Source organism: Archangium sp. (genome assembly GCF_036277355.1).
In the GTDB taxonomy this organism is placed as follows: Bacteria; Myxococcota; Myxococcia; order Myxococcales; family Myxococcaceae; genus Archangium.
In genome coordinates this window covers 56629-107016 of sequence record NZ_DASUNC010000061.1, presented here as the reverse complement: position 1 = coordinate 107016, position 50388 = coordinate 56629, and the positions used below count along the sequence as shown (strand labels likewise).

General features: G+C 69.4%; 50 protein-coding genes and 1 pseudogene (1 of these 51 only partly in view). 35 read left to right on the top strand and 16 right to left on the bottom strand.

Going from position 1 to position 50388, the window contains the following annotated elements; genetic code table 11:
• Positions 1–213, top strand: a pseudogene (locus VFZ09_RS15985) (hypothetical protein); the annotation flags it as partial.
• Positions 214–247: 34 nt separating this feature from the next.
• Here the strand turns inward: VFZ09_RS15985 and VFZ09_RS15980 are convergent.
• Entirely contained in the window at positions 248–565 is a 318-nt protein-coding gene (locus VFZ09_RS15980; RefSeq protein WP_329728439.1) for a LysR family transcriptional regulator, read from the bottom strand.
• A gap of 126 nt (positions 566–691) precedes the next feature.
• On the opposite strand from VFZ09_RS15980, the gene VFZ09_RS15975 reads away from it, so the two are divergent.
• Positions 692–1774 (top strand): helix-turn-helix transcriptional regulator, encoded by a 1083-nt coding sequence (locus VFZ09_RS15975; RefSeq protein WP_329728438.1) that lies wholly within the window; start codon positions 692–694, stop codon positions 1772–1774.
• Positions 1775–1854: 80 nt separating this feature from the next.
• Here the strand turns inward: VFZ09_RS15975 and VFZ09_RS15970 are convergent, their stop codons facing one another.
• The 6 genes from VFZ09_RS15970 to VFZ09_RS15945 form a co-directional block, all read right to left on the bottom strand.
• Positions 1855–2565 (bottom strand): iron-containing redox enzyme family protein, encoded by a 711-nt coding sequence (locus tag VFZ09_RS15970; RefSeq protein WP_329728437.1) that lies wholly within the window; start codon positions 2563–2565, stop codon positions 1855–1857.
• An 81-nt stretch (positions 2566–2646) separates the two neighbouring features.
• The gene (locus VFZ09_RS15965) at positions 2647–3459 is read right to left on the bottom strand and encodes a GNAT family N-acetyltransferase (protein WP_329728436.1); all 813 of its coding nucleotides are present in this window, start codon (positions 3457–3459) and stop codon (positions 2647–2649) included.
• Between the two features lie 171 nt (positions 3460–3630).
• Positions 3631–3759 (bottom strand): hypothetical protein, encoded by a 129-nt coding sequence (locus VFZ09_RS15960; protein WP_329728435.1) that lies wholly within the window; start codon positions 3757–3759, stop codon positions 3631–3633.
• Between the two features lie 288 nt (positions 3760–4047).
• Complete coding sequence (locus VFZ09_RS15955; RefSeq protein WP_329728434.1) at positions 4048–4536, bottom strand: hypothetical protein; 489 nt, start codon at positions 4534–4536, stop codon at positions 4048–4050.
• Positions 4537–4602: 66 nt separating this feature from the next.
• The gene (locus VFZ09_RS15950; RefSeq protein WP_329728433.1) at positions 4603–4977 is read right to left on the bottom strand and encodes a hypothetical protein; all 375 of its coding nucleotides are present in this window, start codon (positions 4975–4977) and stop codon (positions 4603–4605) included.
• 163 nt (positions 4978–5140) lie between these two features.
• The gene (locus VFZ09_RS15945) at positions 5141–5962 is read right to left on the bottom strand and encodes a mechanosensitive ion channel family protein (protein WP_329728432.1); all 822 of its coding nucleotides are present in this window, start codon (positions 5960–5962) and stop codon (positions 5141–5143) included.
• A 260-nt stretch (positions 5963–6222) separates the two neighbouring features.
• On the opposite strand from VFZ09_RS15945, the gene VFZ09_RS15940 reads away from it, so the two are divergent.
• Positions 6223–8166 carry a glycoside hydrolase family 15 protein gene (locus VFZ09_RS15940; RefSeq protein ID WP_329728431.1) on the top strand — a complete coding sequence of 648 codons (1944 nt, stop codon included), beginning with the start codon at positions 6223–6225 and terminating at the stop codon, positions 8164–8166.
• A gap of 1 nt (position 8167) precedes the next feature.
• Here VFZ09_RS15940 and VFZ09_RS15935 read toward each other — a convergent pair whose 3' ends face one another.
• A complete protein-coding gene (locus VFZ09_RS15935) occupies positions 8168–8572 on the bottom strand; it encodes a DoxX family protein (RefSeq protein ID WP_329728430.1) in 405 nt (134 codons plus the stop codon).
• Positions 8573–8720: 148 nt separating this feature from the next.
• A complete protein-coding gene (rpmF, locus tag VFZ09_RS15930) occupies positions 8721–8909 on the bottom strand; it encodes a 50S ribosomal protein L32 (RefSeq protein ID WP_329728429.1) in 189 nt (62 codons plus the stop codon).
• A gap of 250 nt (positions 8910–9159) precedes the next feature.
• On the opposite strand from rpmF, the gene plsX reads away from it, so the two are divergent.
• The 10 genes from plsX to ribD all read left to right on the top strand — a co-directional run bounded on the left by plsX (position 9160) and on the right by ribD (position 18173).
• Entirely contained in the window at positions 9160–10224 is a 1065-nt protein-coding gene (plsX, locus tag VFZ09_RS15925) for a phosphate acyltransferase PlsX (RefSeq protein WP_329728428.1), read from the top strand.
• Between the two features lie 52 nt (positions 10225–10276).
• Positions 10277–11260 (top strand): beta-ketoacyl-ACP synthase III, encoded by a 984-nt coding sequence (locus VFZ09_RS15920; RefSeq protein WP_329728427.1) that lies wholly within the window; start codon positions 10277–10279, stop codon positions 11258–11260.
• Positions 11261–11289: 29 nt separating this feature from the next.
• The gene (gene fabD / locus VFZ09_RS15915) at positions 11290–12222 is read left to right on the top strand and encodes an ACP S-malonyltransferase (RefSeq protein WP_329728426.1); all 933 of its coding nucleotides are present in this window, start codon (positions 11290–11292) and stop codon (positions 12220–12222) included.
• A 1-nt stretch (position 12223) separates the two neighbouring features.
• On the top strand, positions 12224–12970 hold the full coding sequence (gene fabG / locus VFZ09_RS15910; RefSeq protein ID WP_329728425.1) for a 3-oxoacyl-[acyl-carrier-protein] reductase: 747 nt from the start codon (positions 12224–12226) through the stop codon (positions 12968–12970).
• Between the two features lie 104 nt (positions 12971–13074).
• Complete coding sequence (acpP, locus tag VFZ09_RS15905; protein ID WP_329728424.1) at positions 13075–13317, top strand: acyl carrier protein; 243 nt, start codon at positions 13075–13077, stop codon at positions 13315–13317.
• A 77-nt stretch (positions 13318–13394) separates the two neighbouring features.
• Positions 13395–14651: a beta-ketoacyl-ACP synthase II gene (fabF, locus tag VFZ09_RS15900; protein WP_329728423.1), complete on the top strand. Its 1257-nt coding sequence runs from the start codon at positions 13395–13397 to the stop codon at positions 14649–14651.
• A 91-nt stretch (positions 14652–14742) separates the two neighbouring features.
• Positions 14743–15192 carry a ribose 5-phosphate isomerase B gene (rpiB, locus tag VFZ09_RS15895; protein ID WP_329728422.1) on the top strand — a complete coding sequence of 150 codons (450 nt, stop codon included), beginning with the start codon at positions 14743–14745 and terminating at the stop codon, positions 15190–15192.
• Positions 15193–15224: 32 nt separating this feature from the next.
• Positions 15225–16481 carry a serine hydroxymethyltransferase gene (glyA, locus tag VFZ09_RS15890; RefSeq protein WP_329728421.1) on the top strand — a complete coding sequence of 419 codons (1257 nt, stop codon included), beginning with the start codon at positions 15225–15227 and terminating at the stop codon, positions 16479–16481.
• Between the two features lie 15 nt (positions 16482–16496).
• On the top strand, positions 16497–16994 hold the full coding sequence (gene nrdR / locus VFZ09_RS15885) for a transcriptional regulator NrdR (protein ID WP_047856817.1): 498 nt from the start codon (positions 16497–16499) through the stop codon (positions 16992–16994).
• Positions 16995–17000: 6 nt separating this feature from the next.
• The gene (gene ribD / locus VFZ09_RS15880) at positions 17001–18173 is read left to right on the top strand and encodes a bifunctional diaminohydroxyphosphoribosylaminopyrimidine deaminase/5-amino-6-(5-phosphoribosylamino)uracil reductase RibD (protein WP_329728420.1); all 1173 of its coding nucleotides are present in this window, start codon (positions 17001–17003) and stop codon (positions 18171–18173) included.
• Between the two features lie 22 nt (positions 18174–18195).
• On the opposite strand, the gene VFZ09_RS15875 is transcribed toward ribD, so the two are convergent.
• Entirely contained in the window at positions 18196–18693 is a 498-nt protein-coding gene (locus tag VFZ09_RS15875) for a PilZ domain-containing protein (protein WP_329728419.1), read from the bottom strand.
• 122 nt (positions 18694–18815) lie between these two features.
• Here VFZ09_RS15875 and VFZ09_RS15870 point away from each other — a divergent pair, with 122 nt between their 5' ends.
• Positions 18816–21953: a tetratricopeptide repeat protein gene (locus VFZ09_RS15870; protein WP_329728418.1), complete on the top strand. Its 3138-nt coding sequence runs from the start codon at positions 18816–18818 to the stop codon at positions 21951–21953.
• A complete protein-coding gene (locus VFZ09_RS15865; protein WP_329728417.1) occupies positions 21950–22843 on the top strand; it encodes a sigma factor-like helix-turn-helix DNA-binding protein in 894 nt (297 codons plus the stop codon). The genes VFZ09_RS15870 and VFZ09_RS15865 overlap by 4 nt, the downstream gene beginning before the upstream one ends.
• Here the strand turns inward: VFZ09_RS15865 and VFZ09_RS15860 are convergent.
• Positions 22824–25235, bottom strand: a complete 2412-nt coding sequence (locus tag VFZ09_RS15860; RefSeq protein WP_329728416.1) for a YfhO family protein — start codon at positions 25233–25235, stop codon at positions 22824–22826. The genes VFZ09_RS15865 and VFZ09_RS15860 overlap by 20 nt on opposite strands.
• A gap of 222 nt (positions 25236–25457) precedes the next feature.
• Between VFZ09_RS15860 and VFZ09_RS15855 the strand changes: the two genes are divergently transcribed.
• Positions 25458–26834 (top strand): hypothetical protein, encoded by a 1377-nt coding sequence (locus tag VFZ09_RS15855; RefSeq protein ID WP_329728415.1) that lies wholly within the window; start codon positions 25458–25460, stop codon positions 26832–26834.
• A gap of 96 nt (positions 26835–26930) precedes the next feature.
• On the opposite strand, the gene VFZ09_RS15850 is transcribed toward VFZ09_RS15855, so the two are convergent.
• Positions 26931–27794 carry a UbiA family prenyltransferase gene (locus tag VFZ09_RS15850; RefSeq protein WP_329728414.1) on the bottom strand — a complete coding sequence of 288 codons (864 nt, stop codon included), beginning with the start codon at positions 27792–27794 and terminating at the stop codon, positions 26931–26933.
• A 456-nt stretch (positions 27795–28250) separates the two neighbouring features.
• Between VFZ09_RS15850 and VFZ09_RS15845 the strand changes: the two genes are divergently transcribed.
• From VFZ09_RS15845 to VFZ09_RS15765, 17 genes are all read left to right on the top strand, one after another.
• On the top strand, positions 28251–30071 hold the full coding sequence (locus VFZ09_RS15845) for a methyl-accepting chemotaxis protein (protein ID WP_329728413.1): 1821 nt from the start codon (positions 28251–28253) through the stop codon (positions 30069–30071).
• A 230-nt stretch (positions 30072–30301) separates the two neighbouring features.
• Complete coding sequence (locus VFZ09_RS15840; protein ID WP_329728412.1) at positions 30302–31195, top strand: alpha/beta hydrolase; 894 nt, start codon at positions 30302–30304, stop codon at positions 31193–31195.
• A 198-nt stretch (positions 31196–31393) separates the two neighbouring features.
• Positions 31394–32638, top strand: a complete 1245-nt coding sequence (locus VFZ09_RS15835; protein ID WP_329728411.1) for a cytochrome P450 — start codon at positions 31394–31396, stop codon at positions 32636–32638.
• A 124-nt stretch (positions 32639–32762) separates the two neighbouring features.
• The gene (locus VFZ09_RS15830) at positions 32763–33407 is read left to right on the top strand and encodes a riboflavin synthase (protein ID WP_329728410.1); all 645 of its coding nucleotides are present in this window, start codon (positions 32763–32765) and stop codon (positions 33405–33407) included.
• The gene (gene ribB, locus VFZ09_RS15825; protein ID WP_329728409.1) at positions 33404–34636 is read left to right on the top strand and encodes a 3,4-dihydroxy-2-butanone-4-phosphate synthase; all 1233 of its coding nucleotides are present in this window, start codon (positions 33404–33406) and stop codon (positions 34634–34636) included. The genes VFZ09_RS15830 and ribB overlap by 4 nt, the downstream gene beginning before the upstream one ends.
• 39 nt (positions 34637–34675) lie before the next feature.
• On the top strand, positions 34676–35173 hold the full coding sequence (ribE, locus tag VFZ09_RS15820) for a 6,7-dimethyl-8-ribityllumazine synthase (protein WP_329728408.1): 498 nt from the start codon (positions 34676–34678) through the stop codon (positions 35171–35173).
• Between the two features lie 2 nt (positions 35174–35175).
• Positions 35176–35595: a transcription antitermination factor NusB gene (gene nusB, locus VFZ09_RS15815; RefSeq protein WP_329728407.1), complete on the top strand. Its 420-nt coding sequence runs from the start codon at positions 35176–35178 to the stop codon at positions 35593–35595.
• Positions 35592–36083 (top strand): M17 family peptidase N-terminal domain-containing protein, encoded by a 492-nt coding sequence (locus VFZ09_RS15810; RefSeq protein ID WP_329728406.1) that lies wholly within the window; start codon positions 35592–35594, stop codon positions 36081–36083. Before nusB ends, VFZ09_RS15810 begins: the two co-directional genes overlap by 4 nt.
• Positions 36084–36133: 50 nt before the next feature.
• Positions 36134–36508 (top strand): response regulator, encoded by a 375-nt coding sequence (locus tag VFZ09_RS15805; RefSeq protein ID WP_043409781.1) that lies wholly within the window; start codon positions 36134–36136, stop codon positions 36506–36508.
• Entirely contained in the window at positions 36505–38838 is a 2334-nt protein-coding gene (locus tag VFZ09_RS15800; RefSeq protein ID WP_329728405.1) for a chemotaxis protein CheA, read from the top strand. Before VFZ09_RS15805 ends, VFZ09_RS15800 begins: the two co-directional genes overlap by 4 nt.
• A 34-nt stretch (positions 38839–38872) precedes the next feature.
• On the top strand, positions 38873–39436 hold the full coding sequence (locus tag VFZ09_RS15795) for a chemotaxis protein CheW (RefSeq protein ID WP_329728404.1): 564 nt from the start codon (positions 38873–38875) through the stop codon (positions 39434–39436).
• Entirely contained in the window at positions 39433–40044 is a 612-nt protein-coding gene (locus tag VFZ09_RS15790; protein ID WP_329728403.1) for a chemotaxis protein CheW, read from the top strand. The genes VFZ09_RS15795 and VFZ09_RS15790 overlap by 4 nt, the downstream gene beginning before the upstream one ends.
• Positions 40041–42017, top strand: a complete 1977-nt coding sequence (locus VFZ09_RS15785; RefSeq protein WP_329728402.1) for a HEAT repeat domain-containing protein — start codon at positions 40041–40043, stop codon at positions 42015–42017. Before VFZ09_RS15790 ends, VFZ09_RS15785 begins: the two co-directional genes overlap by 4 nt.
• Positions 42018–42042: 25 nt before the next feature.
• Positions 42043–42912, top strand: a complete 870-nt coding sequence (locus VFZ09_RS15780) for a CheR family methyltransferase (protein ID WP_414640706.1) — start codon at positions 42043–42045, stop codon at positions 42910–42912.
• Complete coding sequence (locus VFZ09_RS15775) at positions 42909–43943, top strand: chemotaxis response regulator protein-glutamate methylesterase (RefSeq protein ID WP_329728400.1); 1035 nt, start codon at positions 42909–42911, stop codon at positions 43941–43943. The genes VFZ09_RS15780 and VFZ09_RS15775 overlap by 4 nt, the downstream gene beginning before the upstream one ends.
• Before the next feature lie 16 nt (positions 43944–43959).
• Entirely contained in the window at positions 43960–44751 is a 792-nt protein-coding gene (locus VFZ09_RS15770; RefSeq protein ID WP_329728399.1) for a hypothetical protein, read from the top strand.
• Between the two features lie 230 nt (positions 44752–44981).
• Positions 44982–45593: a transglycosylase SLT domain-containing protein gene (locus tag VFZ09_RS15765; RefSeq protein ID WP_329728398.1), complete on the top strand. Its 612-nt coding sequence runs from the start codon at positions 44982–44984 to the stop codon at positions 45591–45593.
• Here VFZ09_RS15765 and VFZ09_RS15760 read toward each other — a convergent pair.
• Positions 45587–46006 carry a hypothetical protein gene (locus VFZ09_RS15760; protein ID WP_329728397.1) on the bottom strand — a complete coding sequence of 140 codons (420 nt, stop codon included), beginning with the start codon at positions 46004–46006 and terminating at the stop codon, positions 45587–45589. The two genes, VFZ09_RS15765 and VFZ09_RS15760, sit on opposite strands and share 7 nt — an antisense overlap.
• A 748-nt stretch (positions 46007–46754) precedes the next feature.
• Here VFZ09_RS15760 and VFZ09_RS15755 point away from each other — a divergent pair.
• Positions 46755–47918, top strand: a complete 1164-nt coding sequence (locus VFZ09_RS15755) for an ATP-grasp domain-containing protein (RefSeq protein ID WP_329728396.1) — start codon at positions 46755–46757, stop codon at positions 47916–47918.
• An 18-nt stretch (positions 47919–47936) separates the two neighbouring features.
• On the opposite strand, the gene VFZ09_RS15750 is transcribed toward VFZ09_RS15755, so the two are convergent.
• Positions 47937–48713 carry an alpha/beta hydrolase gene (locus VFZ09_RS15750; protein ID WP_329728395.1) on the bottom strand — a complete coding sequence of 259 codons (777 nt, stop codon included), beginning with the start codon at positions 48711–48713 and terminating at the stop codon, positions 47937–47939.
• 104 nt (positions 48714–48817) lie between these two features.
• On the opposite strand from VFZ09_RS15750, the gene VFZ09_RS15745 reads away from it, so the two are divergent.
• A complete protein-coding gene (locus VFZ09_RS15745) occupies positions 48818–49297 on the top strand; it encodes a cupin domain-containing protein (RefSeq protein ID WP_329728394.1) in 480 nt (159 codons plus the stop codon).
• Positions 49298–49310: 13 nt separating this feature from the next.
• On the opposite strand, the gene VFZ09_RS15740 is transcribed toward VFZ09_RS15745, so the two are convergent.
• Both VFZ09_RS15740 and VFZ09_RS15735 read right to left on the bottom strand, forming a co-directional pair.
• Positions 49311–49982, bottom strand: a complete 672-nt coding sequence (locus VFZ09_RS15740) for a hypothetical protein (protein WP_329728393.1) — start codon at positions 49980–49982, stop codon at positions 49311–49313.
• Positions 49983–50032: 50 nt separating this feature from the next.
• Positions 50033–50388, bottom strand: the 3' portion of a protein-coding gene (locus VFZ09_RS15735; RefSeq protein WP_329728392.1) for a hypothetical protein. Its footprint extends 616 nt past the window's final position; the window shows 356 of its 972 coding nt (coding positions 617–972); the start codon falls outside the window, past its right edge; its stop codon occupies positions 50033–50035.

The window sequence follows — 50388 nt, the reverse complement described above, 5'->3', positions numbered from 1 at the left end:
GAGGAGTGTGAGCAGGCCGTGCTCCGGGTGATTCCTTTCCTGGTGGACGTGAACACCGATCTCAAACACCGAGAGGCGCTCAGCGACCCGGACTTCCTGCGCGAGCGCCTGCGCACGCTTCCCCCGGAGAAGTTCGAGGATATCTCCAGCGCCGACAAGTACGCGGTGACCCGGCAGTTGTACATCTGGGACAGGGAGTTGGGGCGTCATTAGCAACGGATGAGGCCCCTCATGATAGGGGAGATCATCAGCTTCGAGGCGCCACGGAGCATCGGAAGGTACCGGACGGAGCAGACCTCTCCCGAGGAGAAAAACTTCCATCGAGACGCTCCTGGGTGAAGCGGCGGGGCTCATGGTCCGGAAGTGAGGGCCTTCTCTTCTCGCCCGCCGGCAGCAGGCGCAGGCCGCCCGGCGTGCGCTCGAACAGCCGGGTGCCGAGCTTGCTCTCGAGCGCGAGGAGGTGGCGGCTGAGCGGCGGCTGGGTGGGGTGGAGCCGGCGTGCGGCGCGCCCCACGTTTCGCTCCTCGGCCACGGCCACGGCCACGAAGGACTGGATGTGGGCCATGCGCCCCTGCCCGGTCAATACCTCTGAAGAGTGAGGGACAGGTTTTCAGGTCGTGACTATGGATGAGGGGTCGTTACGTAAAACCCCGCAGGATGGCTTGACCCGGGAGGCTGGATGTTCAGTGCAATGAATCTCAATGCCGACGAACTCATGCTCAGGGACAGGGCTATCACGGCCCTCAACAGCTCGCTGTCCCTCCCCCAGGCGCTCGAAGCCGTTCGACCGCACCTCCTCGAGCTCGCGCAGGCCGACTCCATGGCCCTGTGCCTCATGGAGGTCACGCATTCGCTCCACTTCCAATGGCTCGTCCCGGGCCATCGCATCCCCATCCTCGATGAGTATGCCGGCCTGGCCGACCATGACTTCCTCCGGCCTCCCATCTTCGCCCGGCCCCAGACGGTCATCCGCGATTCGGAGCTTCTCTCCCGCAAGGAGTATGAACGGACCCTCATCTACCAACGCAGCCGGGAGCTGGAGCCGCGCATGGAGCACATCATGGCCGTGCTCCTCCCCATCCGCCCCGGCTCCTTCGGCGCCCTCGCGCTCTACCGGAACCGGCCACGCGCCTACTCCGGCCAGAACGCCGCCGTCCTCGCCAGCCTCACCGCGCACCTGGTGAACACCGTCCGCAACTGCAGCGACGTCCAGGACGTCACCACCAGCGCCCATCTCCTCGAAGAGCTCTACCGCCGCCCGGATACCGCCTTCCTCGTCGTGGAGCCTCCCCACCACGAGGTGCTGCGCTCTCCTCACGCCGCCGTCCTCCTGGAGCGGTGGTTTACCCCTTCCGAGCTCCACTCCTCCGGCCTCCCCCTCCCGCTCCAGGAGCGGCTGGACGCCCTGGTTCGCATGGCCCCCGATGCGCGGCTCGACAAGAACCTCTGGGTCTCCCTCTACGCCGATGGCTACCGCACGGTCCGGTTCATCGAACTGCCCGCCCCCGAGGGCCCCCGGCAATGGGCCCTGCTGATGCACGAGATTCCCATCTCCATCCCGCTCCCCGCGGAGATGAAGCGCAAGCTCACCCCTCGCGAGGTCACCATCGCGGCGTGCCTGCTCCGCAACTGGACCAACGAGCAGATCGCCGGTGAGCTCGAGCTGTCCCTTCACACGGTGAAGACCCACGTGCGAAACCTCCTCGCCAAGCTGGGCGTCGATGGACGCGCGGACCTTTTCTACCAGGCCGCCCGTCTCAACAAGCCTGTCTGAGACAGTGGAATGCAAGGGAAGACGCCTCCCGGAGGCCAGGGCTCGAACGGGAGGCTCTCCCATCTGACGTGCGGCTGTCTCTACCTCGCGAGAGGGATGCTGGCGGCGCCGCCCTCACGGAAGATGCACGGGTAGACGAGGCGTGCGACCCGGGCCGAGAAGAGGATCGCCGCCTGTTCCTCCGGGTCCGTCAGCCGTCCCAGGATGCGCGCCATCTCCGCCACGTGGTCCCCGTCCAGCGCTCCATGGTTGCGCAGGAACGTCACCGACTTGTGGATGTTGGGAATGGCGGCCACCGCCCGCAGCCGCTCCGCCCACACGCCCGCCCGCGTCTGCGACAGGTACTCCAGCACGTACGCGGTCCCCAGCACCGCCGCCGGCACGCCCGCGCGCGACGTGAAGAAGTTCCACCCCGTGTAGGCATCCACCGCCGGGCTCCGCGCCGCTGCCTCCACCTGCGCCGCCGGGCACCCCAGGTTCTTCAGGTCCGCCAGCAACCACCGCTCGTGCCCCCGCTCCTCCTCCCCCTTCTGGATCAACAGCTCCGCCAGCTCCGGGTGCCGTCCCAACCGCTTCAGCCGGTGGCCCGCCTCGGCGAGGATCGGCGTGCTCCAGCGGGCGTAGTGATACGTCTGGATGAGGTAGTGGATGTAGCCCGCCTGGTCGAGGGTGCCGTCGAGGAGGCGGCTGGCGTCGGGCTGCGCATCCACCGCCGCCACCAGCCCTCGCGCCTCCGCGTCCAACGCCGCCACCCACTGCGTCTCCGCCTGGTTCTCCGTCTGTGTTTGCACGTACGTCTCCTGTCCGGGTTCCGTCAGGCTCCCGGCTGCTGCGTGTTGAAGGTGAGAGGGAAAGAAGGAACCGCCCCGAGCCTAGGCGGTGGGGCTCACGCCGTTCTCCAGCGCGTGGAAGCGCGCCAGGCTGTCCGCCGGGATCTCATCCAGGGCCATGACGAGCGGCAGCGTGAACCACTGGAAGTACGCGTCGTAGAGCGGCTCCGCGATGAAGCGCGCCCCCATCGTCCTGGCGAAGAGCGAGGGCGGCCTGGGCACCCGCAGCCCGTCCATCAGTCCCTGCTTCGCCCTCGCCCGCTCCTCCGGCGTGTAGAAGGGGTGGCGGGGATGCACCGGGGCCTGCCGCGGGTCGGGCACGTCCACCCGCCAGCGCGGGCTCAACCATCCCCGGCTGGCCGCCACCTGCCACGACAGCAGCGCGTCCTCGGGGGAGTCCGTCTCCAGGTTCGCGGAGGCGATCCAGTGTGTCACCCCGAGCCGCCGGCTCTCCGCGTACATGGCCGCCTGCAACCACGTGACGGCCTCCGTGCGCCGCCACTTCGGCAGCACGCAGAAGCGGGAGGGCTCCGCGAACACCCTCCCCGGACGGATCAACCCCGAGAGGTCCACCCGCTGCGCCATCTCGAGCCCCACCGCCGCGCCCAGGTTCGCCGCCACCTCCGCGTTGGGCAGCGCCACCCGCATGGTCGCCACCGGCTCGTCACCGGCATGGACGAGCAGGTGCACCGTGGTGTCGAGCGTGTCGATGCAGGTCATCTCCCGCCGCGACACCGCCGATTGCTCGGACAGCAATCCCATCTCTCCGCCAAAGACAGCCCAGCGGATGCGAGCCGCGTCATCGAGCTCCCGCTGGGTGGTGGCGACACACCAGCGCCAGTGAACGTGCGTCATGGGTCCTCTCCCGGTAGCGAAACGGGCCGGTGTCTCACCGCCCTCACCTGTTCTTTCGCTGCCGGTGGCCCGAGTTCGACCACGGATTCTCCGGCGCCCTACGCCGCGATGCGGCCATCCGGATGCGCCCGGGATTCACACACACCGCGGGAGCGCCACGTCACTGGGGCATCACGCGGTGAGGAGAACGAGCCAGCGCGTATCGCGCGGCGACGGGCGGCGGTTGAGGCGGTAGTCCTCCTCCGCGAAGGCGAGGGCCGCGCGGCAGATCGCCGGCCCGGACGGCAACATCTGGTTCACCGAATACTACGGGACCAGGCAGCTCGCGAAGATCACGCCGAACGGTGTGGTCACCGAGGTGGTGCAAGTGCTCGGCGCCTCGGGGCTCGCCCGTGGCCTGGGAAACACCTTGTGGATCACGCAGCCGACCGAGCACAACATCTCGAAGTGCACGCTGCCGTAGCCGCCTCACCCCGGAGACAGCGTGGCAGGACATGTCTACGGTCCCCATGTCCAGGTACGAGGGCCAGCTGTACTCCAGCAGCCCCTGGCCGAGGAATGCCCCTGCCTCTCCTCCTTGGGGTGGACTCAGCGTCGATCGCGTTCGCGGAGTGTCTCGATGGCCTTCAGGATGGCGGCCCGGTGTTGGGCGGCCTTGAGCCACCTGGGCAACCGGCTGATGAGACCTTTGTTGTGCCAGCCGTATGGGTCCCGGGTCCGCTCCCGGAGCGAGGCCTGGACGAAGGCCTCGAGGAAACCCAGGTGGCGGTGGTTGAAGGCCCACAACAGGTGCCTGCCACAGTGGAGCTGGAGACGGAGCGGGAGCTGGAAGTAGAAGTCCCGCATGGGGTCGGCGTACCAGGGCATGCGCACAGTCCGTCCCTCCCACGGGTTGTTGAACCCGCAGTGCGTGCACGTCACCCGGCGAGAGGCGAAGAGCCCCGACTCACCGGCATGCCGCGGGAGCACGAGTGCGGTCCGCTCGCACCTCGGGCAGATGACCCGGAACTCGTCGATGAAGGTGCCCCACCACTGCCCGGCGGTCTGGAGACGTTCCTTCTGAGCGGGTGTGTGCATGGCGGGGCTCGGACGGTAGGGGGATTTCATTACTGACGGAGTCAGATTGCAGGTCCAACACCCGCTTCACCTTGCGCGCGTTGCCGGTGGCGAGCTCCAGCCACGGTTGCGTGGTGCCCTCCGGCAGCTCTCCCCGGGTGGCGCGGACGCGGCGAGCACCACCAGCAGGTTGCCGGCCTCGCGGCGATCCAGCTGCAGCGTCTTCCCAGTGGCCTTCCAGGTGACGAGCCCCGAGGGCGAGACGGTGCGGTCCAGGTAGCTCGTCGCGCCCTCGAGCAGGGGCTGGGAGATGGCCTGGTGGGTGGTCCGCGCCTTCTGGCGCAACGCTTCCACCTGCGAGGCGTCGAAGAAGAGGCCGGGGTGGGGCCCCGCGAGCGCGGGCAGCGACACCCACAGCACCAGCCAGGACAACGCCCACCCACGCGTGAGGAAGTGCTTCATGCGGGGTGGATGCCACCCTTTATTCCGCCCACTTCCCACACGGGGGCGCTGGAGGGCCCGCTCGCCAGGCCGGGGGTTGTCCCCCGGGTTCGGACGTGCTCACCGGAGGGGCTCGGCCGATGCGCGTGCGTGGCTCCTCGCTCCCTGGCGCCCTTCAGGCCCTTCAGCTGGCCTTGGCCATGAGCTGCTGGGCGGTCTGCTGGGGGACGGCGTACCCGGAGGCCATGAGGAGCTCCGCCACGGCCTGGGCGATGGCGGCCTGGGTGGCGCCGGCCTGGGTGGGCTTGCAGAACGCGCCCACGCCCAGCACGGGCCCGAGCGCGGTGAACTCCACCACCTCGACGCCGGGGGCGGGCTGCTCCTGGACTCCGGGCACCACCGCCACGCGCTCCTGCAGGGCGCGCATCATCGTGGGCACGTCCACGCCGTGCAGCAGCGGCACCTTGACGGTGACCTTGCGGTGGGCGTGGTGGGTGAAGTTGACGATGTTGTCGCCGAACAGCCGGTTGTTGCCCACGGAGATGCGCAGGTTGTCGCCGGTGTCGAGGGTGGTGGCGAACAGGCCGATCTCCTGCACGATGCCGGCGGCGCCGCCCGCGGAGATCTCATCTCCCACGCGGAAGGGGCGCAGCACGAGCAGGAAGACGCCCGCGGCGAAGTTGGACAGCAGGCCGGACCAGGCCGTGCCGATCGCGATGCCCGCGGCCGCCAGCAGCGCCGCGAACGAGGTGGTCTCCACCCCCATCATCCCCAGGATGGCCAGCAGCAGGAGGATGGTGAGGGAGCCCGCGAACAGCGATTCGATGTAGCGGATGAGCGTGGCGTCGAGCTGGCGCTTCTGCAGGCCCAGGTTCAGCACGCGCCGGAACGCGGTGATGACCGTCCGGCCCACGAACCAGAGCACCAACGCGCCCACGGCCTTGAGGATGAAGGGGAGGGCTTCCGTGAGGGCCAGCGACTTCAATTGATTGAGGATGGCTTCCATGGCGTTCTGGGTGGGTGCGGTGTCTGGTTGTTGTTTGGGTTCAAGGTGTTTTTCAGTGAACCCTTGGCAATCTATAGAAACGGGGCTCTCCGGGAGAAGAGCGGGGCGTGTTTTCCAGGCCCTCAAAAAGCGAGACCTGGACTCGCCCTTCATTCCCTGGGCGTGACAGCGCGTGACGAGGACGTCCGGCTGGTGTCCGCCCGGGTTGGCCTCGGGGCGCGCGAGGGTTCCTACCCTTGGGGCAGGAGAGGGCAGCGCGCATGGACCTCTACAGTGCCGCCAGGCGGATGAACCGGCCGTTCCGGTTCTCGAATCCGGCGTCGTACCGGGAGATCTCCCTGGCCAGCCGGGGGCTGATCGGAGACGGCATCACGTGCGCCCTGGTCCGGCCGGACGGGGTCATCGACTGGTTGTGTTTTCCCCGCTTCGACAGCCCGAGCGTCTTCGCGGCGATCCTCGATGACGAGCGGGGCGGCTTCACCGGCATCACCCCGGCCGTCTGGCCCTTCGAGAGCCTGCAGCGCTACGACCCGGACACCAACGTGCTGGAGACGCTCTTCCGGGTCGAGCGCCAGGGCGTCGTGCGGATCATCGACTACATGCCGTGGACGAATGATCCCCGGGCCACCATCCACGAGGTGCACCGGCGCATCGAGTGCGTGGAGGGCTCGCTCGAGCTGGACGTCGTCTTTGATCCGCGGTTCCGGTACGGCGAGTCGGAGACGCGGGTGGAGCTCGAGGAGCACGGGCTGGTGGCGAAGGGCGCCCGGGGCGAGCGGATGGTCGCGGTGCTCGATGGGGAGGCGCACTGGGAGCGCCAGGGCGAGTCGGGCCTGCGGGCGCGCATCCAGCTCGGCAGGGGAGAGCGGCGCTGGATGATCCTCGCCTGGGACTCGGAGCATCCGGAGCCCGTGGCCGCGTACCGGCCCTACGAGCTGCTCCGTGCCACGCGCCAGGCCTGGCGGGAGTGGTCCCGGCGGCTCCAGTACGAGGGGCCCTGGCGGCACCATGTGCTGCGCTCGGCGCTGGCGTTGAAGCTGCTGATGTACGCGCCCACCGGCGCCATGGTGGCCGCGGCCACCACCTCGCTGCCCGAGTGGATTGGAGGGCCTCGCAACTGGGACTACCGCTACAGCTGGGTGCGTGACGCGGCCATGGCCGTGCGGGCCACCAACCTGATCGGCTACGCGGAGGAGTCCCGCGAGTTCTTCTACTTCGTGCGCGACACGCTGAAGCACGGCGAGCCCCTCCAGGTGATGTACTCGCTGGATGGGGGGCCGGTGCCCGAGGAGCGGATCCTCCCGCACCTGTCCGGGCTCCAGGGCTCGAGCCCGGTGCGGATCGGCAACGATGCCCGGGATCAGCTCCAGTTCGACACGGCGGGGGCGCTGCTGGACGCGGCCTATCTCTACGAGCGGTTCGGGGGCCGGCTGCCGCTGCGCACCTGGGCGCTGCTCAAGCGGGTCATCGAGACCACCGCCCGCCGCTGGCGCGAGCCGGATCACGGCATCTGGGAGCCGCGCCGGGAGAAGCGGCACAACGTGCACTCCAAGCTCATGTGCTGGTTGGCGCTCCACCGGGGCCGCCACCTGGCCCGGCTCTTCGCCGAGCCCGCGCTCCAGGAGTTCTGCACCCACGAGGCGGAGCTCATCCGCCACGACATCCTCCAGCACGGCGTGGACCCCTCGGGCCGGCACTTCGTGGGCTTCTATGGGGGCAACGAGCCGGATGCCTCGCTGCTGCTGCTGCCCATCGCGGGGTGCTTCCGGGCCTGCGAGCCGCTCGTGCAGGGGACCATCGACTGGTTGCGCTCGGAGCTGGGGGCGGGCCGTTTCCTGCGCCGCTACCGGATGGACGATGGGGTGGCGGGGCCGGAGGGGGGCTTCCTGCTGTGCGGCTTCTGGCTCGTCGAGGCGCTGGTGTTGTCCAACCGGCTGGAAGAGGCCGAGAAGGTCTTCATGTACCACGCGGAGGCGGCCAACCACCTCGGGCTGCTCGCCGAGGAGGTGCACCCCCTCACGCGCGAGCAGCTGGGCAACTTCCCCCAGGCCTTCAGCCACCTGGGGCTCATCAACGCCGCGGCGCGCATCGATCTGGCGCTGCGGATGCGGGACGAGGGCGAGCTGGCGCCCCCGCACCTGCTCGAGTCCGAGCCGCCCCCCATTCCGGGCAGCTCCTGCCATGACACCTGGGCCGGGATGTGACTCAGCCCATCGCGGGGCGGGCGGCGGCCTGTGGCTCGGCGGCGCCCTGCGACACCCGGTGCCACAGCTGGTGCGAGGTGAGCAGCACGCCGAGGATGACGAGCGGCGTGACCACCTGGCCCGTCGGATCTCCCGAGGCGTAGTGGGACACCGAGGCCGACACCAGGGTGATGGCGAAGCCCGCGTAGGCCCACTCGCGCAGCGTGCGCGGCACCACCGGCACCAGCAGGGCCACCGCGCCCAGCAGCTTCGCGATGCCCAGCAGGGTGCGGAAGTAGTCCGGGTAGCCCAGGTGGCGGAATCCCTCCACCGGCTGCGGGGCGCCGCTGAGGTACATGCCTCCCGAGGCCAGCATCATCACGCCGAACAGTCCGGTGAGGACCCAGTACGCGATCTTCAGCTTCATGTGTTGTGTGCTCCCTGTAGCGCCAGGGGGCGGGGTGCCACCGCCGGCGCGGGCGGGACACTAGAGCCGTTTGGCCCAAAGCAGAAAGGCCGCCCCTCGCGAAGAGGGAGCGGCCTTCGTGCCTTCGAGTGGAACTGGAGTCAGGTGATCAGGCCTGGGCGCCCGGCACCGTCTCGCGGCCCTTGTAGTGGCCGCACGCCGCGCAGGCGCGGTGGGGGAGCACCGGCTCCTTGCAGTTGGTGCACGAAATCACCTGCACCGCGCTCCGCAGGTTGTTGTTGGCCGCCCGGCGGCGGTCACGACGCATCTTGGACGTACGCTTCTTGGGAACACCCACGGCTCACCTCTGTATCGTCACGGCCCTGGACTCCGGGGCTTCCCCACCAGTCCCGACCGGCAAAAACTCGGAAGGCGGCGGACCCTAGCCGCTCGGAGCGTGTGAGTCAACGCGCGTGTGCGGGGGTCGCCGTGCCCTGTCCAACCCTGACCTGGCGGGCCGCATTCTTACGTCCCCGGGCCCCGGGGTGTCCACCCGTCTGCTCTCCGTGCTCCCAGGCTCGGGGCGTCCATGGAAGGATGCGCCCGCGATGAGGCTCGTCCTGGATGCGATGGGGGGTGACCATGCCCCCGCGGCCCCCGTGGAGGGGGCCCTCCTGTTCGCGCGCGAGCACCCGGCGCACGAGGTGGTGCTGGTGGGGGACCTGGTGCGTCTGCGCGAGCCCCTGAGCCGGGCCGGGGGCCTGCCGCCCAACGTGCGCCTCCACCCCGCCACCCAGGTGGTGGAGATGGAGGATCACGCCTTCTCCGCCATCCGCCGCAAGAAGGACTCCTCCCTCCGGGTGGGCTTCGAGCTGGTGCGCCGGGGGGAGGCGGATGCCCTGGTGTCAGCGGGGCACTCGGGCGCGGTGATGGCGGGGGGGCTGCTGGTGCTGGGCCGCATCCCCGGGGTGGAGCGTCCGGCCATCGCCACGCTGCTGCCGGCCCTGGAGGGGGTGGGGCGCTGTCTGCTGCTGGACGCCGGGGCCAATGTGGAGTGCCGGCCCGTCCACCTGGCCCAGTGGGGGGTGCTGGGGGCCGCCTACGTGCGCGCCCGCCTGGGCATCCCCCGTCCCCGGGTGGCGGTGCTCTCCAATGGGGAGGAGCCCACCAAGGGCACCTCCCTCACCCGCGAGGCCTCCGCGCTGCTGCGCGCCTCCAACCTGGACTTCACCGGCTACGTGGAGGGGAAGGACCTCTTCTCCGGGGACGTGGAGGTGGTGGTCACCGACGGCTTCACCGGCAACGTGGTCCTCAAGACGTCCGAGGGGGTGGCGGCGGCCGTCACGGGGCTGCTGCGCTCGGCCATCGAACGGCGCGGGGGCATTCCGGAGAAGCTGGGGGCGCTGCTGCTCCAGCCCACCTTCACGGGCCTGAAGAAGGTGATGGACTACGCGGAGTACGGCGGCGCGCCCCTGCTGGGAATCGAGGGCGTGGGCATCGTCGCGCATGGCCGCAGCTCGCCCCGGGCGATCCAGAAGGCGCTGGAGGCCGCCCTGCAGACGGCCCAGGCCGGATTGCGCACCGAGTTGACGCGTTGCATTGCGGACGCCGCCGCCTGGCTCCCCGCCCGGCAACGGGGAAAGGGAGCGACAGCCGAGGCCTTTTCCGATTAGAGAGCGCGCCCGAGGCGTTCGTGTCCGGTACACCCACAGGGGGCACCTTGGCATGGCACGCACGCACATCATCGGTACCGGCTCGTACGCACCGGAGAAGGTCCTGACCAACGCCGACCTCGAAAAGATCGTCGACACGACCGACGAGTGGATCACCGCGCGCACGGGGATCCGCAAGCGTCGCGTGGCGGCCCCGGGCGAGGCGACCAGCGACATGGCCGTGCAGGCGGCGAGGCGCGCGCTGGAGATGGCGGGGGTGCGGCCGGAGGAGCTGGGGCTCATCGTGGTGGGCACCGTCACGCCGGACATGCCCATGCCCTCCTGTGCGGCGGTGGTGCAGGCGAAGCTGGGGGCGAAGAACGCCTTCGCCTTCGACGTGTCCGCGGCGTGCTCCGGCTCGCTCTACGCCCTCACCGTGGCGGATCAGTTCATCCGCACCGGCCAGGTGAAGCGCGCGCTGGTCATCGGCGCGGAGATGCTCAGCCGGGCGGTCAACTGGGAGGACCGCAACACGTGCGTGCTCTTCGGGGACGCGGCGGGTGCCATGGTGCTCGCGCCCACCGAGGACGCGGACCGCGGGCTGCTCTCCACGCACCTGTACACGGACGGCTCCTTCGCGGAGATCCTCTGCATTCCGGGGGGCGGCACGAGCAAGCCCGCCTGTGAAGAGGTGCTGAAGGAGAAGCTGCACACGCTGCACATGAATGGCCGCGAGGTCTTCAAGTTCGCCGTGCGCGCGCTGGCGGACTCGACGCACACGGCCCTGTCGTCCAACGGACTGCACGCGCGGGACGTGGACCATGTCATCTCGCACCAGGCCAACATCCGCATCCTCGAGGCCGTGCTGCAGCGGCTGGAGCTGCCGGTGGAGAAGTGCTGGCTCAACCTGCACGAATACGGCAATACGTCCTCCGCGTCGCTGCCCATGACGCTGGACGAGGCCAACCGGGCCGGCCGGCTGAAGCAGGGAGACGTGGTGGCGATGATGGCCATTGGCGCGGGGATGACGTGGGGCAGTGCGGTGATGCGCTGGTGACGCGCCGTTGAAAGGGAGGGAGCAGGAGCATGTCGAAGATCGCGTTCGTCTTCCCAGGGCAGGGCAGCCAGGCTGTCGGCATGGGGAAGGACCTGTACGAGAAGTTCCCCGAGGCCCGGGCCGTCTTCGAGGCGGCCGACGAGGCGCTGGGCGAGAAGTTCTCCCAGGTGTTGTTCGAGGGACCGGAGGCCGCGCTGAAGCAGACGGCCAACACGCAGCCGGCCATCCTCACGGTGTCGGTGGCGGCGCATGCCGTCTTCTCCAAGCGGGGGCCGGTGCCGGCCTTCGTGGCGGGGCACTCGCTGGGTGAGTACTCGGCGCTGGTGGCGGCGGGCGCGCTGCAACTGGCGGACGCGGTCCGGGCGGTGCGGGCCCGTGGCACCTTCATGCAGGAAGCCGTCCCCGAGGGCGTGGGCGCCATGGCCGCGGTGATGGGCCTGGAGCCGGCCAGGGTGAAGGCCGCGTGCGACGCGGCGGGCGAGGGCCAGGTGGTGTCCCCGGCCAACTACAACTCGCCGGAGCAGACGGTGATCGCCGGCAATGCCCAGGCCGTGGAGCGGGCCATCGCCAAGGCGAAGGAGATGGGGGGCAAGGCGAAGGTGCTGCCCGTGTCCGCCCCCTTCCACTGCGCGCTGATGGAGCCGGTGAAGCCCCGGCTGGCCGAGGTGCTGGCGAAGGTGAAGGTGTCCGCTCCGTCCGTCCCGGTGGTGACGAACGTGGAGGCCTCCGCCAACAGCGACGCGGCCCGTGTGGTGCCGCTGCTGCTGGAGCAGGTGAGCTCCTCGGTGCGCTGGGTGGAGACCATCCAGTACCTCCACGCCCAGGGCGTGACGCGGGTGGTCGAGGTGGGCCCGGGCAAGGTGCTCGGCGGCCTCATCAAGCGAATCACCCGGGATATCGAGTCGTTCAACGTCGAAGACTCCGCGAGCCTGGAGAAGACCCTCGCGGCACTGGGAGCCTGAGATGAGCGCGTTCAAGGACAAGGTGGTGCTGGTGACGGGTGGCTCCCGGGGGATCGGCCGCTCCATCGCCGTGAGCTTCGCGAAGCAGGGCGCCACGGTCGTCTTCAGCTACGCGGGCAACGAGGCCGCGGCGCAGGAGACCCTGGGCCTCATCCAGGCCGCGGGCGCCAAGGGCGAGGCGGTGCGCTTCGACGTGTCGGACGCCGCCGCCTGCACCACCGCCGTGGAGGGTGTCCTCAAGACGCACGGCCGCCTGGACGTGCTCGTCAACAACGCGGGCGTGGCCGTGGACGGCCTGGTCATGCGGGTGAAGGACGAGGACTGGGACAAGCAGCTGGACACCAACCTCAAGGGCGCCTTCTCGCTCATCCGCGCCGTCAGCCGGCCGATGATGAAGCAGAAGGGTGGCTCCATCATCAACCTGACCTCCGTGGTCGGGGAGATGGGCAATGGCGGACAGGCCGCCTACTCGGCTTCCAAAGCGGGCCTCATCGGCCTGACCAAGTCCGTGGCCCGCGAGCTGGCCAGCCGGAACATCCGCGTCAACGCCGTGTCCCCGGGTTTCATCGGCACGGACATGACCTCGCACCTGGGCGGAGAGACGCGGGAGAAGATGGAAGCGGCCATTCCCCTGGGGCGCCTGGGCTCCCCGGAGGACGTGGCCAACGCCGTCCTCTTCCTCGCCAGCGATGCCGCCGCCTACATCACCGGAGAAGTCCTGAAGGTGAATGGCGGCATGTACATGTAGCCAAGGGTTGGATCGGCGACGGTCGTAGGTTATACCGCGCCCGCATTTACATGGCTCCGGGGAGTATGCCGGGCCGCCACGCGGTTCCTGGAGGTTCAATACCTATGTCGACTCATGCTATCGAGGCCAAGGTCAAGAACATCATCGCCGATCAGCTGGGCGTGGGCGAGGAGGAGATCAAGCCGGAGTCCTCCTTCATCGAGGACCTGGGCGCGGACAGCCTCGACATCGTGGAGCTGGTGATGGCGATGGAAGAGGAGTTCGAGGTCGAGATCCCCGACGAGGAGGCCGAGAACATCAAGACCGTCGGCGACGCCATCAACTACATCAACACCCACAAGAAGTAGGCATCATCGTAGGGCCGGGGAGCGCTGGTCCCGCCCAGCGTTCCATGGCAGCAGCGCGTATTCGAGTGGAGAGCAACGTGTCAAACCGTCGAGTCGTCGTCACCGGCACCGGAATCATCACGGCACTGGGTACCGGGACCGAGAAGAACTGGCAGGCGATGCTCGCCGGCAAGTCTGGTATCGGACCCATCACCCGCTTCGATACGAAGAAGATCGATACGAACTTCGCCGGTGAGGCGAAGGACTTCGAGCCGGAGCAGTTCATCGACAAGCGCGAAGTGCGCCGGATGGACCTGTTCTCCCAGTTCGCGCTCGCCGCGGCCGAGATGGCCGTGAAGGAGAGCGGTCTGCCGGTCGGGCCGGACGCGCCCCACGGTTATGCGCCCGAGAAGGTGGGCGTCATCGTCGGCTCGGGCATCGGCGGCATCTCCTCCCTCGAGGAGCAGCACCGCAAGGGGCTGGAGAAGGGGTTCGACCGTCTGTCTCCCTTCTTCATCATCCAGATGATCATCAACATGGCGCCGGGCCTCATCTCCATGCGCTATGGCTGCAAGGGCCCCAACTGGGCGCCCGTGTCGGCTTGCGCCACCAGCGCCCACGCCATCGGAGAGGCCTGGAAGTCCATCCGCCTGGGTGAGACGGACGCGGTCATCGCCGGAGGTTCCGAGGCGGCCATCACCCCGCTGGGCATGGGTGGCTTCTCGGTGATGAAGGCGCTGTCCAACCGCAACGACAACCCGTCCGCCGCCAGCCGTCCGTTCGACAAGGACCGCGACGGTTTCGTGATGGGCGAGGGCGCCGGCATCATCGTGCTCGAGGAGATGGAGGCCGCGAAGAAGCGCGGCGCCAACATCCTGGCGGAGCTGGTGGGCTACGGGGCCAACTCGGACGCGCACCACGTGACGCAGCCGGCCCCCGAGGGCGAGGGCGCGGCGCGCTGCATGCGTCTGGCGCTGGTGTCCGCGGGCATGAACCCCGAGGACGTGGGCTACATCAACGCGCACGGCACCTCGACGCCGTTCAACGACGCCAACGAGACGAAGGCCATCAAGGCCGTCTTCGGGGCGCACGCCCGCAAGCTGGCCGTCTCCTCCACCAAGTCCATGACCGGCCACATGCTGGGCGCGGCCGGCGGTGCCGAGGCGGTGGTGGCCGTGCAGACGCTGCTGCGGGGCGTCCTCCCGCCGACCATCAACTACACCACGCCGGATCCGGACTGCGATCTGGACTACGTGCCCAACCAGGCGCGGGAGCAGCGCGTGGACGCGGTGATGAGCAACTCGTTCGGCTTCGGCGGCACCAACGCGGTGCTCGTCTTCAAGCGCTTCAAGTAGGACCACACCCCAGCGCTCCCTCTCCCCCCTGGGAGAGGGTCGGGGTGAGGGTCTCCCCACCCCGTGTCCGAGTGGAAGAGGGAGGGCTCACGTGAAGATCATCATCGCGTCGGATCATGCGGGCCTGGAGCTGCGCCGCGAGCTGGTGAGCGCGCTCCAGGAGTTGCGCGCCGAGGTCCACGACGTGGGCCCCACCACCACCGCCTCGGTGGACTACCCGGACTTCGCGAAGACGGTGTGCAAGGCGGTGGCGGCGGGGGAGTACCAGTACGGCGTGCTGGTGTGCGGGACCGGGATTGGCATGAGCATCACGGCCAACAAGTACCGGGGCATCCGCGCGGCGCTGTGCACCAGTGAGTTCGAGGCGCGCATGACGCGGGCCCACAACGACGCCAACGTGCTGTGCCTGGGCCAGCGGGTGGTCGGCGTGGGGCTGGCGCGCAGCATCGTGGAGGCCTTCGTGGCCACGCCCTTCGAGGGCGGCCGGCACCAGAAGCGCCTGGACAAGATTCGCGAGGCCGAGTCCGAGAACGGACGTTGAGGCCCTCGTTCCCAACCGAGGAGAGCGTGTCCATGGAGAACATCCGTAAGCTGGCCGAGGTCGATCCGGAGATTGCCAAGGTCGTTCACGACGAGACGCGCCGCCAGGAAGAAGGCCTGGAGCTGATCGCCTCGGAGAACTTCGTGAGCCCCGCCGTGATGGAGGCGATGGGCTCGGTGCTGACGAACAAGTACGCCGAGGGCTACCCGGGCAAGCGCTACTACGGCGGTTGCGAGGTGGTGGACGTGGCGGAGAACCTCGCCATCTCCCGCGCCAAGGAGCTGTTCGGCGCCGAGTACGTCAACGTCCAGGCGCACTCGGGCAGCCAGGCCAACATGGGCGCCTACATGGCGCTGATGAAGCCCGGTGACACCATCCTCTCGCTGGACTTGAACTCGGGCGGCCACCTCACCCACGGCGCCGCGTTCAACTTCTCCGGCAAGCTCTACAAGATCGTCCACTACGGGCTGACCCGGGACACCGAGACGCTGGACTACGCCCAGGCCGCGGCGCTCGCCAAGGAGCACAAGCCGAAGGTGGTGGTGGTGGGCGCCTCGGCGTACCCGCGCACCATCGACTTCGCGAAGTTCCGCGAGATCGCCGACAGCGTGGGCGCGGCGATGATGGTGGACATGGCGCACATCGCCGGCCTGGTGGCCGCGGGCGTGCACCCCTCGCCGGTGCCCCTGGCGGACATCGTCACCTCCACCACGCACAAGACGCTGCGCGGCCCGCGCGGTGGCCTCGTGCTGAGCAAGGAGCAGTACGGCAAGACGCTCAACAGCCAGATCTTCCCGGGCATCCAGGGCGGTCCGCTGATGCACGTCATCGCCGCCAAGGCCGTGGCCTTCCGCGAGGCGCTCAGCCCCGAGTTCAAGGCCTACCAGCGGCAGATGGTCGCCAACGCCCAGGCCCTGGCCGAGGCCCTCAAGCGCGGCGGCCTGCGCCTGTGCTCGGGCGGCACGGACAACCACCTGATGCTGGTGGACCTGCGCCCCAAGAACCTCACCGGCAAGGTGGCCGAGGAGGTGCTGGGCAAGGCCGGCATCACGGTGAACAAGAACATGATCCCCTTCGACCCGGAGAAGCCCATGGTGACGTCGGGCGTGCGCATCGGCACGCCGGCCATCTCCTCGCGCGGGATGAAGGAGGCGGAGATGGCCACCGTCGGCGCCTTCGTCGTGGAGGCGCTGGACAACGCCTCGGACGACAAGCGGCTGTTCAACATCCGCTCGCGCATCGAGGAGTTCACCCGGAGCTTCCCGCTCTACGCCTCGCGGCTGAAGTAACCCTGCCTCCCATTCATGCGTTGCCCCTTCTGCCAGGACGCCGAGAACAAGGTCATCGACTCGCGCGAGTCTCACGAGGGGTCTGTCATCCGCCGGCGCCGCGAGTGCCTGCAGTGCAAGCGGCGCTTCACCACGTACGAGCGGGTGGAGGAGCTCTACCCGCTCATCGTGAAGAAGGACGGGCGGCGGGAGACGTTCGACCGGGACAAGCTGCTCGCGGGGCTGAAGAAGGCCTGCGAGAAGCGGCCGGTGTCGGCGGATCAGCTCGAGGAGACGGTGGTCGCCATCGAGCGGTTGCTGCAGGGCATGGGGGAGAAGGAGGTGCCCTCGTCGGTCATCGGCGAGGAGGTGATGCGCCGGCTGCACGGGCTGGACGAGGTGGCCTATGTCCGCTTCGCCTCGGTGTACCGGAGCTTCCGTGACATCTCCGAGTTCATGGAGGAGCTGAAGGATCTGCTGTCTGACCGGACGCGGGAGCTCAAGCCGCCGCGTCCCGCGGGCAAGGACGGTTGACGGGCCATGCGGCTCTTGACGCGAGCGCGGATGCAGAAGCGCACCCCCAGGGCGAAGCGCGCGGCGGATTTCGACCGGGCGGTGGCCGAGTTCTTCATGCGCCTGGCGCTGGAGGAGGCCTCCAAGGGACTCGGCCGCACCAGCCCCAACCCCGTGGTGGGGGCGGTGCTGGTGAAGGGTGGGCGCATCATCGCGCGGGGCTACCACCGGCGGGCGGGCACGGCCCACGCCGAGGTGGTGGCGCTGGAGGCCGCGGGAGCCAGGGCGCGCGGGGCGGACCTCTACACGACGCTGGAGCCGTGCGACCACTATGGGCGCACCCCGCCGTGCAGCCAGGCCGTGCTCGATGCCGGCGTGCGCCGCGTCTTCGTCGGCTCGTCGGATCCCAACCCCAAGGTGAATGGCAAGGGCGTGGCGCGGCTGCGGCGCGCGGGCGTGGAGGTCGTCACCGGCGTGCTGAAGGAGGAGGCCGACAAGCTCAACCGCCCCTTCTTCAAGGCCATGAGCACCGGCCTGCCCTACGTCACCCTCAAGGCGGCGGTGACGCTGGATGGCAAGCTGGCCACCGCCACGGGTGACTCGCGCTGGGTGACGGGCGAGCAGGCCCGGGCGTGGGTGCACCGGCTGCGCGACCAGGTGGACGTCATCCTCGTGGGCGCCACCACGGTCCAGCGGGACAATCCCCAGCTCACCACGCGGCTCCCCGAGGGCACCGGGAAGGATCCCGTGCGCGTGGTGGTGGACTCGCACCTGCGCCTGTCCCCGAAGCTCACCGTCTTCACCCAGCGCTCCCCGGCCCGCACCGTGGTGGCCACGCTGGAGGACCCCACCGGCCGCAAGGCGAAGCGCCTCACCGCCACGGGCGCCGAGGTCTGGCAGATGCCCGCGAAGCAGGGCCGCGTGGACCTCGAGGCGCTGATGCGCCGCCTCGCCAAGGAGGGCCTCAACCACGTGCTGGTGGAGGGCGGCGCGGAGATGTACGGCTCGTTCCTGCGTGGAGGGCTCGCGGACGAGCTGCTGCTCTTCGTCGCCCCCAAGCTCATCGGCGGCGAGGGCCTGTCCTGGTCCGGCTCGCTGGGCGTGAAGCAGATGGCCCGCGCGCTCACGGTGGGCAAGCTCTCCTTCGAGCAGGTGGGGGAGGATCTGCTCCTCCGCGCCCGGCTCTCCGAACCGAAGTGAGGGCCCGGGCCCGCGCGGCCGCTCAGGCCACGATGTAGCCGAGCGCCAGGTCGAAGATCAGCATCTCCAGCCGCTCGCGATCCTCGTCGCTCACGTCCTCGAAGGTGAAGGACACCCGCTGGTTGCCGTGCTCGGAGGGCGGGGTCGCCGCGACGATGCGCGCGCGTCCCACCACGGGCCCCTCGTCCTGCCCCGGCATCCACAGCACGAAACCGCCGAGCGTGCCCTCGCCGGGGGCACCCCCCATCAAGCAGGAGAAGCCCCCGGAGGAGATGTCCAGGGTGCGGCTGCGCAGGGCGCCGGCACGGAAGCTGACGTCCACGTGCATCCCCTTGGGCACGCGGAAGTTGCGCCGGGCACTGGCTCCCGGTTGCAGGTTGTGGCCCTGGGCCGCGAGCAGGGAGCGTGCGAGCTGCTCGCGAGCCTCCAGGTACAGCGCCCGCTCATCGCTCGTGTGCAGCCTGCGGCGCGCGCGCTCGTGCAGCTCCCGGAAGTTCGTCAACCAGACGGACAGATCCATGCCGCCCATTGTAGCGTGCTTTTCCGGACATTTCCGGCAGCCGCTACTCTTCCGACGTAACGGTACCAAAGCGCCAGTTCGGATATACAAGAAATCCCTGACCCTGATAATTTGGGATTCGGATGGGGTGCCCAGACGAAACGACGCTGAGCGACTTCCTGGTGGGACTGCTGCCGGAGGCGCGCAGGCAGGAGGTGCTGGCGCACGTGGAGGGCTGTGCCGGATGCCAGCGGGCGCTGGCGGCGGGCGGCGACTCCACGCCGACGGCCGGTGTCCCGGACGTGTCCTCTTCCGGGGGCGCCGAGGCGCTGGCCCGGGGCGCGACGCTCTCCCGGTACGTGGTGCAGGAGCGGATCGGCTCCGGCGCCATGGGGGTGGTGTACGCGGCGTATGACCCGGAGCTGGACCGGCAGGTGGCCCTCAAGCTGCTGCGTCCCGAGGGCCGCCATGTGGAGGAGCTGAGGCAGCGGCTGCTGCGCGAGGCCCAGGCGCTGGCCCGGCTCTCCCATCCCCACGTCGTCGCCGTGCATGACGTGGGCATGTGTGGAGACGGCGTCTTCCTGGCGTTGGAGCTGGTGGATGGCACCACGCTGGCGGACTGGTTGAAGGAGCCGCGGCCCTGGCGCGAGGTGCTGCGGGTCTTCGTGGACGCGGGGCGGGGGCTGGCGGCCGCGCACGCGGCGGGGTTGGTGCACCGGGACTTCAAGCCCGCCAACGTCCTGGTGGGCCGGGATGGCCGGGCACGTGTCACGGACTTCGGACTGGCTCGCCCCATCACCTCCGCGGGCGCGCTCCCGGAGCCTTCCTCGGCCCAGGTGCCCGTGGCGCAGGAGGACTCCCTCGGACTGCTCACCCGGACGGGGGCACTGCTGGGGACGCCGGCCTACATGGCGCCGGAGCAGCTCGAGGGCCATGGGGTGGACGCGCTCTCGGACCAGTTCAGCTTCTGCGTGGCCCTCTACGAGGCGCTCCACGGGGTGCGGCCCTTCGAGGGCCTGAGCCTGGAGGAGCTCGGCCGCTCCGCGCGCGAGGGCAGGGTGAAGCCGCCCGGGCGCGACTCGAAGGTGCCCGCGCGGGTGCGCAACGCGGTGCTGCGCGGGTTGCGGCCCAAGCCCGCGGATCGCTTCCCCTCCATGGAGGCCCTGCTGGCGGCGCTCGACCCGGGGCCCGGCCGCGTGCGCACCTGGGTGGCCGTGTCCGCCGCCATGGCCTGTCTGATGGGCGTGGCCATGGGCTACGTGGCGGCACACCGGCGCGAGGTGCGTTGCGCGCAGGAGGCGGAGAAGCTCGACGCGGCCTGGGGTCCCGCGCGGCGCGAGCGGGTGCGTGCCGTCTTCCTCGCCACGAAGAAGCCCTATGCCGCGGATGCCTGGGAGAAGCTCTCCTCCGCGCTGGATGCCCACGCCTCCCTCTGGCGCTCGCTGCGCACCGAGTCCTGCCTGGCGTCGGACGACGGAGGCACCTCGGGCCTCGCGTTGCAGACCGCCGCGTGCCTCGACGCCCGGCTGTGGCAGTTCGCCGCCGTCACCGAGGTGCTGGAGAAGGCGGACGCGCAGACGGTGCAGAACGTGCCGCAGCTCGTGGCCTCGCTCGAGGGGCTCGCCGGGTGCCGGGACGCTCCGGCCAGCTCCACCCGGCCCCAGCCGCCCGAGCTGCTCCGTCCCCGCGTGGATGCCGCTCGCCGCAAGCTGGCCGAGGCCCGCGCCCGCATGGAGGCCGGCCGGCACGCCGAGGGCATCGAGATGACGGCGGCCCTCCTCCAGGAGATCAACGGACTCGACTACCGTCCGCTGGAGGCGGAGGTGCTGCTGCTGCGCGGCCAGCTCCACGGCCACGCGGGCAAGTCGAAGGAGGCCGAGGACATCCTCTACCGCGCCCTCTGGGCCGCCGAGGCCGGCCGCGATGACGAGACGGTGGCGCGCGTATGGGTGCTCCTCGTGTGGATCGTGGGAGATCAGATGGCGCGCGTGGAGGAGGCGGATCGGCTCGCCCAGCACGCCCGGGCCGTGGTGGAGCGGCTGGGACGCGAGCGCTTCCCGGCCATCGCCACGGATCTCCACCTGCGGCTGGGCGGGGTGCGGCTCGTCCAGGGCAAGCTGGAGCAGGCGGACGAGGAGCTCACCCAGGGCCTGGCGCTGTCGCGCAAGACGTACGGGCCCGACAGCCTGCGCACCTCCTATTTCCTCTCCAGCCTGGGCCGGGTCCGCTCCCGCCAGAACCGGCCGGCGGAGGCGCTGGCGCTGTACCGTCAGGCCCAGGAGCTGCGCGAGAGTCTCTGGGGCTCCGAGCACCCCGCGCTCGCCCTCAACCTCAGCAACCTCGCCACGGCGCTGCTGGCCCTGGGCCAGCGCGACGAGGCGATCTCCGCGTGGATCCGCGCCCTGGCGCTCCTGGAGGCCTCGCGCCCCCCGGATCATCCCAGCCTCGGCCCTCCGCTCAACAACCTCGGCTCGGCCCTGCGCGACCAGGGCCGGCTGGACGAGGCCCGGCGGTACCTCCAGCGGGCGCTCGCCATCTTCGAGCGCAGCAAGGGCCCGAATCATCCCAACACCGCCACCGCGCTGAGCGCGCTCGGGATGGTGGCCTACGACTCCCAGAACCTCGACGAGGCGCTCGGCTACCAGCGGCAGGCCCTGGAGCGCATCCAGAGCGCGCTGGGTCCGGACTCGCCGCGGGCCGCCGGGCCGCTGATGTTCCTCGGGGTCGTCCAGCAGCGGATGGGCCACCAGGACGAGGCGCGGCGCCACCTGCTGCGCGCCCTGCACCTGTGGGAGAAGGAGAACGGCCCGGACAGCGCCACCGTCAACAACGCGCTGCGCCCCCTGGCCCGGCTCGAGCTGGAGGCCGGTGCGCCCCGCAAGGCGCTCGCGTACTGCCAGCGCGCCCTGGGCAATGACGAAAAGGCGCAGGGCTCGGAGACCCCGGACGTGGCGATGGATCTCGCGTGTGTCGCGGAGGCGCACCTGGCGCTCGGTGACGCGGAGCGGGCGGTGCCGCTGCTCGAGCGGGCCCGCCGCCTCAACGCGCGGGCCCCGAGGGATCCGCTGGACGAGGCCTGGGTCTCCTTCCTGCTGGCCCGGGCGCTCGGAGAGCGGGAGCCCGCCGTGGAGCTCGCGCGGGCCGCCGCCCTGGCGGAGGAGGCGCGGGCGCAGATGACCGCCCTGGGCACGCGGGCGCGCGTGGAGCTGCGGGAGGTGACGGCCTGGCAGGAGCGGCACCCGGCGCCGTCCTCCGTGGCGCGCAAGGCGGTGACGCCATGAGCGGGACTCAGGACGTGGACTCCCTCGCCGCGCTGCTGCGGGCCCATGTGCCGCCGGAGCGGAGCGCCGGGGTGGAGGGGGTGGAGGAGCTGGAGACACTCCTTCGGGAGCTGCTGCGCACGGGGCGGGAGGCCTGGCCCGCCGTCACGCTCCCGGCGGAGACCTTCGTGCGGCACCTGGCCCGGCACCTGCCCGCGGAAGGCGGCGCCGAGGTGCTGCGCCACCTCCATGGGGCAGATCTGTACCTGGCGTGTGCCTGCGCCGTGGGGGAGCGCCAGGCCCTGCTCGCCTTCGAGCAGCATGTGCTCCAGAAGGTCCCCGCGCGGCTCGGACAGCTCGCCGCGTCCACCGTGGACGAGGTGCTCCAGGTGATGCGCCAGCGGCTGTTGCTGGGCCGGGGGGACACGCCTCCGCGGATCGCCGACTACTCGGGCCGGGGACCGCTGCTGGCCTGGGTGCGCATCATCGGGGTGCGCATCGTGGGCGAGCTGGCGAGCCAGGACGGACGCCAGGAGCTCTTCGACGAGCCGCCGGAGACGCTCGCGCGGATGCTGGCACCGGATGACCCGGAGCGGGAGCTCCTCAAGGAGGACTCGCGCCAGGCGCTCGTCACCGCGCTGCGCACGGCCCTGGCCGCCATGCCCGAGGGCGAGCGGGCCCTGCTGCGGCTGCACCACATCCATGGCCTCACCATGGACCGGCTGGCGACGATGTATGGCGAGCCCCGCTCCAGCATCGCGCGCCGGGTGATGCAGTCCCGCGAGCGGTTGCTGAAGCTCACCCGGGGGGAGCTGGCCTCCCGGCTGAAGCTGGATGGCTCCGAGCTGGAGAGCCTCCTGGGGCTGGTGCGCAGCAGGTTGGATCTCAGCCTCAACCGGCTGATGGACTGAGCGCACGCCTTCCCCGCTTGCGGCGCTCCACGAGCACCGCGAGCCCGAGCAGCCCCAGGGTCGCGAGGGAGATGAAGGCCCCGAGCATCAGACGGGGCGTGCGGTAGGTGAAGGAGACGCGGTGGGAGCCCGCGGGCACGCGCACGCCGCGCACCGCGAGGTTGGCCGGGAGGATGGGCGTGGGCTGTCCGTCCAGCGTCGCGCTCCACCCGTCGTAGAAGGCGTCGTTGAGCACCAGGGCCGCCGGCACGCGAGCGTCCACCTCGAGCTCCACGGACTCCGGCGCGTAGTGGACGATGCGCACCTGGCCGGGCTCTCCGGGGGAGGGAGGTGCCGCGTCGCGCGGGGTTCCGGGCGGGCACTCCAGCACCGCCTGCTGGTGGGGGTGGAAGGCGCGCGAGAGGACGAGGGCGCGCGCGGAGGATTCATCTGGCACGCAGACGGGCGTGGCCAGGTAGGCGCGAGGCAGCGTGTTCGGATTGTTGAGCAGCACCACGCCCGGCCCCAGGAGACGATCCTGGCCGAGGACCACATCCCAGTTGCCGGACATCTGCTGATAGGTGCGTGTCTCCAGGGTGAGGTAGCGCACGTGGTAGAGGCCCGAGAGGCGGCTCAACCAGAGGCGGGCGGAGTCGGGCGAGTAGAGCAGTCCGGCCAGCCGGCGGGAGGCGGCGGGCAGGTAGGGCCCGGCGCTCTCGAGGTGCCAGAGCGCGGGCGTGTCCGGCGCGAGCCCCGCGACGAAGTTGATGGACATGAGGTCCACGGGATGGAGCTCCTCGGGGACCTCGCGGGGAGAGAGATCCTCCGCGCCCGCGAAGACCCGTGGCCGCACCGGGCCCGCGTCCGCCTCCCGCTTCAAGAGGAGCTTCAGGAAGCCCGTGGGCCGTTCCAGCACGTCCACATAGGTCACGTGGTAGGTGCCCTCGTTGGCCTGGTAGAGGACGGCGAACTGGAGCCCGAGCACGGCGGCCACGCACCGCGCCGGGGAGAGGGCGCGTGCCAGCACCCCGCCCATCAGCGCGAGCGTGACGGCCCCCACTCCGGCGGCCTGGAGGAAGTTGCCGTGGAGGATCTCGAGGGAGGGGGGATCCGCCTTCTCCCAGAGGGAGGGGATGACGCCGTTGGAGAACAGCCGCCACCGCCACTCGCCCAGCGCGAGCAGCCCGAGAACACCGGCGAGCACGAGTCCGGCCTGGCCGAGCCGCCGCGACAGGGCGGAGTCCCGGAGGACGGCCTCCAGCCCGGCGCCAGCGCCCAGGGCGAGGGGGAACAGGACGTAGGGCAGCATCTTCTCCGGGTAGCGGAAGGCCTTCCAGAGAGGAACCCACTGGTAGAACCAGCGGTAGAGCGGGACTTGGTGCGCCAGCGTCAGGGCGAGGATGGCCAGCGTGACGGCGGACACCTTCCAGGCCAGCGGGTGGCGCCGCCAGGTCCACAGGGCTCCGCCCAGCAGGAGGACGGCCGGGAGCCCCATGTACACCGAGTGCACCCAGAAGCCGCCCATTCCCGTCAGGAACAGCTCATCCGCCATCGCGCTCGAGGCCGCCGTGCCCGACTCCGGATCCAGGAAGAGCGCCCCGAGGGCGAGCTCGAGCAGCCGCAGGGGATGGAACGAGAAGGAGGTGGCCACCTGGAGCGTGGGCGCGCTGGGCCAGGCGTTCTGGAGGGTGGTGAGGACGGGGAGGATCTGCACCGCGCACAGCAGCGCGCCGAGCACGATGAGCAGTCCGGCCCGGGGCGCGGCCCGCAGCGCGTCCACGCGAGCCGGGCGCAGCAGCACGAGCACCAGCAGCATGCCGTTGCACAGGGCGAAGCTCTGGGCATCTCCGCTGAGGAGGACGAGGCTCAGCGGGAGGGCGGCGGCGGTGGCGCGGCCCACGGAGGGCGCACGCAGGAAGCGCTCGGCGCCCCAGAGGGCCCAGGGGAACGTGCTGGCCGCCATGAGGTAGAGCAGGTTGTTGCTGATGCCCACCATGTAGCCGCACAGCGCGTAGGTGAGCCCCGCGAACAGGGCGGGACCGGGGCCCAGGCTCCAGAGCCGGGCGAAGAGGAACGTGCCTCCCAGGGCCGCCACGTAGGAGAGCAGCGTGATCAGCTTGAGCGCCGTGCCGGGCGGCAGCAGCAGGTAGAGCAGGTTGGCCGGGTGGAAGGCCCCGGAGATGAGCATCCCCGGGTAGGGCTGCCCCAGCGCGTTGTACGGGTACCAGTCGGGGAACTGGAGCTGCGAGACGCGCTCGGCCCAGTACTGCTTGAGCGGGTAGTAGACGCGGAGGATGTCGCGCGAGGCGAAGATCTTCCCGGAGAAGGCCGCCCGGTGGAAGTAGAGGAGGGGGAGGGCGAAGGCCGTAGCCACCACCGCGAGGCGGGTCCTGGCCTGCTGGGAGAGGGGCATGGGCTTCGAGTCGGTTGCGTGGAAGCGGCCGACCTTGCCAGGAGCACGTGGCGGACAGCAATCCAACTCCGCCGGAGCGCTCGTCCGGACGCGCTCCGCACCTGCCCGCCTGCCGTGCATGAGCCCGGCTTCTCCTCTGTCCTCACCCGCTGCTTGGGCGCGCACACGCTCATCGGTTATTCTTCAGCCTGTAAAATTCCTCCCAGACTGAGGGTGATGACGATGTCGGGTGACGCGAACGGTAAGGTGGGCAAGCACGCGGTCGTACTCGGTTCGAGCATGGCGGGTCTTCTGACGACCCGGGTCCTGTCCGATCAGTTCGAGAAGGTCACCCTCATCGAGCGAGACGAACTGCGGGACGATCCGGAGCCACGCAAGGGCACGCCCCAGATCCAACACCCCCACGTGTTGCTGGCCAAGGGCGCTCAAATCATGGCGGAGCTCTTCCCAGGGCTCTTCGAGGAGCTCGTGGCGGCGGGTTCGACCCCCGCGGAGATGTCCGACGCGGCCTGGTTCCACTCGGGCTATTGGTTGGTACGCGCCAAGACGGGGGTGATCGCCTACAGCCAGAGCCGGGGGTTGCTGGACTGGAAGGTGCGTCAGCGCGTGCGGGCATTGCACAACGTGGAGGTCATGGAGCGCTGCGAGGCCAAGGGCTACCTGGCCACCCCGGACAACACGCGCGTCACGGGTATCCGGCTCCACCGCAAGGGGGAGGCCGAGACGGTCCTGGACGGAGTGGACCTCGTGGTGGACGCGAGCGGCCGTGGCTCCCAGACGCCCCAGTGGTTGGAGCAACTCGGCTATCCTCGTGTACCGCAGACACTCGTCAAGACGGACGTCTGCTACACCAGCCGTATCTTCCACCGGCCCAAGAACCACCAGGCCGATTGGTTGATGGTGGCCATCTACGCCGAGCCGCCCCATGGCAAGCGCGTGGGCATGATCTTCCCCATCGAGAAGGACCGCTGGCTCGTGACGCTGGCGGGTTACCTCAAGGAGCATGCTCCGATGGACGATGCCGGGTTCCTGGAATACGCGCGCTCGTTGGCGCGGCCCGACGTCCATGATGCCATCAAGGACGCCGAGCCGGCGGGGCCGATCGTCCAGCACAAGATTCCCGGCAGCCAGCGCCGGCATTACGATCAGATGGATCGCTTCCCTGAGCACCTGGTGGTGCTCGGGGATGCGGTGTGCAGCCTCAACCCGCTGTACGGCCAGGGCATGACGTCCGCTGCCCTGCAGGTGATGCTGCTCGACAAGTGTTTGCGCAACCAGGCTCCGGGTTCCCTCACGGGCCTGGCGCAGCGGTTCCGCAAGCAGGTGCCCTCCGTGTTGCTGTTGCCGTGGATGATGGCCATGAGCCAGGACATGAGCCACCCGGAGGTGGAGGGCGCCCGGCCTCCCGGCTTCGGGTTGATGACCTGGTACACCAAGCAGATCATCTCCCTGGCCGCGCATGACGAGGAGGTCGTCCGCAGCTTCGCGAACGTGCAGCACATGCTGAAGTCCCCCGCGACGTTGTTCTCACCTGGCATGCTGTGGCGCGTGTTGACGGCACGCCCGCCGAAGGCCGGGACCTCTCACGCCTCGTCGTGATGGTCCGGACGGGCGGCGGGGCTCCGAGTCCGCGGACCCCACCTCCACCTGTCTGGTGGCGGTGGGTCCGCATCTCGCCCCGCGACGGGTATCTCCTCAGACGAGCACGAAGGTGCTCGCGAGCGCCAGGCAGTACCAGTAGGTGTAGTGCATGTAGGTCTTGTGGTCCTGCTCGGGGCGGTGCCGGGTGAGCACCTGGATGCAGATCATCAAGCTCGTGAGCGCGAGCAGGGCATCGAAGACGAGCACCTGAGGCGAGGCGCCGGCCATCGTCGCGGGCGCGCCCACCAGCCGCATCATCAGCAGGTGGGTGAGCACCGCCAGCGCGGCGAAGCCAACGCCCAGGAATCTGCGCGTGGCCGTGATGCCGAACACCATCGGGAATGTCTTGCGCCCGCAGTCCCTGTCCCCTTCGATGTCACGCAGGTCCTGCAGCGGCACCAGCAGGAAGACGGACACGGACAGGAAGGTGAGCCATTCGTTGGCTCCCTGGGGAACGATGGGGGACGCGATCCTCCATCCCGCTTCCAGTGACGCCCATACCCCCAGCCCCATCGACAGGTTCTTGATGAACCAGTTGCGCGCACCGCGCAGCAGGTTGTGGACGATGGTCACTGCCTGCCAGAGCAGGGTCCACTCCAACACCCCGAACCACCAGCCCACCAGCGTGTAGAGGGTCATGGCGAGCACCCACCGGATGCTCGCGCCCCGGAGCGACACCATTCCTCGTGCCAGCGGGCGGTCCGGCTTGTTGATCCGATCCTCCTCCACACCCATGAGCTGGTTGGAGAGACAGAACGTGAAGGCGTAGAGCGTGAAGTACAGCAGGCCCCGCCCCAGCTGCGGCACCAGCTCGAGCGCGGAACTTCCCGCGGTATGCCAGGCCGCCAGCCCGAAGATGAGGCCCGGCATCACCGCCGAGGAGATGTCCCTCCGGATGACCTGATAGATGAAGGACACCTCGTGTGCCACCAATGCCCACAGGGCGCGTGACCGCGGACGCTGACTCTCCTCCTGCGTCCCGGAAGGCGTTTCTGTCGGCCACGACTCAGTCAATGCTTTGGAGTCCATTGGGCCCTGTCTCCTCGACCCCCCTCGCATGTTGACCCACCTTTCGGACGGGCAGGGGCCACGGTTGCCCCCAACTCAGGAGGCCATAGAGCGACCTCTCTTAGCAGAATCTTCTTGGAAAGTCAAAATACAGGATAAGCCGTAAAACGAGAAATCTTTCAATGGAATCGGGTTTCCTGAACCGACCTCCTGGGTTCATCTCGCGGCAATCCGGGCAAGGGGACGGGGCCCCGTATTTCTGCTCTCCGAGCCAGGGGACGACCTGCACTTCACTGCGCTTTCCGGGTCGGCTATGGTCGGGTCAACCAGTACCTCCAGCAGGGCCACTTAAGGGCGCTTCTAGAAATGACGCCAACTGAGCTGAACGCGATCACCAAAAAGCTGTTCCAGAGCTATCAGAACCACTCGGGCATGGCGACGCCGCCGTTGGTCTACTTGACCATGCTGATCATGGATCACGAGGGAGAGCGGTCGCGCAACATCGCCATCGCGCTGCTTCCGGGGCTCATCGTGACGCTGGGTCTGCTGCTGCCCTTTTTCGTCATCCGCACCACGCTGAAGAAGGCGCTCGCCCACAATGCCGAGGACAAGCCCGGCGATCGGTTGACGCGCATCTTGAAGGTGCCGCGTACGATTGAGATGTACCTCACGACGGGGACGGGCATTGGTGTCGGTCTGTACGTGGGCCTTCCGGCCCTCTATTACGGGACGAGCCTCTGGGTGGTGCCCTGGGCCACGCTCGTCGCGATGCTGATTTCGCTGCTGGTCTGGCTGCAGATCCGGCTCGCCCTCGAGAAGCTCATGAGCCCGTACGCCATCGAGGAGTTCCATCGGCATCCCGAGGCGGCCCTCCGGGGGGGTGGACTCTTGTGGCCGCGGCAGCGCTGGTACCTGCCCTACGCGTTCGGGTTGTTCGTGGCGAACACGTTGGTGTTCACCGCCACCATCGTGGGGAAGGAGGCGCTCGGCGCCTATGAGGAGATGCGCAACCTCGTGGTGAGCAACTCCTCGCTCCCGTTCCTGGAGGTGCTGGAGCAATCCGTCGACAAGCTGAAGGTGAGCATCGGGGTTCCGTTGACGTTGCTGGGCATCTTCCTGCTGCTCAACGCCGCGCTGTCCGCGTGGCGGATTGCCCAGCACCAGTCCGAGGCGGCCCGGTGCGTGCAAGAGGCCATGCAGGCCCTGGCGTCGGGCAAGCCGAAGCTGCCGGATTGGATCTCCACCGATGAGGTGGGCGATCTCTCGCTGGCCACCGCGCAGGCCTTCGAGCAGCTGCGCGCCTTCTCGCTGTCGCTGGGAGAGTCGGCGAACAACCTGCGCGGCTCGGCCCAGCAGCTGGGGTCGTCCACCTCCAAGCAGACGGAGATGCTCACCCTCCAGGCGACGGCCTTGCAGGAGACCCAGGTCACCACCCAGGAGATCAAGGAGACCTCCGCGCTCGCCGCCCAGAAGGCCGAAGACATCCTGCACAAGACGGAGAAGGCCGACGAGATCAGCCGGCTGGGTCAGTCCGCCATCGAGCACAGCCTCGACAGCATCCAGCAGATCGGCGATCAGGTGCGAGAGATGTCGCGGCAGATCAAGGCGCTTGGAGATCGGGCGCGTCAGATCGGCAACATCACGACCACGGTGAAGGATCTGGCCGACCAGTCGAACATGCTGGCGCTCAACGCCGCCATCGAGGCCGTGCGCTCGGGTGAGCACGGCCGGGGTTTCGGTGTGGTGGCGCGCGAGATCCGCTCGCTGGCGGATCAGTCCATCAAGGCGACCACCAAGGTGCGGGAGATCCTCCTGGACATCAGCTCGGCCATTCGCACCTCGGTGTCGATGATGGAGCAGGGCACCGTGCGCGTGGAGGCCAGTATCGTCCAGGTGCGGGAGTTCGGCACCCGCATCCAGGAGCTCGCGGGCATCGTGAGGGACAACGCCGCGTCGGTGCGGCAGATCACCGCGGCCGTGACGCAGCAGAACAGCGGAATCGTGCAGATCGTCCAGGCGGTCACCCAGCTGTCCACGATGATGGACCAGACGATGGAGCAGCTGCGTGCCTCGGACGAGGCGCTGACCGTGGTGAATGGAGTGGCCGAGACGGTGACCCAGTTCGTGGGCAACTACGGTTGGCAGGGTGACCAGAAGCAGGAAGGGCGCGGCGACGCCCAGGGCTGAGCGGTTCGCTCCAGGCCCGCTGGCGCTTGTTCGAGGGCTGCCGCTGCGAGGGGGGCACGCGTCGACCGTGCCTCTACCTCGGCACCCTCCGCACCTCACTGTCGTGTTCTGTTCACAGCCTGAGCACGTCGAGCAGATGTGCTCCTGATTCCGATTAGCGGCATGCTGCCGAAGTGGCATCATCTGGAACGGAGTGCGGCGAGCGCACCTACTTCCCCTGGATGAATGACATGCAGCACGCCTACGCGAACATCAACGGCATCCGGATGCACTACGTCATGGAAGGGAAGGGGGAGCCCATCCTCTTCCTCCATGGATGTCCTGAATACTGGGGAGTCTGGAAGCGGTATCTCGCGGAGTTCTCGAAAGACCATCTGGTCATCGCTCCAGATCTCCGGGGTTACAACCAGACCACACGCCCCAACGAAGTCGAGCAGTACGGCATCAACCTGCTGGTGGAGGACGTGCGCGCGCTGTTGGAGCACCTGGGCCTGCGCGAGGTCACCGTGGTGAGCCAGGACTGGGGCGCGCTGCTGGGCTGGAGCTTCGCGCTGCGATACCCGGAGTGCGTCCGAAGGTTCATCACCGCCAACATCACACACCCTGCCCTGTTCAACCGCGAGCTGCGGGAGAACCCGAGGCAGCAGGAGGCCAGCAGATACATGCTGACCTTCTCCATTCCGGGCATCGGCGCCCAACTGGCGGCAAACGACTTCGCGTTCATGCGCCAGTCGGTCATCGAGGACGCTCGCAAAGGGGGGGCGCAGCTCTCGGACGAGGATGTCGAGGAGTGGGTACGGACCTGGGGGGCTCCTGGCGCCATCGAGGCCATCCTCAACTACTACCGGGCCGCGAGGCTCGGCCCACCGGACGGCAAGGGCTACCCGGGTGGCAGCAACCTCCTGGAGGGGGTGCCCCAGGAGAGGTGGAAGGTGAACTTCCCCGTGTTGATGCTCTGGGGGGATGCAGACCGCGCACTCCTGTCGGACTGCCTCAATGGGTTGGAAGAATACGTGCCCGATCTCACCCTCCATAAATTCCCAGGGGCGACACACTGGGTCACCTTGCAGCGGTCGGCACAGGTCATCCCGTACATCCGCGAATTCATGGCGCGCAAAGGGTGAGCGAGCTGCTCACACTGTCAGGGGTTGGGCCCGCTGGTCCTGACCCGGCGGGTTCCGCGGGCGCTCCGCGGAGCACGGCGCCAGGGCATCGCGTCCGGCACACTCTGGGTCTCACGAACGTCGACAACCCCGCCCGTAGCGCTTAGCCTCCCGCTCGTGCCCGACCCCACCGAGCCTGTCACTTCTACCAGGGACGCCATGGCGAGCGAAGCGGAGCAGTTCGACGGCAATCCCGTCAGCCCCAAGAATCTCCTCGAGCCCCTTCCTCTCTACAAGCGGCTGAGAGAGGTAGACCCGGTCTATTGGTCGGACGCGGTGCATGCGTGGTTCATCACGCGCTACGACGACGTGCTGAACTGCTTTCGCGATCCGCGCCTGAGCGCCAACCGGATGGCGTTCTACCAGGCCCAACTCGGGCCGCTCGAGCAGATTGGCCCGGGCCTCATCGACAATCTGATGTGGTCGCTCTCGCATCAGATGTCCATGAGGGACGGCCCGGAGCATATCCGGATGCGCCGGCAGACCTCCGCGGGGTTCTCGCCCCAGGCGCTCGATGCCTGGCGCCCGGCCATCCGCCAGACCGCGGAGCAGTTGGTGGATCGGGTCATGCAACAGGGGCGCATGGACGTGGTGAAGGCGGTCTCCACCCAGCTGCCTCCCATCGTGATCGCGGAGTTCCTCGGGATTCCCCGGGAGGATCGCGACAGGTTCCTGGAGTGGTCGCACCCCATCGCGGATTTCAATGCCCCCGCCGCGGGCACCGACGTGGTGGCATTGGCCCGTGAGAGCAACAAGGCGATCGGGGAGTTGGTCCAATATCTCAAGGGCCTCATCGAGGAGCGTCGCCACAACCCCGGGCAGGACGCGCTCAGCAAGATGCTGCAGGAGCAGGCGGCAGGGCGCATGACCCTGGACGAGCTGGTGTCCAACACCAGCCTCATCCTCTTCGCCGGACACACCACCACCACGGATCAGATCAGCAACGGTCTGTACGCGCTGCTGACGCATCCGGAGGAACTCCAGAAACTCCAGTCGGATCTCGGCCTGGTGAAGTCCGCCGTGGAGGAGATGCTGCGCTTCAGTCCGGCGGTCCCTTTCATGCACCGGATCGCCTCGGAGACCTTCGAGCTGCGTGGCAAGACCATCAAGAAGGGGGACGTGGTGTTCATGGGGCTGGCCGCCGCCAACCGCGATCCCCAGGCCTTCCCGGATCCAGATCGGTTCGACATCAGCCGCGACCACCTGCACAACAAGCACATGGCCTTCACCTTCGGGCCCCATCATTGCATTGGCGCGGGTCTGGCTCGCCGCGAGCTGGAGATTACATTCGAGGTGCTGTTGACGCGTCTGCCGGGCCTGCGCCTGGACGAGGAGCAGGCGCCGCAGCTCAAGTGCCACAGCCTGATGTTCCGCGGTTTCGAGTCTCTGCCCGTGCGGTGGTGAAGCCACGGGCAAGAGCTTCCTCCTGGACGGCATCCGGGGGTGATGGCCCTCGTGAGCTTGCCTGGGGGGTCGAGGCAGGCTCTAGCGGAACCTCGTGCTGGAATCCGTTATAAGCCAGCCCGAAATGTTTACCGGACTCATCCAGGACATCGGTGTGGTGGAGCGGGTCATCCCCGGAGGGATGACGGACGTGTGGATTCGCACGGCGCTGGGCGCGAAGGACTTCGCGCTCGGTGAATCGATCGCCGTGGACGGCGCCTGCCTGACGGTGGTGGAGCGGAGCGGGGAGTCGTTCCGGGTGCAGGCGGCCCCGGAGACGCTCCGGCGCACCACCCTGGGAGCCGTGGCCCCCGGCTCGCGCGTCAACCTCGAGCGGGCGCTCGCGTTGGGCGACCGGCTGGGCGGCCACCTCGTCAGCGGTCACGTGGACGCCGTCAGCGAGGTGCTGGAGACGCGGCCCGAGGGCGGCTCGTGGGTGATGGTGTTCCGGCTCCCCGAGGCCCTGGCGCCCTTCTTCATCGAGAAGGGCTCGGTGGCCATCGACGGCATCAGCCTCACCGTCAACTCGGTGGGGGTGGACCGCTTCAGCGTGCAGCTCATCCCCGAGACGCAGGAGCGCACCACGCTCCGGGCCAAGGCCGTGGGCGAGCGGGTGAACCTGGAGGGGGACATGATTGGCAAGTACGTGGCGCGGCTGGTGTCGCTGCGCCAGGGCCCGGGTGGCGGGCTCTCCGAGGCGGTCATCAAGGCGGCGGGTTTCGGCGGATGATTCGAAGGAAAGGCCAGGAAGCAATGGCGCGCGGTGGCAGGCAGCACGAGTCGGACAGCATCTCCCTGGTGGAGCGGGCGCTGGCGGAGATCCGCAAGGGGCGCATGGTCATCCTCACGGATGACGAGGACCGGGAGAACGAGGGAGACCTCGTCATGGCGGCGGAGAAGGTGACGCCGGAGGCCATCAACTTCATGGCCACCCACGGGCGCGGGCTCATCTGCCTGTCGCTCGTCGAGGAGCGCATCCGCCGGCTCAACCTGCCCCTCATGGTGCAGGACAACACCTCCTCCTTCCAGACGGCCTTCACCGTCTCCATCGAGGCCGCCCAGGGCGTCTCCACCGGCATCTCCGCCGCGGACCGTGCCCACACCATCCAGGTCGCGGTGGCCCCCGACGCGAAGCCGAGCGACCTGGCGCGCCCCGGCCACGTCTTCCCGCTGCGCGCCCGTGACGGCGGCGTGCTCGTGCGCACCGGGCAGACCGAGGGCAGCGTGGACCTGGCGCGTCTGGCCGGCCTCACGCCCGCGGGCGTCATCTGCGAGATCATGAACCCGGACGGCACCATGGCCCGCCGGCCGGACCTGGTGAAGTTCGCCCGGAAGCACAAGATGGTGCTGCTGTCCGTGGCCGACATCATCCGCTACCGGCTGGAGCGCGAGCGGCTCATCCGGCGCATCGGCGAGGCGACGCTGGAGCGCCGGGGGCAGGGCACCTTCCAGGCCTACACCTACGGCAGCGACGTGGACAGCGCGGTGCACGTGGCCCTCGTCAAGGGGGACATCTCCGGCCGCGAGCCCGTGCTCACCCGCGTCCACCGGGCCTGCCTCGTGGGAGATCTGCTGGGCAGCGCCGGGTGCGACTGCGGCAGCCAGCTCGAGCAGGCCTTCCAGCGGATTCAAGAGGCGGGGCGCGGCGTGGTCGTCTTCCTCCAGCGCGACGTGCCCCCGAAGAACCGCCTGCAGTGCACCCACGTCTCCAACGAGGAGGCGGTGCCGGGCAACAACGATCAGACGCGCCTGCGCGAGTTCGGCGTGGGGGCGCAGATCCTCAAGGACCTGGGGCTGTCCCGGCTGCGGCTGCTCACCAACAACCCCAAGAAGATCGTGGGGTTGGAGAGCTACTCGCTGGAGGTGGTGGAGCAGATTCCGCTCACCCTGTCCGCCGAGCCCGTCCGGCGGGTGGCCGCGCGCCGTCCTCCCCGCCGCCGCACGACGAAAACTCTGTAGGGACGCCAGCCGGGTGGCTGGTGTAGAGAGGGGCCGCACATGCCTCGCTACATCGAAGGTGACTTTCTTCCTCCCAAGGGCCGTTTCGCCATCTGCGTGGCCCGTTTCAACGCGTTCATCACCGAGGAGCTGGTGAAGGGCGCCGTGGACACGCTGGTGCGCCACGGAGTGGCCGACGGAGACATCGACGTCTTCCGCTGCCCCGGCACCTATGAGCTGCCGGCGCTCACGCGGCGCGTGGCGGACTCGCGCGCCTACGTGGGCATCATCACCCTGGGCGCCGTCATCCGCGGCGGCACCCCGCACTTCGACTACGTGGCGGGCGAGTGCGCCAAGGGCATCGGCACCGTGGCCTTCAACGCCCAGGCGGCCGTCACCTTCGGCGTGCTCACGTGCGACACGGTGGAGCAGGCCATCGACCGGGCCGGCGTGAAGGCCGGCAACAAGGGCTCGGAGGCCGCCGCCGCCTGCATCGAGATGGTCAACCTCCACGCGAAGCTGGCCACCACGCTGGCCTCGGACGGGAAGAAGGGCTAGCCATGGGCGCTCGGAGAACCGCACGGGAGCGCGCATTGCAGGCGCTCTACCAACTGGAGATGACGCCCGGCTCCGTCCACGAGGCCCTGGAGTCCGCGTGGGCCGCCACCGAGGAGTCCCACCGCGAGGCCGAGGCGGTGAAGTTCGCCCGCGAGCTGGTGGACGGCGTCATGGGCAACCGGGCGGAGATCGACCGGCTCATCGAGCAGCACAGCCACAACTGGCGGTTGGACCGCATGTCCCGCATCGACCGCAACGTGCTGCGCCTGGGCGTCTTCGAGCTGAAGTACCGCCCGGACATCCCCAAGAAGGTGTCCCTCAACGAGGCGGTGGAGCTGGGCAAGAACTTCGGCACCGAGGAGTCCAGCGCCTTCGTCAACGGCCTGCTGGACCGCGTGGCCGTGGCGCTGGGGAAGCAGTGAACGTCGCCGCCTACGACATCGGCCTGCAGGGCCTGGACTCGCTGGAGGGGGTGGACGCGCTCTGCCTCTTCGTCGGCGAGGACGACCGGCCCCTGCCGGGCTCGGCCGGTTTCGTGGACTGGCGGCTGTGCGGCGCCCTGTCGCGCGTGCTCCAGTCCGGCTTCTTCGTGGGCGCCCAGGGCGACTCGCTCCTGCTGCCCGCCGATGGCCGCTTCCCCGTGCCCCGCATCTTCGTCGTCGGCCTGGGGCGCAGGAAGGGCCTGGATGCCTCCTCGCTGGGTGAGGCGCTCGCCAACGCCGGCCAGGTGCTCGCCCGGGCGAAGGTGGAGGGCGTGGCCTTGGAAATCCCCGGCACCGGCGCGCTCGACGAGGCCGCCCGGGCCGCTTCCCTGACAGACAAGTTCATCCCGGCTTTCAAGGGAGGCAAGAAGGTCGCCGTCCTGGCGGACAAGGATCTGGCACGCCGCCTGCCCGGACGTAAGGGCTGAAGCTCGCCGCCGCCCTCCGTTCTGCTACGATGGGGGGCCGGTTCCAACCCATGAAGTTCAAGATCCTGATCGTGGAGGACTCCAAGGCGTCACGCGAGCTGATCGCCGCGACGGTGGAGTCCATCTCCGGTCTGGAGGCGATCGCCACCAGCAGCGGCTTCGAGGCCCTCAAGCTCCTGCCCCGGCACCGGTTCGATCTCATCATCACCGACATCAACATGCCGGACATCAACGGGTTGGAGCTCATCAACTTCGTCAAGAAGAACCCCAACTACCGCGACACGCCGCTGTTCATCGTCACCACCGAGGGCCGTGAGAAGGATCGCGACCGCGGGCTGGCGCTCGGCGCGGCGGAGTATCTCGTCAAGCCCTTCTCACCGCAGAGCCTGGTCGGGCTCGTGCGCCGCTATCTCAAGCTCGCGTGAACCAGGCCGGAAAAGCACTCGCGGAGTTCGTTGCCGAGGGGACGGAGATCCTCGAGGCGCTGGGCAAGGATCTGCTCGTGCTGGATCAACAGCGCGGCTCGGACCCGGACCCGGATCTCATCAACGGCATCTTCCGGGCGGCGCACTCGCTCAAGGGCCTGTCCGCGCTCTTCGGGCAGGAGCGCATCTCGAAGCTCGCCCACCAGGCCGAGGATCTGCTGGACCGGCTGCGGCTGGGCAAGCTGTCGCTGGACGACCAGGTGCTGGACTCGCTCATCGAGGCGCTGGACGTGCTCCAGGCCCTGTTGGCCGAGGCTTCCCGCGAGGTGTCCTCGGATGCCCTGAGCGGGCGGGTGACGGAGCTGGGCTCGCGGCTGGCGAACCTGGGCGTCACGTCGGCGGCCGTCGACGAGGATCCGCTGGATCGGCTGGAGCTGGACGCGCAGGTGCGCGCCGTCTTCACCGAGTACGAGGAGCACCGCCTGCGCGAGAACGTGCGCCGGGGCGTGGCCCTCTACCGCGTGCGCGCCGCGTTCGACCTGTCCGACTTCGACACGGGGCTGGCCGAGCTCAACTCGCGCCTCAAGCCGCTGGGCGAGGTCGTCAGCACGCTGCCTTCGTCGGAGCCGGGCGGGGCCTCGGGCATCGCGTTCGATCTCATCTTCGGCGCCAAGGTGCCGGAGGCGGAGCTGGCGGCGAAGCTCCAGGGCACGCCCGCGCAGCTCTTCTCGCTGAAGGTGCGTCCCGTGGGGAGTGCGCAGGCCCCCGCGGCGCCCGCTCCCGTGGCGCAGTCCGTGGCCCAGGGGATCCGCCCGTCCGCCCCCGCCGCCGATGCGCCCACGCCTCCCAAGAAGCCGCGCAAGAAGCGGGCTCCCAAGGGGAGTGGCGCGGAGACGCCCGCCCCGGCCGTGACGGAGAGCCTCGTCCAGGCCCCGTTGCTGCGCGCCGTGGAGGAGGCCAGCCCGGAGGATCTCACCCAGGGCGTGCTGGAGGCGATGCGGATGGGCGAGTCCTCCTCGCCCCCCCGCCCCGAGCTGGCCGGGCCCCCGGTGCGCACGCTCACGGACGAGCCGGCGTCCCCGCGCGGCCCGCGGATGGAGAACGAGTCGGCGCGCTCGCTCACCCAGACGGTGCGCGTGGACATCAGCCGTCTGGACGCGCTGATGAACACCGTGGGCGAGCTGCTGCTCATCAAGGCCAACCTGCAGCGCATGGTGGAGACGGCGCGCCAGCAGGAGGGCTCGGTGATGCTCTCCAGCAAGCTGTGGGGGCAGGAGCTGTCGCGCGAGACGCGGCAGTTGGAGCGCAAGCTGGACGCGCTCCAGCAGGGCCTGCTCGAGGCGCGCATGGTGCCCGTGGGCCAGGTGTTCGACCGGCTCGCCCGGCTGGTGCGCCGCATCGCCCGGGACGCGGGCAAGGAGATCGACTTCGTCATCGGCGGCGGCGACGTGGAGCTGGACAAGCTCATCGTCGAGGAGCTGAGCGATCCCCTGATGCACATCATCCGCAACGCCATCGACCACGGCGCGGAGTCGCCGGAGGCGCGGATGGCGGCGGGCAAGCCCCGGCGTGCGCGCGTGTCGCTGCGGGCCGAGCAGAAGGGCAACCACGTCGTCATCGAGGTGAGCGACGACGGAGGCGGCATCGACGAGCTGGCCGTGCGCGACATGGCCCTGCGCAAGAACCTCATCACCGAGGTCCAGGCGCGGGAGATGAGCCGGCGCGAGCTGCTCAACCTCATCTTCCTGCCGGGCTTCTCCACCGCCCGCAGCGTGTCCGAGCTGTCCGGCCGCGGCGTGGGCCTGGACGTGGTGAAGAACAACATCGGCAACCTGTCCGGCATCATCGACGTGTGGAGCGAGCGCGGGCAGGGCACGGCCTTCCACCTCACGCTGCCCGTCACCCTGGCCATCATCCGCGCCCTGGTGGTGGGCGTGAGTGGCCGCACCTACGCGGTGCCGCTCAACAGCGTGCTGGAAATCCTTTCCGTGAAGCCCTCGGAGATCCGCACCGTGGAGCGGCGCGAGGTGCTGGACGTGCGCGGCACCACGCTGCCCCTGATGCGCCTGGCCCGGCAGTTCGGCCACCCCGAGCGCCAGAACGACCGGCACTTCGTGGTGGTCGCCGGCCTGGCCCAGGAGCGGCTGGGCATCGCCGTGGACGAGCTGCAGGGCCAGCAGGACATCGTCGTCAAGTCGCTGGGTGGCCGCCTGCAGGGCGTGCGAGGGATCTCGGGCGCCGCGGACCTGGCCAACCGGCGCACCGTCCTGGTGCTGGATGTCGGTGCCCTGCTGGAGGAGGGGATGAGCCTGGAACGACGCCGCGCGTGATGTCTCCGGCCGTAGGGCTGCTATCCTCTACCTCGTGCCTTCCCTGTCCGTCCTGCTCGACAGCTTCTTCTACCGTCCGGATGAGGACGTCGGCCCCATCCAGGAGCTGGTGGCCGGCACCGATGAGACCGTCGAGCCCGTTCCCGAGGAGATCCCCGAGGAGTACCTGGCCTTCCGGCTGGAAGGGGAGCACTACGCGGTGCCCATCCACGGGGTGCGGGAGATCGTCAAGGTTCCGCCGCTCACCGAGGTGCCTCGCGCCGCGGCCAACCTGCTCGGGGTGATGTACCTGCGCGGCGAGGTGTTGCCCGTCTACGACATCAAGGTGAAGCTGCGGCTGGCGGACAAGGCGCCGCTGGTGGCGGGTCCGGATGCGGCGGAACCTCCGCGCGGCGCGCGCATCATCGTGGTGCAGACGGCGGACGGGCTGGCGGGCATCTGGGTGGACTCGGTCTCCGAGGTGGTGCGGCTCCGGCCCTCGATGCTGGAACTGGCCCCTCCCGGCGTGGGCGGCGGCGAGCGTGACTGCGTGGTGGGGCTCGGGCGGCGCAAACAGCAGCTCTTCATCCTGCTCGACATCTGGCAGGCCCTCACATGAGACAGCGCTTCAACGTCCTCAGCCAGCTGACGCAGTCCCAGGCCGACGAGTCCGCCGCGGCCGAGAGGGATCCGCTCGTCCAGCTGTGCGCCTTCTTCGTCGGGCCCGAGGAGTACGCGGTGGACATCATGCGGGTGGAGGAGATCCTCCAGCCCCAGCGCCTCACCCCCATCCGCGGCGCGCCGCCCTTCATCGAGGGCGTCATCCGCCTGCGCGGCTCCATCATCCCCGTGGTGGATCTGCGCAAGCGGCTGCTCGGCGTGGAGGCCCCGGTGGATACGCCGAAGACGCGGCTGCTGGTGTGCTGGCTGGGCCGCAGGCGCGTGGCCTTCACCGTGGACCGCGTGTCCGAGGTGGTGCGGCTGCGGCGCAGTGAGATCAAACCCGCCCCGGCCATTGGCGCGGTGGGCCCGGCCCCCTTCGTCGTCGGCGTGTACGGCGAGCAGGAGAAGCGGGAGCAGGAGAAGCAGGAGAAGCGCCAGCCGGAGCGGCGCGGGCTGGAGCGGCGCGCACCGGATGCCCGGGGACAGGAGCGGCTCAAGCTGCTGCTGGACGTGAAGGCGTTGCTGCTCTCGGAGATGGTGTGCGACCGGAGGGTGAACGGATGATGGAGGAGGGGCGGAACGCCGAGGAGGCGCGTTACCGCGCCCTGCTGGAGCTGGACGTGTCCGCCGCGGGCGCACGGGAAACGCTCGTGGCGGGGCTCCATGACGAGAGCTGGCGGGTGCGCCGCGCCGCCGCCGACGGCCTCACCCGGGTGCCCGAGCGCGACAAGGTGGTGGAGCGTCTCATCTCCGTGCTGGGCGAGCGCGACGAGACGGGCGCGCGCAACGCGGCGGCCGAGTCGCTCGCGGGCATGGGCGCGGAGGCGGTGGGGCCGCTGGTGCGGCTGCTCGGGCACGTGGATCCGGATCAACGCAAGTTCGCCGCGGACATCCTCGGGCAGCTGGGACAGCCCCAGGCCGAGGACGCCCTGGTGCAGGCGATGATGCAGGACACGGACCTCAACGTCCGGGTGGCCGCGGCGGAGGCGCTGGGCCAGGTGGGCGGCAAGGTCGCGGCCCGCGCGCTGGAGCGCATCCTGTACGACCCCGAGCCGCTGCTGCAGTTGAGCGCGCTGGAGTCGCTCGCGGCCCTGCGCCACCCGCCGCCCCTGCCGGAAGTGGTGCGGTTGCTGGGAAATCCCACGCTCAAGCGCAGCGCCTACCGGGTGCTGGGCCTCATTCCGCAGGTGGCCGCCACGGAGCTGGTGTGCCGGGGACTGGGCGCGGAGTCTCGCTCCACCCGCGAGGCGGCGCTCGTGGCCCTGGGCACCCAGGCGAGCCTGGCCGAGCCGTCCCTGCGGCCCGAGATGGAAGCGGCGGTGCGGCTGGCGCTCAAGCGGCTGCCGGAGGCGGTGGGGTGGGTGGCCAGCGCGCTGGAGTCGGATGACATCGAGCTGAAGGCCGGAGCGCTCGTGGCGGCGGCGGCCCTGCGCGAGCCGCAGCTGGCGCCCCTGGTGGCCGAGGTGGCGCAGGAAGAGCGGCTGATGCCGGAGGTGATGCGCACGCTGGCGTACTTCGGCCCGGAGACGGGGCGCGAGCTGCTGGCGAGCATGGATCGGCTCTCCTTCCCGGCCCGCGAGGTGGCGGGGCACGTGCTGGTGGAGCTGGTGGACGCCACGTTCGTCCCCGAGCTGGTGCAGATGCTCGACTGGGGCGAGGTGGACCTGAAGGCGGTGGCGGTGCAGGCGCTGGGGCGGACGAGCTCGCTGGAGGCGGTGGAGCCCCTGGCGCAGCTGCTCTCGCACCCGGAGCTGGCCGGGCCGGCGGTGCGCGCGCTGGTGACGCTGGCCGCCCACTTCCCCAAGCAGGTGGTGCAGGCGCTGGAGTCGGCGCTGGAGCACGGGGCGGAGCCGGTGGTGCTGAGCGCGCTGGTGCGCGTGGGAGGCACGGCCATGCTGCCCCTGGTGCGGCGCACGGCGCGCGAGGCCTCCGTGCCGCTGCGGGCCACTGCGGTGGAGGTGCTGGCCGCGGTGGATCCGGTGGGCGGCCTGGAGCTGGCGCGCCAGTCGCTGACGGACGAGTCTCCCCGGGTGCGCACCGCGGCGGTGCGGGTGCTGGGCCAGGTGGGGGACAAGACGATGGCGGGGCTGTTGAAGCAGGCCCTGGCCGACGAGGCCCTGGAAGTGCGGCTCGCCGCCCTGGATGCGGTGGGGGAGTGCGGGGCCCTGGAGCGGGTGGCGGACCTGGAGGCCCTGGTGCCGCACCCGGATGGAGCCATCGCGTACCGGGCGGTGCAGGCCCTGGCGCGGCTGGGGGCGCTGCGGGACGAGGTGCTGCGGAAGGCCGTGGGCCATGGAGACCATGAGGTGGTGAAGGCGGCGCTGATGGCGGGCGCGGCCTCGTCCGAGGGGGTGTCGCTGGCGGTGGGGCTGCTGGGCCACGCGAGCTGGGACGTGCGGGCCGCGGCGGCGCGGGTGCTGGGAGACTCCGGTGGGCCCGAGTGCCTGCCGGCGACACGGGCCGCCCTGGCGGCCGAGATGGATTCATTGGCCCGCCGCGCGCTGGTGGACGCGGTGGAACGGTTGTCTGGGCGCTGAGCTGCCGCGGAGGTTCCCGGGGGTGATGCCTTTCGATACAGGCAGGCCGGAGATGACCGCGGAGGAGTTCCGCCTGCTGCGGGACTTCGTCTACGGCCATTGCGGCATCCTCGTGCGTGACGACATGAAGTACGTCATGCAACGGCGGCTGTGGCCGCGGCTGGAGGCGCTGGGCCTGACGGACTTCAGCGCCTACTACCGCTACCTGCGCTTCGACGCGCAGCGCCGCGCCGAGCTGGAGACGGCCATCGAGGCCCTCACCACGCACGAGACGTACTTCTTCCGCGAGCCGCGCCAGCTCAAGGCCTTCTCCGAGGAGGTGCTGCCCCAGCTGGAGCGCCGCAACGCCCGTACGAAGCGGTTGCGCATCTGGTCCGCGGGGTGCTCGTCCGGGGAGGAGGCCTACACGGTGGCCATGCTCCTCAAGGACAGCGGGCGCTTCGAGGGCTGGGACGTGGAGGTGCACGGCACGGACATCTCCCGCCGGGTGCTGGCCGCCGCGCGCCAGGGCGAGTACGGGCCCTCCGCGCTCCGCGCCACGCCTCCGGACAAGGTGGCCCGCTACTTCGTCCACGTGGGCCCCAACCGCGTGCGCGTGCGCGACGACATCCGCGCCTGGGTGTCCTTCGGGCACCACAACCTGCAGGATCCGGACGCGGCCCTGCACATCACCCGGCCGGACGTCGTCTTCTGCCGGAATGTGATGATCTACTTCGACACGCCCGCGCGGCAGCGGGTGTTGCGCCTCATCTACGACAAGCTGGTGCCCGGCGGTTACCTCTTGCTGGGGCACTCGGAGAACCTCATCAACCTCAGCGCGGACTTCGAGCTGGTGCACCTGCGCAGTGATCTCGTCTACCGCAAGCCGGAGCTCGGCGGAGGAGGCAGCCCGTGAGCGCCCACGAGCCCGTGAAGGTGCTGGTGGTGGATGACTCGGCCCACAACCGGCGGCTGCTGACGGAGCTGCTCGAGTCCTCGCCGGACGTGAAGGTGGTGGGCACGGCGTGCGACGGCAACGAGGGCCTGCGTCAGGTGCTGGCGCTGCACCCGGACGTGGTGACGCTGGACCTGGAGATGCCCCGGCTGGGCGGGTACTCGTTCCTGCGGCTGCTGAAGAGCTCGGCGCCCACGCCCGTCATCGTCATCTCCAGCTACGCGCACAAGACGGACGTCTTCAAGGCGCTGGAGCTGGGGGCCTTCGACTTCATCGCCAAGCCGGCCAAGCCCACGCCGGACGTGCTGGAGAAGCTGCGCAAGGAGCTGCACGAGAAGGTGCAGGCGGCGAGGCTGATCCGCCCGGCGGAGGTGAAGCCGGTGGCGCGCAAGCCGAAGGTGACGCCGCTGGAGCCCTCGTTCGTGGTGGGCATCGGGGCGTCCACGGGCGGGCCACCGGCGGTGCAGCGGCTGCTGGAGTCGCTCGCGCGGGAGCCGTCCATGTGCCTGCTGGTGTGCCAGCACATGCCCAAGCAGTTCACCCGCGCCTTCGCGGAGCGGCTGGACAAGCTGGGGCCCTTCTCCGTGCGCGAGGCGCAGGAGGGAGACGTGCTGGCCCCGGGCCACGTCTTCATCGCGCCCGGCGGGCGGCAGCTGGTGGTGTACCGGCAGAACGGGCAGTACGTGGTGGGCACGCCGCCGCCGACGATGCAGGACAAGCACGCGCCCTCGGTGGATCGGCTCTTCATGAGCCTGGCCGAGGTGTTCGGCTCCAAGACGATCGGCGTGGTGCTGACGGGGATGGGCTCGGACGGGGCGGTGGGCGCCAAGGTCATCCGCAAGGCGGGCGGCGAGGTGTGGGCCGAATCCGAGGAGACGGCCGTCATCTACGGCATGCCCCAGGAGGCGGTGGCCACCGGCGCGGTGAGCCGGGTGCTGCCGCTCGGGGAGATCGGCCCGGCGCTGGTGGATCTGGCGCGCAAGCGCCGGTGACGGTAGAGGCAGTGGCATGAAGACGTTTCCCACGGAGTTCGCGGAGCTGCTCACCCCGAAGGGGCGGCGCATCCTGGAGGGGAAAGACAGCGAGGCCTGTGGGGCGCTGCTGCGGCCGGGACAGCGCTTCGTGGCGCTCGGCGGGGTGCTGGACGCGCGCAAGGCGGTGGCGTGCCGGGAGCTGCTGGAGAAGGCGCTGCGCGACACGCTGACGCAGATGGAGGATGCGATTCCCCCGGAGAGCATCTGGGGGATGACGGAGAACTACGCGGAGCTGCTGCCCAAGACGGTGCGGGTGAGGACGGCGCTGCTGGAGAGCCGGCGCTCGCGCTCGTGGAAGGCGGCCGAGGCCGTGGGGCTGGTGGCGATGATGCGCTCGGAGAGCTTCGCGGCGTTCGCGTCGTCGGTGAGCGGGCGGGCGCTGCGGCGCAAGTGGGGGATTCAGGCGCTGTGCTACGGCCCGGGGGACTACACGGGCCCGCACAACGATCACCACCCCGAGGACGCCGAGGCCTTCGACGGCTACGTGGACATGCACCTCACGTTCGCCACGCCCGCGGTGGCGCACCAGTGGCTCGTCTACGCGAAGGGCGGACACTTCTCGGAGATGCGGAGCGTGAACACCGTGGGCGGCATCACGGTGTACCGGCTGCCCTTCTGGCACTACACGACGCCGCTGATGGCGAAGCCGGGCGCCGAGGAGGACGCACGGCGCTGGGTGCTGCTGGGCACGTTCCTGGACGCGCCCCGGGAGTACCGCCGGGGCACGGCCATCGAGCCGCCTCCGTCCGTCGCTCGGCCCGGCTGAGGCCCGGCCCCCGGGTGGTGACTTCGGTCACCAGGGGGTGAGGGCAGTCACCAGGGGCAACCCGTGTAGAGCGGTGCCGGCTGTCACCAGGTGCGGCCGGAACCCGAGTGCATGTGCGTGGAATCAAGGACTTGCGGGCCCGGGGAGGAGGGCGGGGTGCATGGCACGCCTCCTGCTTTGTGCCGGTGCATCCGCAGTCACTTCGCTTCCGACACTTCGAGGGCACGCACATGGGCAACTACAGCATCAAGGCCGGGGACACGCTGAGCAACATCGCGCAGCGCTATCACACCAGCGTTGGCGAGCTGATGAAGGCCAACACGCAGATCAAGGACGCGAACCTGATCTACGCGGGTGCGAAGCTCAACATCCCGGGCAGCAAGGACGAGTTCGTGTCCGCCTCTGGCCCCAAGGGCGTGAACCTCGACGGGGGAGCCTCCACGAAGGGCGCGCAGGCCAGCGCTCCGGTGGGCAACGTGCCGCGGGGGCAGGTGGGGGATTGGATCAAGGAGGCCATGCAGAAGCTGAGCGCCGCGGGCGTGCCGGCCGACAAGATGAACCCGCAGGACATCGCGCGCATCATCGAGCACGAGTCCAGCGGCAACCCCAACGCCATCAACCTCTGGGATCAGAACGCCAAGGATGGCCACCCGTCGATCGGCCTGATGCAGACCATCCAGCCGACATTCGACGCGTACAAGCTCCCGGGCCACGACAACATCCGCAACCCCGTGGACAACATCATCGCGGGCGTCCGCTACGCGGTGGAGCGCTACGGCTCCGTGTCCAACGTGCCCGGCATCAAGTCGCTCGGCCAGGGCCAGTCCTACGTGGGTTACTGAGGGGCCGGTATCCGGGCCACCTTCTTCGCGTGCGAGATCGACTCCAGATGTTCCTGCCGCAGGGGTCGATCGCGACGAAGCCGGAGCGCTCTCCGCTCCGCGTCCTCCAGCATCTCCCATGCCTCGCGGGCCTGCCGAGGGAAGAGGTGGAGTGACTGCACGTAGAGGCAGGCGACGTGAACACGCATGCCCAGATCGCGGAAGCCGAGTTGCTGGATGCGGCGGAGCCATCGCCCGAACTCCTTCCACGGCATGTCGAACCCGAATGCCTCGGTCAGGATGGTCTTCGCGATGATGCGCTGCACCGCGAGGCGCTGAGCCGGAGTCTTCGTTCTCTGAAGCCACCGCTTCTCCAGCTTCAGGAGTTCGCGCTTTCGCTCTTCATAGGGCGCCCTGGCCTTGAACAACTCCATGAAGAGGGCATCGAGCTCCTCACCAAACGTCGGGGCTCTCTCTTGCCGTGAAGTCACCTGGGTCACGCTCCTGGACACGGCTTTTCGTTTGCACGCAATGGCCAGAAGCCGTGGCGCATACAGGCCTCGTAGCACGCCTTGCACTGCGACTCACCCCAGACCCGGCCATCATGCCTGCCACTTCTGCACTTCATGTAGTGGTCCATGCAGATGTCCCTCCACTTCTCCTTCTCGTCGAGAGTGGGAAGCTCAGGGATCGGCGCGGCTTCTGCCTCGGGGAGTGCGGTCTCTGCTCGCCCAGGTAGCAGCTGATTCGGTTGCGACTGCGGGGTGGGTGGAGCGACGGTTGCGCACCGTTCGTACTCTCCGGGGTGCTCCTTCAAACAGCATGAGACGGTGTTGTCGGCCGGATTGCACTCGCCAACGTGTGCACACCCAGAGGCCAGGAGGAAAAGACCTGCTGCGAGAACCATCGCTCGATACGGATGGCCACGACCGACGACATGGGCTCGTTGCATGACCTGACTCCAGGCACTGGCGGGTAATCCGGCCGCCTGGGTTATCCGCTCGAGGCTCGGCCTGGTTGCGTCCTCCCAAGCCACGTTCGGCCTGACAGGGGCCCGGGGCACCGGAGGCGCTGGCCTGCTCGTGGTGCGGTTGTCCCTGATCTCCCTTCACTTTGATTGCCGCTCTGCGTCATCATCGAGCGGCATCGGGAGCGCGTCAGTCACCCGCCGGAAGTGCCGCCATGAACGTCGTCTTCATCTCCCCGCAGTTTCCGCCCCAGTTCTTCCACTTCGTCACCGCTCTGCGCGAGCTCGGGGTGAACGTGCTGGGGATTGGCGATGCTGCCTACGACTCCCTCCGGCCCGAGCTGCGCGAGGCCCTCACCGAGTACTTCTTCACCCCCAACCTCAACGATTACGACGCCCTGCTGCGCGCCGCCGGCTACTTCACCTGGCGCCACGGCCGCATCGATCGCATCGACTCGCTCAACGAGACGTGGCTCGAGATGGAGGCGCGCCTGCGCGAGGACTTCCACGTGCCGGGGCTGCTGCCCTCGGACATCGCCCGCCTGCGCTCCAAGCAGGGCATGCATGACGTCTTCAAGGGCGCGGGCGTGCCCCACCCGGACGCCATCCCCGTGAAGGACGTGGCGGGCGTGAAGGCCTTCGCCCGGAGCGTGGGTTACCCGCTCGTCATCAAGCCCGACGTGGGCGTCGGCGCCGCGCGCACCTTCAAGGTGTCCAGTGACGCCGAGGTGGATGCCGCCTTCGCGGAGTCCCTGTCCGGCTACGTGGCGCAGGTCTTCGTGCGCGGCACCATCGTCACCTACGACGGGCTCGTGGACCGGGAGGGGCGGATCATCTTCGTCTTCAGCCACGAGTACAGCGACGGCATCATGGAGTCGGTCCTCGAGCAGCGGGACCTGGCCATCTGGAGCCACAAGCAGATTCCTCCCGCGCTGGACACGCTGGGACGCAAGGCGGTGGCGGTGCTCGGGCTGCGCGAGCGCTGGTTCCACCTCGAGTTCTTCCGGCTGTCGGACGGGAGCTACGTCGCGCTGGAGGCCAACCTGCGTCCGCCCGGGGCCTACCTGCCGGACATGATGAACTACGCGTGCGACATCGACGTGTACCGGCTCTGGGCGCGGATGCTGGCCGGGGAGGACGTGCGGAGCTTCCGCTACGAGCCCAAGTACCACGTGTGCCACGCGGCCCGGCGCTCCAGCCGTCAGTACCGCTACGGCCACCAGGAGGTGGTGAACCGGCTCGGCGAGTCGCTGCTGCTGCACCGCGAGATGCCCGGCGTCTACCGGAGTGCCCTGGGGGACGAGATGTACCTCACGCGTCACCGGGAGCTGCCGGCGATGCAGGAGGCGCTGCGCTTCATCCAGCAGACGCGCGCCTGAGCGGGGCGCGCGGCCTGCTCAGCGCAGCAGCCAGTCCATGGCGAAGGGCAGCCGCCGTTGCCAGTCCAGCTCGTGATGGTGGCCGGCGGGGTCGAGCACGAGCAGGAGCTCGTGGTCGGCGTAACCCAGGCGCTTGAGGTGGTGGTAGAAGTCGCGCGTGGCGTCGCCGTAGAACATGGTGTAGCCGACGGGATCGATGATCTCCTCGGCACCCGCGTCCAGGTAGATGCGCGACCATTGCCGGGTGTGGCTCTTCCAATCGGAGAAGAGCTGGTTCCAGCCCCACATCACCGAGGGAGACAGGCCGCCGATGCGGCCGAACAGGTGCGGGTAGTGCCTGCCGAGGTAGAGGGCCATCAACCCGCCGAGGGAGGAGCCCATGACACCGGTCCACTCGGAGCCCTGGCGGGTGCGGTAGACGCGCTCGACGTAGGGCTTGAGCGAGTCGAGGAGGAAGCGGATGTAGGGCTCGGCCTGGGCGCGGATGTTGCCGCGGGGCTCGTCCCAGGGGGAGTACTCGGCGAGCCGGTGGTGCGTGGAGTCCACGGCGACGATGAGCCACGGCTCGATGGAGCCCTCGCGGACGAGGTGCTCGAGGGTGAGGTTGGCGCACCAGGTCTCGTAGACGGCGGACTCCGGGTGGGCGAAGACGTTCTGCCCGTCGAGCATGTAGAGGACGGGGAAGCGGTGGCCCTCGGGGGCGGAGTCGTACGCATCGGGCGTGTAGATGCGCACGGTGCGGGAGCGGCCCTCGAGAGGGGAGGGGAAGTCTCGGATGATGTGAACGTGTCCCATGAGGCCGCGGCTGGAATCGGGGGTGGGGGCGCAAGATAAACAGGCGCTTCGCCTCGCGCCACCTCGGCGGTGTCACACGCCACGGTGGCGCTACACTGGCCGGCATGGTCGATGAACTGGTGAGGACACTGGGGCTGGCGCCGCATCCCGAGGGCGGCTTCTACCGCGAGACCTGGCGCTCGACGGTGCCGGTGGAGACGCCGCGAGGTACGCGCTCGGTGGGCACGGCCATCTACTACCTGCTGCCGCGAGGCACGTTCGCCGCCTGGCACCGGGTGAGCTCGGCTGAGCTGTGGCACTTCTACGACGGGCACGCGCTGACGATGTACCTGCTCGACGAACGCGGCCACCTGGAGACGGTGACGTTGGGCAGGGATGTGGCCAGGGGCGAGCGTCCGCAGGTGCTCGTACCGGCCGGGGTGCTGCAGGCGGCGCGGCCTCGCGGGGACTACACGCTGTGCGGCTGCACGGTGGGACCGGGCTTCGACTTCGCGGACTGGGAGATGCCCCGAGGCGAGGACCTGGCCGCCCGCCATCCCGAGCACGCGGCGCTGTTCCGCCAGCTCTCCCACTGCGCCACCTGAGCGGGATGGCCGGTCACTTCGCGCGGGGAGCCGGAGGCTTCTGAACCGGAGGCTTCTCGCTGATGTCGACGACCACGGGGACCTTCTTCTGCTCGCCGCCGGGTGGTGGGCCGGGGACCACGAGCACCCGGTGGAAGGTCCCGAGCTTGGAGACCTGGGTGCGGATGTCCTCGAACGTGCGGGCCGTGCACGCCCTGTCCTTGGGGAGCGCGCTCTGCGCCGCCTTGATGATGCGAGCCGCGGGCACCGTCGCGTTCTTGCGCTGGACGACCCAGATGTCACCGACCTGGTAGCGCGCCCCGAGCTGGACGGTGAGCCGGGGCTGGGATGCGGAGGCGCCGGTGACCGTATCGGCCTGCCACGTCACGCGTGCTTCCGGCCAGCAGAGGGCATGAAGCCGGTCCTCGAGGAGCCGGGCCGCGACGTCCTGGCACTGGATGAACGGCCTGCTGCCGGTGGCCTCCACGGGCAGGTCCGCGAGGAGTCGTTCGCGAAGGGCGGCGGGCAGTTCGTCGAGCCCGGAGACCTGGTTGCGGGAGAACGAGGCGGTGGTCTTGGGCTGACATTGCTCCCGGATGAAGAAGCGGGTGTCGGCGCGCTGGAGCACTTCCCGGGTGTTGTGCTGCGGGGTGGAGCAGGCGGCCAGCGACAGGCTGAAGGCGGCGAGGGCGGTGCGGCGGAGCATGTGAAGGTTTGTAGCCGACCAGAGGCCCCGGCGCATGCGGACAGTCAGAGCTATTGGACTGGAGGGGGGCGCAGGGCCTGGGCGGCGTCGTCGAATACCTTGGCCAGGACGGGTTCCGCTGGGCGGTGAGCCAGGAGGAGTTCGGCGTCCTCGGAAGTTCCCACGTACTGCAGCAGGACGGCGGCGCGAATGGCGCAGTTGCTCAGCGCCGTGGCAGCCACCAGCCTTCGAGCCAGAGCCCGGAGCTCGGCTCGGGTCTCGGGGGAGAGCTGGGGAAGCACTTGCTCCCTGTGCCGGAGCAAGAGGGTGAGCAACGCCAGGTAGTATGAGGAGACCACCCCTTCCTCCCGCACTGTCGTTTCGGGAAAGGCATGGGCCGTGGAGATGAACGAGGGCAGGGTGGGGA

Coding starts and splice junctions, on each gene's coding strand:
- VFZ09_RS15935 (WP_329728430.1), bottom strand. CDS start 8,572: ATGAAGCTGAAGATCGCGTACTGGGTCCTCACCGGACTGTTCGGCGTG.
- VFZ09_RS15805 (WP_043409781.1), top strand. CDS start 36,134: ATGAAGTTCAAGATCCTGATCGTGGAGGACTCCAAGGCGTCACGCGAG.
- VFZ09_RS15745 (WP_329728394.1), top strand. CDS start 48,818: ATGGTCGATGAACTGGTGAGGACACTGGGGCTGGCGCCGCATCCCGAG.
- VFZ09_RS15855 (WP_329728415.1), top strand. CDS start 25,458: ATGTCGGGTGACGCGAACGGTAAGGTGGGCAAGCACGCGGTCGTACTC.
- VFZ09_RS15965 (WP_329728436.1), bottom strand. CDS start 3,459: ATGACGCACGTTCACTGGCGCTGGTGTGTCGCCACCACCCAGCGGGAG.
- VFZ09_RS15785 (WP_329728402.1), top strand. CDS start 40,041: ATGATGGAGGAGGGGCGGAACGCCGAGGAGGCGCGTTACCGCGCCCTG.
- VFZ09_RS15755 (WP_329728396.1), top strand. CDS start 46,755: ATGAACGTCGTCTTCATCTCCCCGCAGTTTCCGCCCCAGTTCTTCCAC.
- VFZ09_RS15835 (WP_329728411.1), top strand. CDS start 31,394: ATGGCGAGCGAAGCGGAGCAGTTCGACGGCAATCCCGTCAGCCCCAAG.
- VFZ09_RS15875 (WP_329728419.1), bottom strand. CDS start 18,693: ATGGATCTGTCCGTCTGGTTGACGAACTTCCGGGAGCTGCACGAGCGC.
- nrdR (WP_047856817.1), top strand. CDS start 16,497: ATGCGTTGCCCCTTCTGCCAGGACGCCGAGAACAAGGTCATCGACTCG.
- VFZ09_RS15860 (WP_329728416.1), bottom strand. CDS start 25,235: ATGCCCCTCTCCCAGCAGGCCAGGACCCGCCTCGCGGTGGTGGCTACG.
- VFZ09_RS15955 (WP_329728434.1), bottom strand. CDS start 4,536: ATGCACACACCCGCTCAGAAGGAACGTCTCCAGACCGCCGGGCAGTGG.
- VFZ09_RS15790 (WP_329728403.1), top strand. CDS start 39,433: ATGAGACAGCGCTTCAACGTCCTCAGCCAGCTGACGCAGTCCCAGGCC.
- VFZ09_RS15840 (WP_329728412.1), top strand. CDS start 30,302: ATGCAGCACGCCTACGCGAACATCAACGGCATCCGGATGCACTACGTC.
- plsX (WP_329728428.1), top strand. CDS start 9,160: ATGAGGCTCGTCCTGGATGCGATGGGGGGTGACCATGCCCCCGCGGCC.
- fabG (WP_329728425.1), top strand. CDS start 12,224: ATGAGCGCGTTCAAGGACAAGGTGGTGCTGGTGACGGGTGGCTCCCGG.
- ribD (WP_329728420.1), top strand. CDS start 17,001: ATGCGGCTCTTGACGCGAGCGCGGATGCAGAAGCGCACCCCCAGGGCG.
- acpP (WP_329728424.1), top strand. CDS start 13,075: ATGTCGACTCATGCTATCGAGGCCAAGGTCAAGAACATCATCGCCGAT.
- VFZ09_RS15975 (WP_329728438.1), top strand. CDS start 692: ATGAATCTCAATGCCGACGAACTCATGCTCAGGGACAGGGCTATCACG.
- VFZ09_RS15865 (WP_329728417.1), top strand. CDS start 21,950: ATGAGCGGGACTCAGGACGTGGACTCCCTCGCCGCGCTGCTGCGGGCC.
- VFZ09_RS15945 (WP_329728432.1), bottom strand. CDS start 5,962: ATGGAAGCCATCCTCAATCAATTGAAGTCGCTGGCCCTCACGGAAGCC.
- ribB (WP_329728409.1), top strand. CDS start 33,404: ATGATTCGAAGGAAAGGCCAGGAAGCAATGGCGCGCGGTGGCAGGCAG.
- VFZ09_RS15760 (WP_329728397.1), bottom strand. CDS start 46,006: ATGGAGTTGTTCAAGGCCAGGGCGCCCTATGAAGAGCGAAAGCGCGAA.
- VFZ09_RS15765 (WP_329728398.1), top strand. CDS start 44,982: ATGGGCAACTACAGCATCAAGGCCGGGGACACGCTGAGCAACATCGCG.
- VFZ09_RS15950 (WP_329728433.1), bottom strand. CDS start 4,977: ATGAAGCACTTCCTCACGCGTGGGTGGGCGTTGTCCTGGCTGGTGCTG.
- VFZ09_RS15920 (WP_329728427.1), top strand. CDS start 10,277: ATGGCACGCACGCACATCATCGGTACCGGCTCGTACGCACCGGAGAAG.
- VFZ09_RS15750 (WP_329728395.1), bottom strand. CDS start 48,713: ATGGGACACGTTCACATCATCCGAGACTTCCCCTCCCCTCTCGAGGGC.
- VFZ09_RS15770 (WP_329728399.1), top strand. CDS start 43,960: ATGAAGACGTTTCCCACGGAGTTCGCGGAGCTGCTCACCCCGAAGGGG.
- glyA (WP_329728421.1), top strand. CDS start 15,225: ATGGAGAACATCCGTAAGCTGGCCGAGGTCGATCCGGAGATTGCCAAG.
- ribE (WP_329728408.1), top strand. CDS start 34,676: ATGCCTCGCTACATCGAAGGTGACTTTCTTCCTCCCAAGGGCCGTTTC.
- VFZ09_RS15830 (WP_329728410.1), top strand. CDS start 32,763: ATGTTTACCGGACTCATCCAGGACATCGGTGTGGTGGAGCGGGTCATC.
- VFZ09_RS15980 (WP_329728439.1), bottom strand. CDS start 565: ATGGCCCACATCCAGTCCTTCGTGGCCGTGGCCGTGGCCGAGGAGCGA.
- nusB (WP_329728407.1), top strand. CDS start 35,176: ATGGGCGCTCGGAGAACCGCACGGGAGCGCGCATTGCAGGCGCTCTAC.
- VFZ09_RS15870 (WP_329728418.1), top strand. CDS start 18,816: ATGGGGTGCCCAGACGAAACGACGCTGAGCGACTTCCTGGTGGGACTG.
- VFZ09_RS15845 (WP_329728413.1), top strand. CDS start 28,251: ATGACGCCAACTGAGCTGAACGCGATCACCAAAAAGCTGTTCCAGAGC.
- VFZ09_RS15780 (WP_414640706.1), top strand. CDS start 42,043: ATGCCTTTCGATACAGGCAGGCCGGAGATGACCGCGGAGGAGTTCCGC.
- VFZ09_RS15940 (WP_329728431.1), top strand. CDS start 6,223: ATGGACCTCTACAGTGCCGCCAGGCGGATGAACCGGCCGTTCCGGTTC.
- VFZ09_RS15740 (WP_329728393.1), bottom strand. CDS start 49,982: ATGCTCCGCCGCACCGCCCTCGCCGCCTTCAGCCTGTCGCTGGCCGCC.
- fabD (WP_329728426.1), top strand. CDS start 11,290: ATGTCGAAGATCGCGTTCGTCTTCCCAGGGCAGGGCAGCCAGGCTGTC.